The sequence below is a fragment of the Segatella buccae ATCC 33574 genome (assembly GCF_000184945.1).
In the GTDB taxonomy this organism is placed as follows: domain Bacteria; phylum Bacteroidota; class Bacteroidia; order Bacteroidales; family Bacteroidaceae; genus Prevotella; species Prevotella buccae.
In genome coordinates this window covers 1,397,603-1,455,273 of the sequence record NZ_GL586311.1, presented here as the reverse complement: position 1 = coordinate 1,455,273, position 57,671 = coordinate 1,397,603, and the positions used below count along the sequence as shown (strand labels likewise).

General features: G+C 46.2%; 46 protein-coding genes and 1 tRNA gene (1 of these 47 cut by a window edge). 19 read left to right on the top strand and 28 right to left on the bottom strand.

Features of this window, described 5'->3' with window-relative positions; genetic code table 11:
* The 13 genes from HMPREF6485_RS05415 to HMPREF6485_RS05355 form a co-directional block, all read left to right on the top strand.
* Positions 1 to 681, top strand: partial view of a toprim domain-containing protein gene (locus HMPREF6485_RS05415; protein WP_004345224.1) — the 3' portion only. Its footprint begins 210 nt before the window's first position; the window shows 681 of its 891 coding nt (coding positions 211–891); the start codon falls outside the window, past its left edge; the stop codon is at positions 679 to 681.
* A 143-nt stretch (positions 682 to 824) separates the two neighbouring features.
* On the top strand, positions 825 to 1,178 hold the full coding sequence (locus HMPREF6485_RS05410) for a plasmid mobilization protein (protein ID WP_004345222.1): 354 nt from the start codon (positions 825 to 827) through the stop codon (positions 1,176 to 1,178).
* Positions 1,175 to 2,095, top strand: a complete 921-nt coding sequence (locus HMPREF6485_RS05405) for a relaxase/mobilization nuclease domain-containing protein (RefSeq protein WP_004345221.1) — start codon at positions 1,175 to 1,177, stop codon at positions 2,093 to 2,095. Before HMPREF6485_RS05410 ends, HMPREF6485_RS05405 begins: the two co-directional genes overlap by 4 nt.
* A 2-nt stretch (positions 2,096 to 2,097) precedes the next feature.
* The gene (locus tag HMPREF6485_RS05400; RefSeq protein ID WP_004345219.1) at positions 2,098 to 2,760 is read left to right on the top strand and encodes a hypothetical protein; all 663 of its coding nucleotides are present in this window, start codon (positions 2,098 to 2,100) and stop codon (positions 2,758 to 2,760) included.
* A 345-nt stretch (positions 2,761 to 3,105) separates the two neighbouring features.
* The gene (locus tag HMPREF6485_RS05395) at positions 3,106 to 3,312 is read left to right on the top strand and encodes a helix-turn-helix domain-containing protein (RefSeq protein WP_043900924.1); all 207 of its coding nucleotides are present in this window, start codon (positions 3,106 to 3,108) and stop codon (positions 3,310 to 3,312) included.
* A complete protein-coding gene (gene fic, locus HMPREF6485_RS05390) occupies positions 3,305 to 4,201 on the top strand; it encodes a protein adenylyltransferase Fic (RefSeq protein ID WP_004345217.1) in 897 nt (298 codons plus the stop codon). The genes HMPREF6485_RS05395 and fic overlap by 8 nt, the downstream gene beginning before the upstream one ends.
* A gap of 5 nt (positions 4,202 to 4,206) precedes the next feature.
* The gene (locus tag HMPREF6485_RS05385; protein ID WP_004345216.1) at positions 4,207 to 5,019 is read left to right on the top strand and encodes a TIGR02391 family protein; all 813 of its coding nucleotides are present in this window, start codon (positions 4,207 to 4,209) and stop codon (positions 5,017 to 5,019) included.
* Positions 5,020 to 5,100: 81 nt separating this feature from the next.
* Positions 5,101 to 7,977 carry a DEAD/DEAH box helicase family protein gene (locus tag HMPREF6485_RS05380; RefSeq protein WP_004345214.1) on the top strand — a complete coding sequence of 959 codons (2,877 nt, stop codon included), beginning with the start codon at positions 5,101 to 5,103 and terminating at the stop codon, positions 7,975 to 7,977.
* Positions 7,978 to 7,988: 11 nt separating this feature from the next.
* Positions 7,989 to 9,869 (top strand): DNA-methyltransferase, encoded by a 1,881-nt coding sequence (locus tag HMPREF6485_RS05375; RefSeq protein ID WP_004345213.1) that lies wholly within the window; start codon positions 7,989 to 7,991, stop codon positions 9,867 to 9,869.
* Positions 9,870 to 9,881: 12 nt separating this feature from the next.
* Positions 9,882 to 11,774 carry a KAP family P-loop NTPase fold protein gene (locus tag HMPREF6485_RS05370; RefSeq protein ID WP_004345212.1) on the top strand — a complete coding sequence of 631 codons (1,893 nt, stop codon included), beginning with the start codon at positions 9,882 to 9,884 and terminating at the stop codon, positions 11,772 to 11,774.
* Positions 11,775 to 11,784: 10 nt separating this feature from the next.
* Entirely contained in the window at positions 11,785 to 12,654 is an 870-nt protein-coding gene (locus HMPREF6485_RS05365; protein WP_004345211.1) for a hypothetical protein, read from the top strand.
* Complete coding sequence (qatC, locus tag HMPREF6485_RS05360; RefSeq protein ID WP_004345210.1) at positions 12,641 to 13,972, top strand: Qat anti-phage system QueC-like protein QatC; 1,332 nt, start codon at positions 12,641 to 12,643, stop codon at positions 13,970 to 13,972. The genes HMPREF6485_RS05365 and qatC overlap by 14 nt, the downstream gene beginning before the upstream one ends.
* Complete coding sequence (locus HMPREF6485_RS05355) at positions 13,973 to 14,662, top strand: TatD family hydrolase (RefSeq protein ID WP_004345208.1); 690 nt, start codon at positions 13,973 to 13,975, stop codon at positions 14,660 to 14,662.
* Between the two features lie 341 nt (positions 14,663 to 15,003).
* Here HMPREF6485_RS05355 and HMPREF6485_RS05350 read toward each other — a convergent pair whose 3' ends face one another.
* A complete protein-coding gene (locus HMPREF6485_RS05350) occupies positions 15,004 to 16,233 on the bottom strand; it encodes a VapE domain-containing protein (RefSeq protein WP_004345207.1) in 1,230 nt (409 codons plus the stop codon).
* A 245-nt stretch (positions 16,234 to 16,478) separates the two neighbouring features.
* Positions 16,479 to 16,910 carry a DUF6078 family protein gene (locus tag HMPREF6485_RS05345; RefSeq protein ID WP_004345206.1) on the bottom strand — a complete coding sequence of 144 codons (432 nt, stop codon included), beginning with the start codon at positions 16,908 to 16,910 and terminating at the stop codon, positions 16,479 to 16,481.
* Positions 16,911 to 17,543: 633 nt separating this feature from the next.
* Between HMPREF6485_RS05345 and HMPREF6485_RS05335 the strand changes: the two genes are divergently transcribed.
* Entirely contained in the window at positions 17,544 to 18,107 is a 564-nt protein-coding gene (locus HMPREF6485_RS05335; protein ID WP_004340018.1) for a LemA family protein, read from the top strand.
* Positions 18,108 to 18,111: 4 nt separating this feature from the next.
* On the top strand, positions 18,112 to 19,119 hold the full coding sequence (locus tag HMPREF6485_RS05330; protein WP_004345203.1) for a M48 family metallopeptidase: 1,008 nt from the start codon (positions 18,112 to 18,114) through the stop codon (positions 19,117 to 19,119).
* Positions 19,120 to 19,358: 239 nt separating this feature from the next.
* Here the strand turns inward: HMPREF6485_RS05330 and HMPREF6485_RS05325 are convergent, their stop codons facing one another.
* From HMPREF6485_RS05325 to purB, 7 genes are all read right to left on the bottom strand, one after another.
* Positions 19,359 to 20,357, bottom strand: a complete 999-nt coding sequence (locus HMPREF6485_RS05325; protein WP_036926998.1) for a metallophosphoesterase family protein — start codon at positions 20,355 to 20,357, stop codon at positions 19,359 to 19,361.
* 365 nt (positions 20,358 to 20,722) lie between these two features.
* On the bottom strand, positions 20,723 to 21,124 hold the full coding sequence (locus tag HMPREF6485_RS05320) for a DUF1573 domain-containing protein (protein ID WP_004345200.1): 402 nt from the start codon (positions 21,122 to 21,124) through the stop codon (positions 20,723 to 20,725).
* Positions 21,124 to 21,642: a hypothetical protein gene (locus HMPREF6485_RS05315; RefSeq protein ID WP_004345199.1), complete on the bottom strand. Its 519-nt coding sequence runs from the start codon at positions 21,640 to 21,642 to the stop codon at positions 21,124 to 21,126. The genes HMPREF6485_RS05320 and HMPREF6485_RS05315 overlap by 1 nt, the downstream gene beginning before the upstream one ends.
* Positions 21,643 to 21,725: 83 nt before the next feature.
* On the bottom strand, positions 21,726 to 25,535 hold the full coding sequence (locus tag HMPREF6485_RS05310; protein ID WP_044125862.1) for a hypothetical protein: 3,810 nt from the start codon (positions 25,533 to 25,535) through the stop codon (positions 21,726 to 21,728).
* A gap of 625 nt (positions 25,536 to 26,160) precedes the next feature.
* Positions 26,161 to 27,555 carry an asparagine--tRNA ligase gene (asnS, locus tag HMPREF6485_RS05305; RefSeq protein ID WP_044126279.1) on the bottom strand — a complete coding sequence of 465 codons (1,395 nt, stop codon included), beginning with the start codon at positions 27,553 to 27,555 and terminating at the stop codon, positions 26,161 to 26,163.
* A gap of 183 nt (positions 27,556 to 27,738) precedes the next feature.
* On the bottom strand, positions 27,739 to 29,217 hold the full coding sequence (locus tag HMPREF6485_RS05300; protein ID WP_004345195.1) for a pseudouridine synthase: 1,479 nt from the start codon (positions 29,215 to 29,217) through the stop codon (positions 27,739 to 27,741).
* 139 nt (positions 29,218 to 29,356) lie between these two features.
* Entirely contained in the window at positions 29,357 to 30,703 is a 1,347-nt protein-coding gene (gene purB, locus HMPREF6485_RS05295; protein ID WP_004345194.1) for an adenylosuccinate lyase, read from the bottom strand.
* Between the two features lie 711 nt (positions 30,704 to 31,414).
* Here purB and HMPREF6485_RS05285 point away from each other — a divergent pair.
* A tRNA-Val gene (locus HMPREF6485_RS05285) sits at positions 31,415 to 31,489 on the top strand.
* Between the two features lie 213 nt (positions 31,490 to 31,702).
* Here HMPREF6485_RS05285 and HMPREF6485_RS05280 read toward each other — a convergent pair.
* The 11 genes from HMPREF6485_RS05280 to lptB form a co-directional block, all read right to left on the bottom strand.
* On the bottom strand, positions 31,703 to 32,851 hold the full coding sequence (locus HMPREF6485_RS05280; protein ID WP_004345192.1) for an OmpA family protein: 1,149 nt from the start codon (positions 32,849 to 32,851) through the stop codon (positions 31,703 to 31,705).
* 166 nt (positions 32,852 to 33,017) lie between these two features.
* The gene (gene mutL, locus HMPREF6485_RS05275; RefSeq protein ID WP_004345191.1) at positions 33,018 to 34,883 is read right to left on the bottom strand and encodes a DNA mismatch repair endonuclease MutL; all 1,866 of its coding nucleotides are present in this window, start codon (positions 34,881 to 34,883) and stop codon (positions 33,018 to 33,020) included.
* Between the two features lie 337 nt (positions 34,884 to 35,220).
* Positions 35,221 to 36,906, bottom strand: a complete 1,686-nt coding sequence (locus HMPREF6485_RS05270; protein ID WP_004345190.1) for an OstA-like protein — start codon at positions 36,904 to 36,906, stop codon at positions 35,221 to 35,223.
* Positions 36,903 to 38,375: a peptidylprolyl isomerase gene (locus HMPREF6485_RS05265; protein ID WP_004345189.1), complete on the bottom strand. Its 1,473-nt coding sequence runs from the start codon at positions 38,373 to 38,375 to the stop codon at positions 36,903 to 36,905. The genes HMPREF6485_RS05270 and HMPREF6485_RS05265 overlap by 4 nt, the downstream gene beginning before the upstream one ends.
* 8 nt (positions 38,376 to 38,383) lie before the next feature.
* Positions 38,384 to 39,808 carry a peptidylprolyl isomerase gene (locus HMPREF6485_RS05260; RefSeq protein ID WP_004345188.1) on the bottom strand — a complete coding sequence of 475 codons (1,425 nt, stop codon included), beginning with the start codon at positions 39,806 to 39,808 and terminating at the stop codon, positions 38,384 to 38,386.
* A 61-nt stretch (positions 39,809 to 39,869) separates the two neighbouring features.
* Positions 39,870 to 41,354: an IMP dehydrogenase gene (guaB, locus tag HMPREF6485_RS05255; protein ID WP_004339996.1), complete on the bottom strand. Its 1,485-nt coding sequence runs from the start codon at positions 41,352 to 41,354 to the stop codon at positions 39,870 to 39,872.
* 118 nt (positions 41,355 to 41,472) lie between these two features.
* Positions 41,473 to 43,695, bottom strand: coding sequence for a DNA helicase RecQ (gene recQ / locus HMPREF6485_RS05250; protein ID WP_004345187.1), 2,223 nt, complete (start codon positions 43,693 to 43,695; stop codon positions 41,473 to 41,475).
* 92 nt (positions 43,696 to 43,787) lie between these two features.
* Positions 43,788 to 45,029 (bottom strand): ATP-dependent Clp protease ATP-binding subunit ClpX, encoded by a 1,242-nt coding sequence (clpX, locus tag HMPREF6485_RS05245; RefSeq protein WP_004345186.1) that lies wholly within the window; start codon positions 45,027 to 45,029, stop codon positions 43,788 to 43,790.
* A 12-nt stretch (positions 45,030 to 45,041) separates the two neighbouring features.
* On the bottom strand, positions 45,042 to 45,710 hold the full coding sequence (gene clpP / locus HMPREF6485_RS05240; RefSeq protein ID WP_004339992.1) for an ATP-dependent Clp endopeptidase proteolytic subunit ClpP: 669 nt from the start codon (positions 45,708 to 45,710) through the stop codon (positions 45,042 to 45,044).
* Between the two features lie 133 nt (positions 45,711 to 45,843).
* Entirely contained in the window at positions 45,844 to 47,199 is a 1,356-nt protein-coding gene (gene tig, locus HMPREF6485_RS05235) for a trigger factor (RefSeq protein WP_004339990.1), read from the bottom strand.
* A 116-nt stretch (positions 47,200 to 47,315) separates the two neighbouring features.
* Complete coding sequence (gene lptB / locus HMPREF6485_RS05230; protein WP_004339989.1) at positions 47,316 to 48,131, bottom strand: LPS export ABC transporter ATP-binding protein; 816 nt, start codon at positions 48,129 to 48,131, stop codon at positions 47,316 to 47,318.
* Positions 48,132 to 48,264: 133 nt separating this feature from the next.
* Between lptB and HMPREF6485_RS05225 the strand changes: the two genes are divergently transcribed.
* From HMPREF6485_RS05225 to HMPREF6485_RS05215, 3 genes are all read left to right on the top strand, one after another.
* Complete coding sequence (locus HMPREF6485_RS05225; protein ID WP_004339987.1) at positions 48,265 to 49,011, top strand: MlaE family ABC transporter permease; 747 nt, start codon at positions 48,265 to 48,267, stop codon at positions 49,009 to 49,011.
* 128 nt (positions 49,012 to 49,139) lie between these two features.
* The gene (locus tag HMPREF6485_RS05220; RefSeq protein WP_004345183.1) at positions 49,140 to 49,535 is read left to right on the top strand and encodes a four helix bundle protein; all 396 of its coding nucleotides are present in this window, start codon (positions 49,140 to 49,142) and stop codon (positions 49,533 to 49,535) included.
* 132 nt (positions 49,536 to 49,667) lie between these two features.
* Positions 49,668 to 50,444: an ABC transporter ATP-binding protein gene (locus tag HMPREF6485_RS05215; protein WP_004339981.1), complete on the top strand. Its 777-nt coding sequence runs from the start codon at positions 49,668 to 49,670 to the stop codon at positions 50,442 to 50,444.
* A gap of 469 nt (positions 50,445 to 50,913) precedes the next feature.
* Here HMPREF6485_RS05215 and HMPREF6485_RS05210 read toward each other — a convergent pair whose 3' ends face one another.
* The 8 genes from HMPREF6485_RS05210 to HMPREF6485_RS05180 all read right to left on the bottom strand — a co-directional run bounded on the left by HMPREF6485_RS05210 (position 50,914) and on the right by HMPREF6485_RS05180 (position 57,555).
* Entirely contained in the window at positions 50,914 to 51,300 is a 387-nt protein-coding gene (locus tag HMPREF6485_RS05210) for a hypothetical protein (RefSeq protein WP_004345182.1), read from the bottom strand.
* An 87-nt stretch (positions 51,301 to 51,387) separates the two neighbouring features.
* Positions 51,388 to 51,720, bottom strand: a complete 333-nt coding sequence (locus HMPREF6485_RS05205) for a TfoX/Sxy family protein (protein WP_004339977.1) — start codon at positions 51,718 to 51,720, stop codon at positions 51,388 to 51,390.
* Positions 51,721 to 51,940: 220 nt separating this feature from the next.
* Positions 51,941 to 53,254, bottom strand: a complete 1,314-nt coding sequence (der, locus tag HMPREF6485_RS05200) for a ribosome biogenesis GTPase Der (protein WP_004339975.1) — start codon at positions 53,252 to 53,254, stop codon at positions 51,941 to 51,943.
* 123 nt (positions 53,255 to 53,377) lie between these two features.
* Positions 53,378 to 54,259 carry a GTPase Era gene (era, locus tag HMPREF6485_RS05195; protein ID WP_004345181.1) on the bottom strand — a complete coding sequence of 294 codons (882 nt, stop codon included), beginning with the start codon at positions 54,257 to 54,259 and terminating at the stop codon, positions 53,378 to 53,380.
* Between the two features lie 135 nt (positions 54,260 to 54,394).
* Positions 54,395 to 55,414: a beta-ketoacyl-ACP synthase III gene (locus tag HMPREF6485_RS05190; RefSeq protein ID WP_004339972.1), complete on the bottom strand. Its 1,020-nt coding sequence runs from the start codon at positions 55,412 to 55,414 to the stop codon at positions 54,395 to 54,397.
* Entirely contained in the window at positions 55,414 to 55,599 is a 186-nt protein-coding gene (gene rpmF, locus HMPREF6485_RS13490) for a 50S ribosomal protein L32 (protein WP_082231303.1), read from the bottom strand. Before rpmF ends, HMPREF6485_RS05190 begins: the two co-directional genes overlap by 1 nt.
* 27 nt (positions 55,600 to 55,626) lie before the next feature.
* A complete protein-coding gene (locus HMPREF6485_RS05185) occupies positions 55,627 to 56,175 on the bottom strand; it encodes a YceD family protein (protein WP_004339968.1) in 549 nt (182 codons plus the stop codon).
* Between the two features lie 183 nt (positions 56,176 to 56,358).
* Positions 56,359 to 57,555, bottom strand: a complete 1,197-nt coding sequence (locus HMPREF6485_RS05180) for a sensor histidine kinase (protein ID WP_004345180.1) — start codon at positions 57,553 to 57,555, stop codon at positions 56,359 to 56,361.
* Between the last annotated feature and the right edge of the window lie 116 nt (positions 57,556 to 57,671).

Below are 57,671 nucleotides of genomic sequence, written 5' to 3'. Positions count from 1 at the left end.
TTACATAATTGCAGTTTAATACAAGCTATAGAGTTGTTTAATGGCAAACAAAATATCCTGCAAAAATTCTCCATAGCAAATAGCAAAACAAATTCTCCAAGCCAATCACATATAGAGGTTGTCGGCTCTACCAACTTATGTCATCCAAATCTCATAGAATATTTCACACATAGAGGAATCAATCTGAATATTGCGAAAAAATATTGTAGGGAAATCCATTATAGAATTGGTGATAGGAGTTTTTACGCAATAGGCTTTCCAAACAATTCTTATGGGTATACTTTGCGCAATCCATATTTCAAAGGGTGTTTGCCTCCTTCCGATGTGTCGTATGTTCCCAGTCCTTCAGAACAAATCAATCTGTTTGAAGGTTTTATGGATTATCTTAGTCTGCTTACGATGAGTCCAGATGAAGAGAAGAAAGCTACACTGATACTGAACTCGATTAATAATATCAAAAAGTCAAGATTTTTTCTTTCAAAGCACAAGCTCATCTGTTCATATTTAGATAATGATGAAGGAGGAATGCGAACTTTAGAACAACTTAAAAGAGATGGTTTTACTGTCCAAGACTGCTCTTCCGTTTTCCAGAATTATAAAGACCTAAATGAGTATTTATGTGCTGAATTCAAGCATTCAGAGAAAGCAGAAAATAAGAAAATCAAAGGGATAAGACCATAACAATGGGATATGCTTCGTATAATCTATTTTTCGGGGAGCAAGTTTATGTTTTGGGCATACCAAAACCACTTGCTCCACCTCCTGCCACTCGGTGCAGAGGACTATCCCGTCGGTCTCCATCAAAACAAATTAAAGAAACAAATATGACTAAATCAGAATACAACAAAGGTGGTCGCCCAACTAAAGGCGCAGCCGAAAAGAAGAAATACCGTATCACGGTGAAACTTACCACAGAGGATTATTATACGCTCAAAGGCAAAGCCAAAAGCGCAGGAGTAACCATGAGTGAGTTTGTAAGAAAAGTTCTTGAGAAAGGAAACGTCGTTGAGCGGCTGACCGTAGAACAAGCAGACTTTATCCGTAAACTGTGTGGCATGGCAAACAATCTCAACCAGTTGGCGCATCGTGCCAATGCGGAAGGGTTTCATGCCGTTGCTCCTTTCCACAGAATCATCATTGGCAAGATAGACGAAATCCTAAATCTGATACGAAGATGATAGCCAAGATAATGAAAGGTGCAGGTTTCAAGGGTGTCATCAACTATATCCTCGACCCAAAGAAAGGAACGGAACTCATTGATACTTCTGGAGTAAGAACGGACAGTATCAACCACATTGTTCAGAGCTTCATTGACCAAACGGAATTGAATCCACGAGTAAGTAAGGTTGTCGGACATATCTCCCTGAGTTTTTCCGCACAAGATTCTCCCAAACTCAACAATGAATGGATGGCGAAAGTGGCTCGTGAGTACATGGAAAAGATGGGGATAAAAGATACACAGTATGTCATTGGTCGTCATTTCGACAAGGAACATCCGCACGTTCATATCGCTTTTAATCGGATAGACAATAATGGCAAGACTATCTCTGACCGTAACGACAGATTCAGAAGTGAGAAAATTTGCAAGGAACTGACCGCTAAATATAGCTTGTACTTCGCTGGTGGTAAGGAGAATGTCAAAGAACACCGACTGAAAGAACCTGACAAGACCAAGTATGAAATCTATCAGGCGTTGAAAGCAGAGATTGCCCAGTGCAGGAATTGGAAAGACCTTCTTGCTCACTTGAAAAAGCAAGATATTGATGTCCGCTTTAAGTATAAAGGAAACTCACAAGAAGTCCAGGGCATTATCTTTGAAAAGAACGGTTATCATTTCAATGGCTCTAAAGTGGATAGGGGTTTCAGTTATTCCAAGATAGACTTTGCCCTGCAACAGAATAACAGGGAACACGAACAGCAGACACAAGGAATGCTAAACCTCATATCCAATGTTGCAAGTGTTACGAGCGAAATTACCAACAACCTCATAGAAGGAGGATTGGATTTGTTTCAAACTCATGGCACTGTTCCTGCGGAGGTTTACAACACACTCGACAAAAAGAAGAAAAAGAAAAAACGTAAAATACATTTATAACTATGGCAGATAATAATACATTTGTCCTCTTTGAGGAAATCAAGAACAAGCTGGAAACAATTTACAGGGAACTAAAGGAACTGAAAGAAAAGGAGAACGGTTCTGTTTTCCTCCCTGTTCAATCTACACTAGCACAAAGTGATGAGCAGAAAGAACAGGAATTGCTCAATCAGTATGAACAGCGAACAAAAGAAGTGATTAACAAGTATATTGGTGTGCAAGTGCGTATCAAGGACGAGGAGGCTAAATCCATGGACAAATTGGTGGCAAGTGTCTTGACCATGTTGCACGAGTGGCAGGAGAATAAAGAGCATCCAATACCGCAGGAACATATTCACAGGCACAGTTTTGACCTCAAGTCCTCGAAAGTCTTTACTTATATGGTAGCAGTATCTGTCCTTTGTTTTGTTTCATTGGTCAGCAACTACTTCTTGTGGCAACGCAAACAGCAATATGAAGATGATGCTTTGAAATTCCAAATCATCAGAGTATGGAGAGGATGCAGCCCAAAGGAAATCCTATGGCTCAATGATGTGTTTGACATTCATCGTAATGCTGCAATAATTAAAAGAATCAAAAAGCATACAGATGATTATAATGTGGGACTGAAAGCAAAAGCAGATAGTCTAATGCAGAATAACTTACAAAACAAGAAGAATAAATAACGTGAGTTCGATATAAGAAATTTCTCCAATATATTATCTATAAGACACTTAGAGATTTATAACCCCCAAAATAAAGAAATAATCTTGTAATTCGAGTATTTATTACCACTTAAAAGGGTTATAGTGAGCTATTTTATCTAATCAAGTCTATTTTAAGAAGAATTGCCAATAAGTTAATATACTTATAATCAACAAGAAACGGAATATTTTAATTTAATTCTTATATCGAACTCACGTTAAATAGGATTGTGGATATAAAACTTTTGAAAGAGGAGGAAATATCTCCTCTTTTTTATTCTTTATACAAGAATATTTACTATATTTGCAAACAATCAGATGATATTTATGGAAAGTCCAACTAATAGAATTAAAGAGGTGCTTATCGAGAAAGGGATTAAGCAAACATGGCTTGCAGAGAAACTCGGTAAGAGTTTCACTATTGTGAACTCATATGTTTGTAATCGTCGACAGCCAAGCCTCGAATTGCTATTTCAGATAGCAGAGATCTTGCAGGTTAATCCAAAGGAATTAATTAACATCCCAGATGAGTAACTTTATTATGGTAGAGCATAAAAAATCTATTCGTTTTTTCAACGATCGTGAGGTAAGGGCGGTATGGGACGACGACCATAATAAATGGTGGTTCTCAGTGCTTGATATCATTGCGGCAATCAACGAGCAGGACGATTATCAAAAGACAAGAAACTATTGGAAGTATCTTAAAACAAAGTTGAAGAAGGAGAAGAACGAACTGGTTAGTGGCACTAACCAGTTCAAACTGCATGCTCCTGACGGAAAGCAACGATTGACAGATACGTTAGATAGTGAGGGAGTAATCTTGTTGGCAAAGGCAATACCCAATGTCAAGGCAATGGGATTTCTTGATTGGTTTACTTACAGCGACAATACCATCGATGGGCAGAGTAAGAAGAAAGCCTACCAACTTTTTGAGAGCGGACTATTGAAAACGGCAGAGCCTGGTAGCGTCAAGTGCCTGCAACAGATTCATGCCTATCTCTTTGGAGGATTATACGACTTTGCTGGACAAATCCGAACTAAGAATATTTCAAAAGGAGGTTTCACTTTCGCTAATTGTATGCACTTCCCCGCTACGCTGCTAACAATAGAACGAATGCCCGAAACTACCCTTGATGAGATTATGGACAAATATGTTGAAATGAATGTTGCACATCCCTTTATGGAGGGCAATGGTCGCAGTACTCGTATTTGGCTTGACCTCATGCTGAAGCGTTCTCTCAAACGGTGTGTGGATTGGAGTCAGATAGATAAGAACGATTATCTGTCTGCCATGCGTGAGAGTGTATCTGATAGTACACATATCAAGGCTTTAGTAAAACATGCACTCACCGCAAAGATTGATGATAGAGAAATGTTCATGAAAGGTATTGATTACTCATACTATTACGAACAAAATGATTAAATTTTATGGCTATATTAAGAAAATGCTTTCCCGTTAATGTTATCGAGATGGTTGCGAATATACTTGGTGATACAGATAAGGGCTTAACTGGTTCAGAAATACACCGATTACTATTGCAGGCTAATATTGAGGATAAAACCCAAGGAGGTGTAATGGTTGCCAAAAGAAAGAATTTATTTAATTCTTTAGCCAGTGAGCAGAATAAGAATAAATGCTCTAATAATATATTACGTTTTATAGGTTATGCTCTTGCTCCAAGCCGATATATCAAGAATGAAGAAGAGTTTGAAAGAATTAGAAGTGAGGTGAATCAACAATTGGCATTCGTTGGATATGAACTTGCCGAGTCAGGGAAGTTTAGAGAAATTGCAGTTGCAAGTACTATTTCTGATGTACAAATCAAGGCAAACAATCTAAAACAAGAAGTAGAACAAAGAAAGGGGCATAGCGAAATTATAAAATACTGTAAAGCTGAATTGTTAGTAAATAATTACTTCCATGCTGTTTTAGAGGCAAACAAAGGATTGTTCCAGCGTATAAGAGATTTATCGGGAATAAAAACGGATGGGAATAAACTTATAGAGGAAGTGTTTAGCAAGAATCCCATATTAATTATAAATAATTTTCAAACAAGTTCAGAAAAGAATGAGCATGAAGGTTTCTGTAGTTTACTTAAAGGTTTATGCAGTATGTTTAGAAATCCAACTGCACATGAACCCAAAGTTGACTGGGAGATTTCAGAACAAGATGCACTTGAGATACTTGGAATAATTTCTTATTGCCATAGAAGATTGGATAATTACCAAAAAATCAGATAATTCTATGCTTCATTTTTTATATTATTATGTGCCAAATGATTAAAATAACAATTAATGAAATAAATAATTAGATACAATATAATGTTCTATAATATCATACAAAGGAAAAGGAATGAGTGGTTAAGTCGTATAGATTGCCCTGTCAAGTCTTTGCTTTCATACATTGAAGGTAAAGGAATGATGCGTGATGCACAAATAGAGGCTATAAAGACTTACTTGTTCTTGAAGATAGAATGTGGCAATAAACCTTTGTGGAGGCTTTTCACGGAGGGCGATTTCTTGTCCCTCAATCTTGATAATATGAGTCTTACCGCTAAGGCAAGGCTTGTTCTGGAAACAAATAAAGCAGCAGCTTCACTTTATGAATATGCTTGTCAGAGTGATGAACAAGGGAATGTTTCAGCACCAGCATTAAAGAAATACATTGAAGAGAATCCCGATACAATCGATTATGTATCAGTCTTTAAGAAGTTTTTTTATGATGTAGCTTATCCTGACTATATTTTTAGTTTGCCAATGGGAGCCGGTAAGACATATTTGATGGCTGCGTTTATCTATCTTGACTTATATTTTTCATTAAATGAGCCAGATAACCTCTCATTTGCACATAACTTTATGATCTTGGCTCCATCAGGCTTGAAGGCTTCTATTATCCCAAGTATAAAGAATATACAAGACTTTGACCCTACGTGGATTCTTCCAAACCCTACAGCATCTCAAATAAAGAATGAGATTCAGTTTGAGGTACTTGATGCTCAGAAGACTGCACAAAAAAGCAATCTTGTTAAGAACCCAAATGCACAAAAGATAAATAGTCATCTGACGTCAAATGAAGTTCGTGGTCTGGTGGCAGTGACCAATGCTGAGAAAGTAATTCTTGATAAATTAGATAAAGATAAAAGCCCATCACTTCTTAGTGATAAGGAAAAGAAAGAGTTTGAGATATCTAATGAGCTTCGTTCTATTGTAGGAAAGATTCCCCATCTTTCTATTTTCATTGACGAGGTGCACCATGCTTCAGACGGAGACATAAAACTTCGTCAAGTTGTTAATAAATGGACAGAAACAGAAACCTTTAATTCTGTTTTAGGTTTCTCGGGAACTCCTTATCTTTCCACTGCCGAGTCGGTGAAGGTGGGATTAGACTTGTCATTGAAAAACAAGAACCTTTCAAATGTTGTTTATTATTATCCGCTGATAGAAGGTGTGGGTAATTTCTTGAAGTCTCCTACAATAAAAGTGTCAGATGGTGGTTATGAAACTATTATCCGCAAAGGTGTGTCAGAGTTCCTTGATACCTATGGCAATTTGGTTTATTCTAATGGTACATGTGCAAAACTCGCAATCTATTGTGGGCGCATAGATAATTTGGAAGAGAATATCTATCCTATTGTTGCTGAACTTATCACTAAGTTTGGCTTGAATCCTGCTGATACTATTCTTAAATATCATGGAGGAAACAAGGAGTATTCTGTGCCTGAGAGTGCGGCTGTTGAATTTGCTTCATTAGACACCAGTCTCTCAAAGATAAAGATAGTGTTGTTAGCACAAATTGGCAAAGAGGGCTGGGATTGCAAAAGTCTTACCAGCGTTATCTTGCCTCAAAAAGGCGCATGCCCTCAAAATATGGTTCTGCAGACTTCTTGTCGTTGCTTGCGACAGGTTGTAAAGAAAAGCAAGGAAACAGCTTTGATTTGGCTTAACGATGATAATGCGAAAACGCTAAATAAGGAGTTGGATAAGCAGCAACACACTTCTATTGAAGAACTTAACAAAAGTGGTAGTGCCAAACTGCACACCTTGCAGCGTTTCTCACGCATGGAGAAATTGCGTGTGCCCCCAATTGATTTCTTCCAGTTGAAGGTGTCTTATCTGACATTAGTGTTAGAAGATGAGTTGAATACAGCAAAAGAACTGCAAAGAAATGAATTATATGCTACCAGCGACTTACAACTAATCCGACAACAAAACTTAAAAGGAGAGGTTGAAGATAAGGCTACAGAACAGTTGCAGGATGATGAACACGATAAGCCAATAACATTCAACAGTTGGCTACATCTTATTTGTAAAGAGAGCTTCCACACTTTGCATATTGCTCAATTAAAGAAATATACCACGGCTTTGCAAGCTATCTTTAATACGATTACAGATATTCGTGGTGGTATACACTTTCTTAAGGGAGAATACAACCAAATACAGGTACGTGCCAATGTACGAAAAGCCTTTATTCCTCATCGTTCTATTGAGGTGAAAGAGGAAGTTATACCAGAGACTGCTGAACTTCTTCAGATTAAGAACTTCCAATCAGTAATAGAAGTGAATGATACTTCTAAATATTTCCCAAACCAAGAGCAGGTATTAAAGATAGTTGATGCAGATAAAGGTGAGAAAACTCTAAAGGCAGAAATACAAACAACCATTGATACGCTTAAAACATTAAGCAATCAAGACCAAACCATACAAGCACTATTGAATAGTCCCGATAGTTACGAGCCAACGGAAAGCAACATCAATGATAAGACTTATCATTATCTACCTTATAAATTCGACAGCAGTTTTGAGATTAGTTATTTTTCGGATTCCCTCCAAGCTATCATACGGGATAAGCAACTCGAGTTTTATTTCAATGGAGATGATAACCTGACCGATTTCAAAATACGTTGTTATAAAAAGAATGGTAAGAACTGGAGTTTGCTCGGTAATTACACACCCGACTTCTTAGTGATTAGCAGAGATGAACAGGAAGCAATCAAACAAATACTTATCATTGAGACGAAAGGCGAAGGCTTTGCTGCCAAGTTTGCTGAACGCAGGCAGTTTATGGAAGAAGAGTTTGTGAAACTCAATAACGAGCGTTTCGGTTACAATCGTTTCAGTTTCTTGTATATCGAAGATACGATGACACCAACCGAGCAAGATAAAAAGACCATTACAGCAATCAATCAATTTTTCAAATAATAGAATTCATTATGGCAATCAAATATATTTCTTACGATCCTAATGTTCTCGAAGGACAAGCTATACTCGATAACTTTGTGCGCACGCAGCGTATTCTGCGTTATCGTGATAACAGTAAAGTGGTTGAGCGTATTCTGCGTGGTATGCCACTCTATGAAGTAGAAAGCCAAGAAGTGGTGGGCAAGAATTCTAATCATAATCTCGTACTTCGTGGCGAGTGTCTTTCTGCTTGTGCTTATCTTAAAGAGAAAGGTGTGAAAGTAGACCTTGTTTATATTGACCCTCCTTTTGCCAGCGGTGCCGATTATGCTAAGAAGGTTTACATTCGTCGTAATCCTAGGGTGGCAGAAGCTATTAAGCAAGCTGAGACAGAGCTTGATAGCGAAGAACTCCGTAACTTTGAAGAAAAGATGTATGGAGATGTGTGGGATAAGGAACGTTATCTGAATTGGATGTATGAGAACCTCGTTGCAATCAAAGCTGTTATGAGCGACACGGCTTCTATCTATGTGCATTTGGATTGGCATATAGGACATTATGTGAAAATTCTGATGGACGAGGTATTTGGAGAGGATAAGTTTAGAAATGAGGTTATTTGGTATTATTACAACAAAATGCAAGGTAACGTAAATCGTTTCGCTTCAAATCATGATTCACTTTTTTATTATAGTAAGTCTGATGAATTTACTTATAATCAGGTTAAGGAAAAACGTGCAGAAACTATCAAGCAAATAAAACGAATTTGGGATAAAGAAACTCAAAAATTGGTTAATGCAAAAGATAATCAGGGAAAAGTAATTTATGTAGATTCTGACGAATTTACTATTGATGATGTTTGGAGGATGTCGATGTTACAGCCTGCTGACAAAAATGAACCCGTAGGTTATGCGACACAAAAACCTGAAGCGTTATTGGAGCGCATCATCAAAGCCAGCAGCAATGAGGATATGCTTGTGGCAGATTTCTTTGGTGGTAGTGGCGTAACTGCTGCTGTTGCTAATAGATTAGGTCGCAGGTTTATCCATTGCGATATTGGCATTAACAGCATTGAAACCACACGCGACCGATTGCGTAAGGTGGGAGCAGAGTTTGAAGTGATGGAGGTAAAAGATGGTGTTTCGCTCTATCGCAATCCTGTACAAACAATGGATAAACTGAAGAGCTTAATACCTGGACTTCGCAATGAAGATGCACTCGATAAGTTTTGGGAAGGAAGTATTCATGACACGAAAGAAGGTATGCTGCCTGTTTATCTTCCAAACTTAATGGACAGTAGCACTCGTTTGTTAGACACAGCACTGATGAATCGCATTCTGAAAGAAGCAATGCCCGACCTGCCTGACGAAACTAAAAAAGTAGTTGTTTATTATATAGATATCACAGATATAAAAGAAATAAAGCAATTCATTAAAGAGCAGAACAACACGCTGATAGAGGTTGAACTGAGAGACTTAAAGAACGTGCTCGATAACGTTGTAGTGGAAGACGATGCCGAGTTTGATGTGAAGGAAGTCCAACCAGAAGGTGAGGCTTTCAAAGTTTGGCAAGTAAGCATCAATCGTTTCTTTAGCGACCGTGTGAATAAAAAGATAGAGGAATACAACCTTAAAGGACAGCAACAGGCGTTGAAGGCTGGTAAAGAATTTAATCCTATCACGTTGAGCGAAGAAGCACTCGAAACAATCGAGTTCCTCAGCCTCGATTGTACTTCTGCCGATCCTTCTTCTCCTTGGCGCAGCGACTCCGAAATCCTCATAGACCGCCTTGGTTATGTACGTAAGAATGGTATTGATACCAAAATCTTCTGGGATGGTACAATTACCTCAGAAGAAAAACCTCTTCGTCTCAAGATAAGAAATATCTGTGGGGATGAAACAATATATGAACTTTAAAAATTATATCACATGTGGTCAGATATAGAAACATCAAAGGATTTACTAGGTTACACTGTCCATGCAGAGTTACTAAAGAAAATTATAATGGAGCCAAGTAATCTACCAGTTACAATTGGACTTTATGGGGATTGGGGATGTGGTAAATCCAGTACGCTCAAAATCTTACAAGAAAAGATTGAAAAAGACGCGGACTCAAAGGAAAATACTATTGTCGTATACTTTGATGGTTGGAGTTTTGAGAGTTTTGATGATGCAAAGATGGCTCTCATACAAGGTATTGTTGAGAAACTTGAAAGCAATACTAGTATTAAGAAAGAATGTATTGGTGCAGTAAGACAATTAGCAAAGACTGTTAAAGAAGAAATCTTCTCTATGCGCACGCTTTTATGGTCTGTGAAAAATATAGTAGCACCAGCCGCTCTTACCTATGCAACTGGTGGTCTTACAATACTACCAAGTCTTCTCTCATTTTTCGAATCATATAATAGTGATGAAAAAAAGAAAGAGCTTGCAGATGCATTAACAGGAAAAGATGCCGAAACTTTTTTAAAGAAAGCTTTAAATACGCATATAAATGCAGATCAATTCTCTGCAGTAAGAGAGTTTCGTGAAAGTTTTTGCGAACTTATAGAGGCTACAGGAAAAGAAAGAATAGTGATACTCATTGATGATCTTGACAGATGTTTACCTCAACATATCATTGATAATCTTGAAGCGATTAAATTATTTTTAAATGTAGAGAAGACTGCATTTATTATTGCTGCTGATCAGAATATTGTATCTAATGCCATCATGAGACAATATGGTGAGAAACTTGGCATACAAAAAAGAGGAGAAAGTGCGAGAAGTATTGGAGAAGACTATATGGACAAATTCATCCATATCCCCTATACAATCCCGAAGTTAAGTGATCAAGAAGTAGAGTCCTATGTAACATTACTATTATGCGAATCTGTACTTTCACAATCTGATTTTCAAACAATTCATAATGATTTTCAAAAATACATTATTGAACACAAATTTGAAGGATATGGTTGGAATAATATTAAAGAGATGCAGGGAGTAAAAGAAAATAAAGATTTAGCTGGAATTGTAGCATTTATGGCTCATTGTACTACTTCAATAAGTCATTCGCTCTACCGCAATCCGAGACTGATTAAACGCTTCCTCAATGCTTTTGAGATTCGTTTTCAACTACTCCAACTGAGCGGTAACTTATCTGAAACAAATAAATATTTGTTGTTAAAGCTCATGCTTTTGGAGATAAGTCATTCGAATTTATTTGGACAGTTAAACAGATGGACTATTGAGAGTAAAGGTTTTTCTCCAGAGATCAAAGAACTTGAGCAACAAGCTGCGATAGATAAAATAGATGTTGAAAACTATAAGGATTGGAACTCTAAAGATGTAAAAGAACTGCTAACGATGGAACCATTTTTCAGCTCATGTGATTTAAGAGAAATATACTGGGTTTCCCGTGACAAATTGATAGATGGTATGGGAGGAACTACTCTTATTCCCGAGAGAATTAAGAAATTATTGAAAATCATTTATAGTGCAGATACAGATACCACTATAAAAGAACGGTGTGAAGATGTAAAAGTACTAAATGGGGCTGATTTGGATAGTTTCTTTGAAATTCTAGATGGCAAATTGTTAACCGATTCTGAAGAAACTAAACCATATCGAGTATATTACTATCTAATCGAACTTGAAATTGATGGAGCTTATAACAGATTCATTGAAACTTTTTCTAGAGTTTCTGAAAAAGCTCCATTTTCGATATCTAATTATCTAAAAAGATTACTGAATAAATTCAATAATGATAAGATATTGCTCGAACTTATTCATAAAAATAATAGTCTTACAAGGATCATGTTTTCTAACGTAACAAAAAAATAAATAAGAAATTATGGGAACATCACAAAGACATAGCCCTTCTGTTGCTGGGCAACCTAATTGGGGTAAATCCTCTAATAGTCTGACTGTTGCTATTAAAAATTTGAAAAAACTGGAAGAAATAATTCCTGACGATAATGATGAGCAAAGTTCAGATATTGTTGAGCAAATACAGTCTTTGCCACAACCTGTGAGGTATACTTCTTCTGAAAAACAAATACGAAAAATAAACAACTCTTTTAGTAGAAACGTAAGATATTCTGTAAAGAGGTTAATTAAAGCATCTGGTGGAAAGAAAAATGTAGCTACAGGTAAGTCTAGAGCACTTGGTCATGCCGGTATAGCTGTTATGGGGAATTTCTTAAATACTATTTTAGAAATTCATCAACAAGGGTTAGACGGTTGGCTAAAAATTAAAGGTCTCACTCTTGAAGGAAAAAAATGGGAAGATATCTCAAACATTCTGATAGAAGCATGTTCCGATAAGGTTATTGGATTAGATGAAACTGCTGCAAATCAGGCAATAACAGAAACATTTGAGGGATTAAATGATATGATAAATGAAACCTCTTCAAATATAGAAGAGGTTCTTCAAAGCATATTGAACGGCCAAAAACTTCAGGAAATTATAGATAAATTCTTTGGGGTCTATATTTTTGTTCATCTTTCTCAAAATTTCACTGAAAAACTTGAGAAGAAATATGCTCAAGAAAAAGTTAATAAATATATGAAACAAATCAAAGAGCAAATTATTTCTGATATTCAAGAAGGAGTTAATGGTAGTAAAAGTATAAACGTTGACTGGAATGGTGATGAAGGGAAAAAATTTATCTTGGAAGAGTTTAATAAAATTCTAAATATATTTGATAATGATGAAGATTGAGGTTTTAGATTTTTCTTACAAAGGAAAAGAATCAAAAAAGCAACTTGTAATATCAGTTAGTATCCAGGGAAGCCATACTGTTCAGTCTACGGCTGTAACTATCGATATCTTTAATATCTCATATTTTGCAGAACGAATCCCCAAAGTATATTCGGGACTTTTGCTTTTATCTGCAGAGGTTTATGCTATTGATAGAGCTATATCAAGAAATAAAGACTCAATAAACGGCTGGTCTAGAGAGTTAGATGTAATATTTAAGGTTCCAGAATCGAGACTATTTCAATCAAATGCTAATCAAATAAATTCTCTTTTGTCTTTTCTAACAGGCGATTATTGGATATGTCAATTTAAAGATAGTCCTGAAATAGAATGGGTTCATCAAGAGAATTCAGATGAGTTTAATAATATTGCTCAAGTAAATCTTTTTTCTGGAGGAATGGATTCTTTGATTGGTGCTATTGATTATATGGAATCTTGTGGCAAGCAGTGTCAAATTTATCTTGCCTCACATCATGATAGTATTATGAAAGGTCCCAAAATTGATCAAGAGAGAATTATCACAAAATTTACACAACAATATCCTGATAAATTTATCTATCGGCAGCCTGTAGGTATTACACCAACGATATCAAAAGAACTTACTTGTCGCTCTCGCTCATTGATGTTCCTATCCATTGCTTTTATGGTTGCAGCATATAAGTCGTGTAAAGTAATTGTCCCTGAGAATGGATCTGTTTCACTCAATTATCCTTTATCTGTTTCAAGAAGAGCTGCATGTAGTACACGAACTACCCATCCCTTATTTCTTCAAAGTATAAGAGAATTATTATCAGTTCTTTCACTTCCCATAATAATAGAAAATCCATACGAATTCAGAACAAAGGGAGAGATGGTAGCAAATTGTCTTAATAAAAGCTATTTGCTGGACATTGTAGATAAATGTAATTCATGTGGAAAACGAGGAGGACATCAATTCATGCCTGACAATCCCCATGCTTCGCACTGTGGAAGATGCATGCCTTGTATGTATAGGAAAGCATCTATGGTTAATTGTAATGATTCTACAACTTATGGTATTAAGATGAGTACCCTTTTTCAACAACCGAAGAAAATTAGCAATGATTTCTATGCTATGTTGAACTATTTGAAAAAAGATATTTCAAAAGAAGATATTTCAAAAGAATTAAATATTATGGGACTAAAAAGGGATAATCCTAATTTCGATGATTATGTTAGCCTTGTTGAACGAACAAGATATGAATTAAAAACATTGATAGTAAAAGAAGGTAATAATGCAATTAAACAATATCTTAATTAAATGATAATTGATACACATTGTCATTTTGACAGATTTAATGACCCTGAAACCTTTATAGCTGGTGAAGAAAGGAAAGGAAATATAATTATTGGAATGACAAATTTACCTAGTCATTTTGAGATAGGGTATTCTCATCTCAAAGGGTTTAAGCATATCAGATTGGCATTAGGGTTTCACCCTCTGTTAGCTGATGATTCTATTAATGAGCTTTCTCTTTTTGATAAATTAGTTAATCTAACATCTTATATTGGAGAGATTGGATTAGATTTTTCAAGAGAGGGATATCGGTCAAAGTTAAGGCAACTGGAAGTTTTGTCACATATCTTAAGTATTTTAAAAGGGAAAAATAAAATTATAAGTGTACATTCGCGGAGAGCGGAAAGGGAACTCCTTGATTTACTTATAAAATTTGAAATAAAGAATGTAATTTTTCATTGGTATTCAGGACCAGTAGGTTTAATTCAAGAAATAGCTTCACAGGGATATTATTTTTCTGTAAATGAAGCTATGACAATATCTGAGAATGGAAAAAAAATACTTAAGTTCATTCCACGAGATAGGATGTTAACAGAAACAGATGCACCTTATAACGACAGGTGTAATATTTCTAATGTACTCAGTGCCTTGAAGTGTTCTGAAGGTGATATAAAAAACAACTTCTATTCATTAGTTAATAAATTAAATCAATAGTACCTTAAAGGTACAAGGAGACAACATCCAAGATGTTTTCTAATCAATACTACTCAAATTGAGGAAACATTTTTGTACCATAATAATGTAAATCATTGATAATCAATATAGAATACATTTGAGGAAGTTAACAACAAGTAATAGCAGCTAAAGGAAAATTAGCTGCTATTACTTGTTATTTTAGTTTCCTGTTTTTCCTGTCATGCTGTCATATTCTCCACAAGGGAATGATTATCAAGGCATTACGGATGAAGGGAAATATGACAGCATGAAAGGAAAAGTGACAGGACGAGAGGAATGGGGGATAGGGAAGAGAGAGGAAGGTGGACTGGAAAAGGAGGTCAGCGAACCGCTACCAGATATTCCGTGCCACGGGTGGTGTGCTTGCTTTTCAGTCCGTCGATATTGGCGAGGACCCGGCCAAAATGGGAAAGGGCGGAGAGGCGGAGTTGGGAACCTACTTGCTGCTTGAGCCGGGCGAAGATGGCAGCGGCCGTCATGTAGGTGCCGGCAGACTCGGTGGGCGGAATGGCAAAGGAGTCGAAGAAGAAAGCTTCGACAGGAGTGCGCTGTCGGTAGCGGCGGTTGTTGGCGATGATGGCCTGCGTGTCGGCCTCATCAAACCAATAGCGGCGACCGGCTTCCAGTTCGTCGACTGCCTGGGCATAGAGGCCGATATAGTCGAGACGGGAAGGCAAGGAGATGGGAGCCGTCAGCGTCACGGCTATAAACCGGCGGCAACCGCTCGGGTCGGTCAGCACATCATCCATGTTGGCTGTGGCGATGAACGAAGCCGTGCGGGGCAGTGTCTCACAGCGCAGGGCGTAAGGCCGCTTGATTTTGACATTGGCCAACTGCAATACGTTTTTCAGGAAACCGGCTTGCACGTTCGGGGCCACAGCGTTGAACTCGTCGATGTTGATGAGCAGATATTGCGACATGGCCAAAAGTAGGTTACGCTTCTCGCTGATAATGAGGTTGTCATTGTAGCCCCACTGTAGCGCATCAGGCAAGAGCCGTTTGCAAAAAGTGGACTTGCAAAAGCCTTGTTTGGAGATGAGCAGGGGTGCAACGCTATTGCCGTGAGTGGCATCGAGCCCCATCCATTGCGCCACCATACCCAGCATCCATGTGTGAAACCACTCGCGCCAAGAGGGCACATCAACGGGCACGCAGTCGGCCAAGTCGCCTATGTGGTCGTGCCCGTCCCAACGCCCGCGCACACTGTCAAGGTAATCGCGAATGGGATTGAAAGGCTTCACCATATTCGACTCGGTGTATCGCCTGATGTCCTTGTCCCACACATCGATGCCGTCCAGACGGGCTTGGATGGCAATGGTGTTGCGCATACGCTCGTCTGCCGGCAGGAAGTCGGACTGCGCTCCCAACGGACGGAGTTCGGTATATCCCTGCACTGTGTTGTAGCGCATCTCATAGTGGCTCCGCAGATAGTCAATCAAACGGCGGGTGATGTCGTTTCTGACACGTTTTGGGGTGTGTTCGCCCAATGGTTTTCCTTGATAGAATTTTACGATTTTAGTCTTGGTCTTAATATTTTTTCTCTTTTTCATATTCAGTTTTTTAGCAAGTAAACAAGTTGACGAGTGAACAAGTAAACGAGTTGAGTGTTTTTCTCGGTGAAAACTACTCGTGGACGCTCTTCATATACCTGTCTACTCGTCCACTTGTTAACTCGTGTACTTGTTCATCTGTCTACTCACACCAGCCCTGCACGGCCGGTGCGAAGGGTAGGAACCATCGGTGCAGAGCCCATGCACAAAATGTGCGAAGCCTGCGCACCGATGGCATGAGGGGACTATGAGAAGATGGCGGCAGTCTCCGCGTGATCAAACACGGGCTCCTGCGTGTAGCCGTACCGGCAGAACAGGCGGGCAATCTCACGCTGTTGACATTCACGCAACTTGCGAACGCCCTTGTGGTAACGGTAATACTCGTATCGGCTTCCGAGAAAATCCGTTATCTCATGCCGCAGCGGTGCATAGTCTTTATGGCTAACGGCATCAAAAAGATGTGTGAATCCCCAGACGAGCCGTTCGGTCTTCAACGGGCAGCGCTCACGGCATCCGCTTTCTGTCAGTGCCTGTGGCAAAACGCTCGGGGCCACGGTTCGTCCGGCCGGCAGCGACTCTCCGGCCAAATAGCGGAGACAATCGCCCCGCCAAACACATTGGTGCATGAAACACAGTGCCCAACCGGTGGGCACATCTTTAAAATCAATTTCGTTCATCGTTTTTGGTTAAATTAGTTATAGCAATATAAGTTGACGAGTTTGCAAGTTGACAAGTCAACGGGTCGTGTGTCTTTCGTCGGGTATGGCCTAATCCAAAAATGGGGAAAAGTGTCCCCGCAATGCTTTTCGGCTGCAAAGATACAACATCGGAGGGCCCTTGTCAAGAGTTTGGGGCAATTATTTTTTCGGCTGACATCATTCGAAATGTTTCCTGTCATAGTGCAACATATTAACATACTGACAGTTACAGTGAAAAATGACAGCATGACAAGAAAAACAGAAAAAATCAAAAAAGGGGGAATAATGAGGCGTGAAAAGGTAGAAAAATAAAGACTCAAAAAGGGAGCACGCTCATCGGGCCAAACTTTTCTGCACACAAACGCCAAAATTGTCGCCGACCTGAAGACGCCCAAATCGTACCGACAAGTATATAGCCCCCTTCTTGAATCTTTAAAACTTATTGGTATGATCAAGAACAGAAATGCATGGCTTTACACCCGCTTGTTGAATGAGCCAATCTTTCCCCTACTCTCCCCTACCCGTCTAAACTCCTAAAAAAATAAAAAATCGTTGTCAGACTCCTACTTTTACATTATCTTTGCTATCAGAACAAATTTTAAAAGACAGAATATGGAGACTTGGATTATCATTTCAATCGTTGTGGTTTTACTGTTCGTGTGGATGATCTCCATTTATAACAATTTGGTAAAACTCAGAAACAACCGGGAAAACGCATTTGCCAACATCGATGTGCAACTCAAACAGCGTCACGACCTCATTCCGCAGCTTGTAGCTACGGTCAAAGGTTATGCCGATCACGAAAAGGAAGTCTTCCAGCGGGTGACCGAAGCACGTGCTGCGGCGATGAATGCAACAGGAATCAATGAAAAAGTACAGACCGAAAATGCATTGACGAGTGCCTTGACCGGCCTGCGGGTATCGTTAGAGGCTTATCCGGAGTTGAAAGCCAACCAGAACTTTCTGCAATTACAAAACGAGATTTCGGATATAGAGAACAAGCTGGCAGCCGTTCGTCGCTTCTTCAATTCAGCCACACGAGAACTCAACAATGCCGTACAGACATTCCCTTCGAATATTCTTGCCAATATGTTCGGCTTCCACACAGAGCCGATGTTTGATATACCCAAAGACGAACGGGCAACTTTCGACAAGGCTCCCGAAGTAAAATTCTGAGCGGATGAGATACGTCGGGATGCAGACCCAGATACAGCGCAACAACCAACTCAGCTTGTTGCTGCTGCTGTTGTTCCCTCTGATTATACTGGCTACAGTGTGGGCTTTCCTCGCTTTAGTCGATCTCGCAGACGTGTCATATTACAACGAGTTCGGTGAACCTGTTCACGAACTGAATGTGCAGGTCGTAAACGCCCACTTTCTGGGTGCCTTTCCTTGGGTAATCGGGGGCGTACTGCTGTGGTTTGTCATTGCATTCTTCACCAATACGGCAATGATTCGGCAGGCTACCGGTGCCCGTCCACTGTTGCGAAAGGAGAATCCGCGCGTCTATAACATCGTTGAAAATCTCTGTATGACATGCAATATGGATATGCCCAAAATCAATATCGTGGACGATCCGCAACTGAATGCCTTCGCCAGCGGCATCGACAAGAACAGCTATACGGTAACCGTAACCACCGGTTTGCTCAATTTGCTCACCGATGAAGAACTTGCCGGCGTCCTCGGACACGAGCTTACGCACATCCGCAATCACGACACACGCCTGCTCATCACCAGTATTATCTTCGTGGGAATCGTCTCAACGGTGATGGGGGCTGTCGTTCGCATCTTATACGATATGTTTCTTTTCGGCGGTGGCAGTCGTCGGTCGAACAGCAAATCGGGCAGCAATGGAGCCGGAATCATCGTCGTGATAGCCATCGGAGCAGTGTGTTGCGCCGTGGCTTACTTCTTCACACTGATCACACGCTTTGCCATCTCCCGCCGTCGGGAGTATATGGCCGATGCGGGCGGTGCCGAACTCTGTGGAAATCCGCTGGCTTTGGCCTCGGCATTGAGGAAGATTTCGGACAATCTCGGCCTTGACAAGGTAGACCGAGAAGATGTAGCACAACTCTTCATCATCCATCCCGACGAGATGTCCACCGGTTTGTTAGGTTTTATAAATTCGCTTTTCAGCACGCATCCCGACACCGAACGCAGAATCAAAATATTGGAACAGTTTTAGAAGAAAGCATTCAAAATCAGTTTACCGACCGCTTTGACAATATGGATAAACGGTGCTTCGGGCCATTAGAAGTGCAAAAAACTTTGATGGGGAGAATCTATGAAAACCACCACGGAGAGTCGCCTTGCGACTTGGGTGCGAAGTCTCCCAAGAGTCTCAGCAGATTATTCTCCGATGCTTTGAATCTTTCAATACTTGAACATTTGAATGCTTGATTTTTTGAATTCTTAAATTTCATCTCACTGTTTCCGTTTCTTCCAGTCATCTTTCACATAGCTTGTAGGATAGGTGGTCTCATAAAGCACACGACCGCTACGCTCACGAATCCAAGTGTCGAACTCGCGACGGCCCTCTTTGAGCACTATGACACGGGCACCGTTGGACAGGTGGTTATACTCCGTGTTGCCACCCGAGAAACGGCCATGAGCCAGCATCACCTGATAGAACATGAGGGAATAGTCGTTGTCGTGGTCATGGCCACAGAACACGCCCATCACGTCACCACACTCCTTGAAAGCGGCAAACATGCCCGAATTGAGCTTGGGCGCGTATGCCCTCTCCATGCGTGTGCCGTAGAGCACCACCTGCGTGTTGGCCACGGCCTCGTTGTATTCAGGCAGCGGATAGTGCATGAAAGCCAGTGCCGGCACCGTCTTGCCACCATTGGTGGCTTTGGCCTCGGCACACTTGCGCCGATACCATGCCTGCTGGCTCTGCGTGATCCAGGCATAGCCCCCTACCCCTCTCATGGCCGACTTGCCATGCGTGTCGAAGCCGTAGAGCTGTGCCCGCAACGTTTTGCCGTCAGCCGCATACACGGGCAGCACATAGTCGAGCAATTTGCCACGCCGAGGGGGCATCACACAGCCCGGTGCCTTCTGCATCAGGTCGTAGAGTGCCGTCGCCGACACACCCTGTTCGGGGTCGTGGTTGCCCAACACGAGGCAGTAGGGTGTCTGCTGTTGGGAGAGCACATTGAGCACAGCTTGCATGGCAAAGTCACCGGGCTTGGAATAGACGATGTCACCCGTAACAATGATGAGGTCGGGCTGTTCGGCTTTCACCACCTCCTGTATGCACTCCACGGCCGCCCGCGAGGCAGGGTCGCCAAGTTTATAGTGAAGATCGGTGAACTGCACGATTTTGAATTGTCCGTCGTGGAAACAGAGTCCCTGCGCGCTCATGGAGAGTGTAGAGAACAAAGCAAGAAGCAGACAGATAAATGGACGATGGTTCATATACTGACAATAATTTGGTTTATACACGTGCTGCAAATGTAGTGAAAAACTGCGAAACAACCAAAAAAAGGATGCACCGACCATCACGGCCGATGCATCCACACAGAGTGTATTACTCTTCCCCACAACCGGAGAAATTATATAATAATAATGTAAACATAAACAAACCTCCGGTTGCCGGGGAATCACTCCTCTGCATCACAGTGCCATCGCGGCACACAATTCCACTAATATGTGGAAAGGACACAGTGAGTTAAGCAGAGTCACATGAATGAATTAAGTTTTGTCAATCATGAGTCTAAAACGTAACGAAAGACATGTGAAGCGAGAAGATAAGCCACTTTCGGAGGCACACTCCCCGCCGTCTACTCGTCACTTAGAAAGTAGCCTCCACGTATCTCAAGTTCCACCGGCTCTTTCGAGGCGTTGGTGAATATCCTGCACGACTTCCGGAACAATCCCTGCGTAAAGCCGTTGCCGTCGTAGACTACTTTGATGTACGCCCGCTGTCCGGGGGCCACCACCCCACGGGTGAAAAACACACCGGTGCATCCGCACGATGTCTCCGCCTTGTGGAACACAAGCGGAGCCTTGCCGGTGTTCTTGACAATGAACACTACGGCTTTGGAGACTCTCTCATGATAGATGCCGAAGTCGTGTGACCGGACCGTGAGAAAAGTCAGTGACGGACGCGCTGTCTGCGCCGGAAGCACCGACGCTGCAGTCCAGAGCAGGACCATGACCGGCAGGCGCCATATTTCGTTCATCAGTTCTCGATTTGAGTTCCGCCTTTGCCGCTCGTGTCGGTAATGTTGTCTGGTGTGGTAAGATACCAACGCCCATTGCGGCGGATGGGTTTGAGATAGAGGGAGATGGTGTTGGGGCGAGTGTCGCCGGGTTTCTTGTCAAATAGCACCACGTCTACCTTCACGATATTGTCTTTTTCTTCATTGAACACCATGCGGTCGATGGTGTAACGCACCCCTTGGATGTTTTTCAGCGCATTGGCCTGCCGCCTCATCAAGTCGGCCGGCAACGGCACAATCGTGTCGCCGTCGAGAAATGACAGCATGCCCACTGCCGAGCGGATGTCTTTCTGGTTGAGTTTATACACAAACTCCTTAGCCAGTGCCGCCACTTCGGCCGTATCAGTACCGGTGAACGAGTCTACGGGCTGGGCAATATACTCCTGCTGCAGCTCCTGCACGGTTTTCGAGCGCTTGCCGCAAGACACTGCCATCATGACGAATGAAAGCAGAAAGAGATATAAAAAAGTTTTTCTCATAGACCGAAATTGTTTTTTAGAAAGAGAGGGGTGCCAACGAGTTGACACCCCTCTGATGGTTAGTTGTTGAATTGATGTTTCAATTATTTGCCTTTGGCCTGACCACTGTGATTAACAGTCTTGCCAATAGTGATGCAAACCCAAACCTTCTGCGTGTAGTCGAGGTTCTTCTGCACGCCACTGGTGTTCTTGTCAGTCTCCTTATACTGTACGTTACCCCAGTTGTATCTTACTGCGATAGGCACGTAGATGTGGAACATCTGAGAAGTGGTACCATTGTTCACATACTCAACGCGACCGAAGCTCTTGTGGTCACCCTTACCGTTGGTCCAGATACCGCCGGGGCCGTGGCCGAGTTTAACGCTGTTGTGAACCTCCTTGTCGTTACCATTGTAGAGCTTGAAGTAGGTGGCCGTTGTGATACCGTCATTCTTCTGGTAAGCTGTGAGCGACGGAATCTCATCAAGATTCTGGAGCTTCATGATGTCAGCAGGATTGGTCAGAGGCTCACGAACGTCGATACCATAGTATGCGTCGGTGCGGATTTCTTCACGAATCACTGCGAGATCGCTGATGCCATAATACTTGTAAGGAATCTGGCCTTCATTGAAGTTGGCATTCACCTTAACTTCATAGTTACGCCAGTCAACAATCTTAATCATGTCTTCGAGGTTCTTCTTCTCAATCTTGTTGAGAGCGTCCTCCCATGTCACGTGTACCGGCCATACGCTGATCGGACGGAGGAAGCGAACGTTGAAGAGGTTGTTGCCAATGCGCGGAGCATAGCAAGGTTCCTTCGAGAAGACAACTTTCAGATAGGCCGTGAAAGTCTTGTCGATGTTGTCGTCGAGATAAGTGCCCTCAATCACCTTACCGGTGTTGTCGCGATAGCCCATGAGGTTGAGCAGGTCGGTAGCGGCATTGGTGTTGATGCCTTCCTCGCCGAAGTAGTGTACGATAGAGTAGCTGGTGTTGTCAGGATTCATACGGAGCTCAGCCACCTTCTCAGGATTAGCCAAGAGCTTACCATCCTGTTGCATAGCCCAGATGACGTGCTTGTCGGCAGAGAGCTTCAATGTCCATACAGAGCCGGAAGCACCCTTCACATTCCAAGAACCATTGGTAGCAGCAGTCACATTCTTGCTGTTGACACCCTTAACCGGAGTTGTGAACTCGAAGTCAACTGTGGTGAGAACATTCTTGTTTGCATCATAGAACTTGGTGAACTTGGAAGCATCGCCTTCAAGATTCGGGATCAAGCCTTCCTTGAGCCAGAGTTCGCGGAGATCCTTATCAAACTTGTTAGCGGGCAGCTCGGTGGTGATGGTAGACTCACTCGGAGTCGGCAGGTTGGCGTGAACGTCAAATGCCTCGTCGCGCTTAGCCTCAGGAATAGCGTTGTGAGAGTTGAAGAAGTACCAGTGTCTCAGCACCTTGTTACCAATCTTACCATATTCGAAGTGGAGCTTGTCAACAGGAATCGTCAGGTGTACCCAAACGCTGGTCTTGTTCTCCTTGTTGATGAAGCGTACCCAAGTGTCAACAGCCTTCTTGTTGAGACCCTTAGAAGCGTAAGTAACATTAGCTGCCTTCATGAGCTGCTCATACTTGTCTGCATTCATGTTACCCTCGTGAGTAGCACTTGCGGGCTGGAGGTTCCAAAGCAGCACGTTAGTCTGGTTGTCCCAAGCGTGAGTAGTGGTATTGTTGTCATGCGGAGTGTACCATACGCGACCGAATGTATCGGCATCGGGCACCTTGGTAGTAACGTCGGCCTTAGTGTAGCGCACGCCATACCACAGGTCGGTATAGAGTTGGCCGTCAGCCTCAGTAGGCATAACCATCTTACCGTTCACAGCTTCGAAGTAGTACTGCTTCTCGAAGTCTTGCTTGCTAATACCACCGAGTTTGCGGAGAATACCAGCCTCAACCTGTGACCAAGTGAGAGCACCTTCGTCACCGCAGTTCATCCAGTAGTCGGAGAGGTTGAACTCAACGATGGTATCCTTCAACGGGCTCTTCACGATGCGAATCTTGATGTAGCCGTAGAGGATGATGTTACCCTTAGCGTCAACGAGGTCAACACGCACGAGGGGTTCGCGGTCTACCACTTCACCGCCAGCCTGCTTGTCCTTAATCTGCACACCGTCTACCGTTACGGAACGGGGAGCGAACTTACCGGACTTCTTGTCGCCAATCTGCTGGATGTGAACAGTCTCACTGGTCTTGTTCTTACCCTTCACCCAGTCAATCGGAGTGAACTCGTAGTGCAGACCGAGCACTGCCATCTGCTGCTTGCTCATGATCTTGTCATGGTGAGCCTTGCCGTACTGAGCCCATGTCTGATAGTCGAAGTGGGTCTCGATGAACGGCTCGAGGTCGATGGTGTCGGTGTAAACCACGGCGTGGGTAGCGGGCATGGTGATCACACCATGATCCTCGGCATCGCCCAAAGTCTTGCCAAACTTCTCACCATTAACACCATAGAGGGCGGTGTAGAGGTGGTTCTGGCCAACCTTACCGTTGTCTTTCTTGATGAATGTACCCTGGTCAAGGATTTCATCGGGCTCATTGTCAGCAAGAGCTACGAAGGTGTACTTGGCAGGTGTGAGCGCAGCATAGTCGGAAGTAACCGTGGTGTCGCCTACATGAGTCTGGAGAGCGATAAACGGCAGCTTCTCGCCATAAGAGGTGTTGTCTTCATCATCATCCCACATGTTGTTGTTTTCCACGGGATCGGTGCTGTTTTTCTTCCACCAGCTCTTGTACATACCCATGAGCTTATCCACGTCATTCACCTTGAACGGTACACTCAGAATACCATTCTCAACCTTGTTAAGACCACCGGCCTTGAACTTCGGCTCCATAGGAGCAACGAAAGCTTCACCTGCACGGGTGTAAACGTTAGCCTCATTGGTGAAGAAGCTGAACTGAGCACCTTCGAGGTTGGCAGTGGTGGGATTCATGTGGTAGCGGGCAATGGCACCATTGGAGATGATCACGCGCTTTTGGGAAAGCTTCAGATGCTCAGCCACTGTAGCTTCAACGGTCTCCCAACCTTGAGAGGCAGGAATCTCGTATTTGAAAGTGCGCGCTCCGTCTTTCACATACACGAGAGGATCAGCCCAAGGCATTTCGATGCCTGCAAGACCTTCCCAATAGAAGTCGGGCTTCAGCATGATTGAAGTGAGGCGCTTGCTGAGAAGCACGGTGAGCATGTTGATGTCACCACCGAAAGTGGCCACCTTCTCATCGAGTTTCTTCATAGCCTTCTTCAGATCGCTGATAGAAGCCACATCACCAACGCTTGTACCGGTAAGTTCGGCTTTCAGCTTGGCAATTTCAGCCAACACGAAGTCTTGGTCGGCTTTGCCCTGAAGGTTCTTGATAGCATCACCCAACTTGTCGAAAGCAAGTCCCTGGGCAGCGAGGTTGGCCTCGGCTGCCTTCACGGCTGTTTCGAGCGAATTGAGGGTGGTACCCAACTTGTTCAGCGTGCCGTCAATACCGTCTACCTTGGTAGCGAGTGCGGTCAGCTGCTCAGTGGTAACATACTTTTTGGCTATTGCCTCTTCACAATCGGCAATGGCCTTTGAGAGCTGATCAGCTTTCACCAAGCTCTTCATCTCAGCCTGCAAAGCCTTGTAGGCTTCCGAGTTGGCCAAAGCAGTGGAAAGTTCCTGCTTTTCCACGAATTTAGCGTGTGCAGCAGTAGCGTCTTTCTGTGCTTGATCCAACGCACTCTTTAAAGTGGTTACCTGCTCTTGTAACTTGGTAATGGCATTAGTATTGGTACTAATGTCATCATCATAGTCTTTACAAGAGGTCAACATGCCTATGGACGTAACAAAAAATACGCCCAACAGCAACGAACTCAAAAAACTTTTTTTCATACGATAAACTTTGGTTAATAATATTAATCTAAAAACTCTGAGTATCTCTATTTTACATGGTACAGCCTCTTGGAGGAGCATACCTTTGAGTTGTCGATTATATTTATTATAATGCCTCTACACAAGAGGACTTTGAGTCTATTTTATACCGTTAACCTCATCATGTGACAGGTTTTCAAGTGCAAATATATAATTAATTCTTAAAACTCGCAAATAAAAACGAACTTTTTTTTATTGTTTCAGATTTAAGGCGAAGCAACAAGGTGGCGGACAAGGGAACAAAAAACGCTATTACAAGTTTTTAACACGTTATACCTTATTTATATAAGAGAACCGGAAGACAATGTAACGGGATTTTATTTAAGACAAAGTAATAGAGAGAACATAAGTTTAGAGACAAGGACTGCTGTTTTTAAAACAAAAGGAACAAAAGACAACGCAACAAGGTTCTTATGAAGTGGCTCTGAAAAAAAGCAGACCGCCTCTTTATGGGCAGTCTGCAAGATTATTCTGTTGACTCTGTTACTTTGTCTTTAAAACCTTATGTTCCTTCTGTTACTCTGTCTTAAAGCCTTTGTTACTCTGTCTTAAAAGTTCTCGTTACCTTGTCTTAGCCGACTCCGGCCTAAAACTCGGCGTTTTTCGGCGTACGGGGGAAAGGTATCACGTCGCGGATGTTTTGCATACCGGTGACGAAGAGGATGAGACGCTCAAAGCCCAGACCGAAACCGGCATGAGGGCACGTACCATATTTGCGAGTGTCGAGATACCACCACATGTCTTTCATCGGAACATTGCGGCGCTCTACCTCGCCCATGAGCTTGTCGTAGTTTTCTTCACGCACCGAACCACCGATGATTTCACCGATTTGCGGGAAGAGCACATCCGTACCCTGAACGGTGCGGCCGTCCTCATTGATCTTCATGTAGAAAGCCTTGATGTCTTTCGGATAGTCGGTCATGATGACAGGCTTCCGGAAGTGGTGTTCCACCAGATAACGTTCATGCTCGCTGGCCAAGTCGACACCCCACGACACGGGATTCTCAAACTTCTGTCCGGCTTTGACTGCTTCCTCAAGTATGCGAATGCCCTCGGTGTAGGTGAGACGCACGAAATCCTCCTTGAGCACTCCTTCGAGACGGGCGATGAGACTCTTGTCTATCATATTGTTGAGGAACTCGAGGTCGTCCTTGCAGTTGTCGAGGGCCCATTTCACACAATACTTGATGAAGTCTTCCTCCAGATCCATCAGTCCCTGCTGCTCGAGGAAAGCCACTTCGGGCTCTATCATCCAAAACTCGGCCAGATGGCGGGGCGTGTTGGAGTTCTCGGCACGGAATGTGGGGCCGAAAGTATAGATGGCACCAAGTGCCGTGGCACCAAGTTCGCCTTCGAGCTGTCCGCTCACTGTGAGCGAAGTGGTCTTGCCAAAGAAGTCGTCATCATACTTGATGCGCCCTTCCTCGTCTTTCTCAAGGTTGTAGAGATTCTTCGTGGTCACCTGAAACATCTCGCCGGCTCCCTCACAGTCGCTGGCTGTGATGATGGGTGTGTGGAAATAGAAGAACCCATGCTCGTGGAAATAGCGGTGGATGGCCATAGCCATGTGATGGCGAATGCGGAATACGGCTCCAAAGGTGTTGGTGCGCAGACGCAAGTGGGCATACTTGCGCATATATTCGAAGCTCTGCCCTTTCTTCTGCATAGGATAGTCACCCGGGCAAAGACCGTAGACCTCTATCTCTTTGCATTGGATTTCGGAAGCCTGTCCGGCACCCTGACTCTCCACCAGCGTGCCCACAACGCTCAGGCAAGCACCGGTGGTGATGCTCTTGAGCAAGTCGGCATCCACCAAGGAGGGATCGACAACTATCTGTATATTCTTGATTGTAGAACCGTCGTTGAGAGCGATGAAATCAACGGCTTTACTACTGCGATGGGAACGCACCCATCCTTTCACATTGATATCTTTTCCAAAATCGGTGCTGACAAGAGCATCAACAACTTTTGTTCTTTTCATCTTCAAACTGTTTATTTTCTGAGAAGTTAGAGGAGTTAAAGACAATGTCTCAAGCGACGGGAGCAACCACCCTGAGGATGTAGCCACCCATCATCTTACGACTCGGAACATGTGGAATGAGAGTGCCAAAGAATCAACCTCTTCCCCCCTGCTTCCTTCAAGTCTTTAACTTCCCGCTCCTAACTATTCAAACGCTCCCATGCGCAACATGTTGACTTCCTTCTCGGTGAGGAAACGCCAGTCGCCACGACGGAGATTTTTCTTGGTGAGGCCGGCAAACTGCACACGGTCGAGTTTGGTCACACGATAGCCGAGACTTTCGAAAATGCGGCGCACGATACGGTTCTTCCCGCTGTGAATCTCAATACCCACCTGGCTCTTATCGTGTTCGTCGGCATACTCCACGGCATCGGCATGTATCTCACCGTCTTCAAGCGTCACGCCTTGAGCTATCTGTTCGAGGTCGTGAGCAGTGACATTCTTGTCAAGATGCACATGATACACCTTCTTCTTCAAGAACTTGGGATGGGTGAGTTTGCTGGCCATATCGCCATCGTTGGTGAGCAGGAGCACACCGGTGGTGTTGCGGTCGAGACGGCCCACGGGATAGATGCGCTCGGGACAAGCATCCTTCACGAGATCCATTACGGTCTTGCGCTGCTGCGGATCGTCGCTGGTGGTGACGTAATCTTTAGGCTTGTTGAGAAGCACATAGACTTTCTTTTCAAGGCTTACGGGATTGTCGTGGAACTTCACCTCATCGGTGCGGAGCACTTTGGTGCCCAGCTCGGTAACCACCTCACCATTGACCGTGACTACACCTGCCTGGATGAACTCATCAGCCTCCCGACGAGAGCACACTCCGGCATTGGCCAAATATTTATTCAAACGAATAGGCTCATTGGGATCGATGTTTTCCTCGCTATACTCAATGCGCTTTTTCATGCTGTACTTGGCATTGGGGTCGTAGTCGGCCGTGCGGGGACGGAAACCGCCGGGACGATTGTTGCCATAACCGCCGCGGTTGTTGTAGCCACCACGGTTGTTATAGCCGCCACGATTGTTGTAGCCGCCTTGCTGACCGTAGCCACCCTGCTGACGGCCATAGCCGCCACGGTTGTTGTAGCTACCCTGCTGACGACCGTAACCACCCTGCTGACCGTAATTGTTGCGGGGCTGGTAGCCACCCTCCTCGGCATTGCGGGGCTGATAGCCGCCTTCTTCATTGTTGTAGCGGGGGCGATAGCCACCCTGCGGGCGCTGCTGGCCGTAACCGCCATCCTCGTTGTTGTAACGGGGCCGATAGCCGCCTTGCGGGCGCTGCTGGCCATAGCCGCCACGGTTGTTATAGCCGCCCTGCTGCCTGTTGTTGTAGCCGCCACGGTTGCCATAACCGCCTTGAGGACGATTATAACCGCCACGCTGCTCCCGGTCGCCTCCGCCAACGGAGAGGCCGGCCCCGAAGCCTTCGGGGCGGAAACTGCCTTCCTCTCTATTGCTCCGGTCTGTGCTGTAGGCACGGGTATTGTGAATACGTGGACGCTGCGGGCGTCCGGTGCTTCTGTACTCTCTCGAATAATTGTCTGCCGGCTTGTAACCTTCGCGGTTGCTCTCGTTCTCGGCCGGCTGTTCCGGCGTTCTGTTCTCGAATTCTGAATCCATTTTCTTTCTTTTGTTATTTTAGCCTCACGGCTTGGTTAATATTTTTGAGGAGTTAAACATTGTCTGATGTCAAAAGGGCAGAACCTTCTTCGCCCGCCAAGGCGAACGCCCTACTTTAGTTTTCTCACCTCACGCTTCCTTATACTCCCGTATAGTTGGCCGGAGTGATGGCTCGCAACTCTGCTTTCACACCGTCGCCGACCTGCAAACCATCGATAAACTCACGAATAGTGGTTTCGGTCATCTTGCCGTTGGTGCGGGTGAGGGCTTTCAGCGCCTCGTAGGGATGGGGATAAGCCTCGCGACGGAGAATGGTCTGTATAGCTTCAGCCACCACGGCCCATGTGTCATCAAGATCGCGACGCAACTTCTCTTCGTTAAGAATGAGTTTACGCAGTCCTTTCAGCGTGCTCTGTATGGCGATGATGCTGTGACCGAGGGGTACACCCACATTGCGGAGCACAGTGCTGTCGGTGAGGTCGCGCTGCAAGCGGCTTACGGGCAACTTCTGCGCCAGAAATTGCAGGATGGCATTGGCCATACCGAGATTCCCCTCGCTATTTTCATAGTCAATGGGGTTCACTTTATGGGGCATGGCACTGGAGCCTACCTCGCCGGCCTTGATCTTCTGCTTGAAGTAGTCCATGGAGATATACATCCAAAAATCGCGGTCGAGGTCGATGATGACCGTGTTGATGCGACGTACTGCGTCGAAGATGGCACCCAAATGGTCGTAGTTGCTTATCTGAGTGGTGTACTGCTCACGCTGCAAACCGAGCTTCTCGCTGACGAACTTGTCGCCAAAAGCGCGCCAGTCTATCAAGGGATAGGCCACATGATGGGCATTGTAGTTGCCGGTGGCTCCGCCAAACTTGGCCGTAAACTTGCAAGACTTCAGCGTGGCGAGCTGTTCGTTGAGACGATAGACAAACACCATGATCTCCTTACCCAATCTCGTGGGAGAGGCCGGCTGCCCGTGGGTCTTGGCGAGCATGGGCACATCGCGCCACTCGCCGGCATACTGCTGCAACTGGGCGATGAGTTCTTCCAACTGCGGACAGAACACCTCTTCAAGAGCCTCCTTGATGGAGAGTGGCACGCTGGTGTTGTTGATGTCCTGTGAAGTAAGTCCAAAATGGATGAACTCCTTGTAGGCTTCAAGTCCGCCTATCTTGTCAAATTCTTCCTTGATGAAGTATTCAACAGCCTTTACATCGTGGTTGGTGACTTTCTCTATATCCTTCACGCGTTGCGCACCTTGCTCGTCGAAGAGACGGTAGATGTCACGCAAACGGCTGAAGAGGGCATGGTCAAAACCGGACAACTGCGGCAAGGGTATCTCGCAAAGCGTAATGAAATACTCTATCTCCACACGCACCCGATAGCGGATGAGCGCATATTCGGAGAAATAGGCTGCCAAAGGTTCCGTTTTGCCACGATAGCGCCCGTCAATGGGCGAAATGGCTGTCAACAAATCAAGCTCCATAACCAATACGTATCATTTGAGTTGCAAAGATAACCATTTAAAACGATATACTAACGAGGACAAATGATAAATTAAATTAAAAGTTATCAACCGGTCAAAGTGGCCGATGATTGAAAGAATGCCATATATAGCATGAAACTTACTCAGATCATGAAAAAGCCTTACACGGCATTTTTCCGAGTCCATTTTTCCATCCCGCTCCATCCGACTCATTAAATCCATCCGCTCCATCCATTTTCTTACTCGGCCCAAACAACATCGCAAAAGGGGCACACTTGGAAGCCCACTCGGCCCTTTTTGCAAAGCCATCCGGGCCGAATGACAGCCTATTTTCGGATGGAAAAGCCTCTTTTGGGGAGTTGGGGACTGGTGGATAAAAAAAAGAGGAGCACCAGAATGCTCCTCTTGCCAATGCAAAGATATACAGAAAAACGGCCAAATGCAAATCGGCAACAAAAAACATTGACAACCTCCCCACCCTATCTCCAACCGAACAAATCTTCCGCTACCTGCTGAAATGCGAGAGCTCCCCCTGCGGGCTCAATGCCATAGCTTTTCCCGCTTACGAAAGTCCTGCACCTTCCGACAGACCTTTTATGGTATAAACAGGCACAAAAAAAGTACTTCACAAAATATTTTCAGAAAAAAACGACAAAACATTTGGTAGTCTCATTTAAAAGTGATACCTTTGCAATCGCTTTTAAGAAGCAAGGGCGTTTAGCTCAGCTGGTTTAGAGCATCTGCCTTACAAGCAGAGGGTCGGCGGTTCGAATCCGTCAACGCCCACTAAGGGGTGTTTTCCCTGTGGTCCTTCGGGATTGCAGGGATTTTTTATGTCCCCTCCCCAACCCCTTCCTTGCAGGGAGGTAGAAAAGATATACCCGGGACTAAACCGGCTATCACGCATCCTCCCCTCCCCCACAACCGAGGCGATGAAACATAAAAAAGAGTGCCAACCCGAAGGCTGGCACTCTTAATTTGGTATATAATCTGTGTATATTATTCAGTAACCTGAACAGTAGCACGACGGTTGAAGGAGATCGGAGAGAGCTCATCTACACCACCATTACCCTTGGTAGTGATGTTGCTGCTGTTGATACCCATCTTCTGAAGTTCACCGGCAACAGTCTTGGCACGCTCTTCAGACAACCACTGGTTGTGTGCGGGCTTACCCGTAGCACTATCAGCATAACCGTTAACGAGGAGCTTGGAGTTGTTCTCCTTTGCATACTTAGCAAGAGCCTGTACGTTTACGAGGTCCTTCTGAGAAGCGATGTTGGTCTTGTTGAGGTTGAAGAATACAGAGATCGGAGTCTGAACGAATTCCTTAACAGCTGCGGGAGTTTCAGCCTTGGGCTGGTTGGCAAGCATGTTGCGGAGACGATCGTTCTCTGCATTAGCATCGTTGAGCTGGTTGCGGAGACCGTCGATTTCGTTCTGATACTGAGCCTTCAAAGCGTCAACATCAGGAACCTTGTTCCAAGTAGCCTTGCCAAGGTTGAAGGTCAGACCTACTTCAGCATAGAGGTTGTTGTCGTGAGAATCCCAACCACGGTTTGTACGAGTTACAAGCTCATTACCATCGATATCGCCCTCAAAGCGGTTCCAACCACCTTCAAGATAGATGTTGAGAAGCTTGCTCACCTTCCATGTAGACTGGATACCTGCACTGAGGTTCATGGCATAGAGGTTGTGAGTCATGGTGCGACCAACGCCACCACCAACGAAAGGAACCAAGTTCCACACGCGGTTCTCGTTGTAACCCATGAGCAGGTTGCTCAGGTTGAACATGATGTGCTCGTCAAGCACCCAATACTTGTTACCATTGCCGGCATTGTTGCCGTCGGTCACAGTCTTACCCCAGATACCCTGCACCTTGGTACGGAGACCGAGACCGGGAGTGAACCACTTACCGATGGCGAAAGCGGCACCGGGATTGGCACGGAACTTCTTAATGGGGCTCTTAGCCAAATCCAGGCCGTGTTCTTCACCGGAATACCAAGCATTCCAGTTGCCACCAACCTGAATGAACCAATTGCTCCAGAAAGAGTTGGTTGCCACACTGTACTTCTGTACAGGATCTGCATCCTGAGCCATGGAGCTCATAGAAATACCGGCAAATGCCAGTACAATCATTAATTTTTTCATAACCTTTTTTTATTTTAATAATCGAAAAAATACATCTTTTTTAACTCTCTGTCACATTTATATTTCGGTGCAAAGGTAATAATTATTTTTAAATATAGCCACTTTTTCTAAAGAAAATGTCATTTCCGGCTCAAAAAAACAGCATTTCTCTGCCGGAGCAGGCTTTTCAGTCAAGCAAATGGTCTATTTCCTGCTGTCTGAGGATGGCCAGTACCTTGCGCCCGTCGGGTGCGTAATTGACATTGGAGCAGGCAAAAAGCGAGTTGACCACATTCTCCATTTCGGCATTGCCAAGCACCTGGCCATAAGGAATGGCCATGCTACGGGCCAGACTCAGTGCCAGCGAGCGACGGATGGCTTCGGACGAATCGGACGACTTGTCGGCAGCATCATCGAGCATCTCTGTGACAAGCCGTACATAGTCGACACCATCGACACCGGCGGGCACAGCGTTGATGGCATAGCTATTGCCTCCCATAGGAGTAAGTTCGAAACCGAGAGCTTCCAGTTCGGGCATCATTTTCTGCATCAGCACACCTCCGGCGGCGGAAAGTTCAACGACTTCGGGGAACAGCACCTTTTGAGACTCACATTTGTGAGCTTGTAGACGGTCGAGATATTGTTCATATAATATACGTACATGCGCGCGATGCTGGTCTATAATCATCAATCCCGACTTGACGGCGGTCATGATGTATTTGCCTTTATACTGATAATGTGCAGGCGATTTTTCGGAGATGACACTGTGAGCATCGGCACCGGAGGCGGCGGAGCGTACTTCTTCATCGGCAAAAATGACGGTCTCTCTGCTTTGGGATGAGCGGCCAAGCCCTTCGTAAAGTTCCTGCCAACGGTCGGGCACAGAGGATTCACGTTGCCACGAACCAGGTGAAGCAGACAAAGAGGTAGCCGGAGAGGGCTGACTGAAAGGATTATAACCCGGATTGTAGGCTACCCGTGGAGCCGAGACTTCAGCATCACTGCCACTGAAAACGGGAATATCGGGCTTGCCCACCGTGTCAAAATCGATGGCAGGAACATCATTGAACATACCAACAGCCTCTCGCACGGCGGCAGAGAGTATCTGCCAGATGGCCTGCTCGTTCTCAAACTTGATTTCTGTCTTGGTGGGATGGATATTGACATCGATGTTTTCGGGAGCCACCTCAAAATAGAGAAAAAACGGCACTTGCTCGCCTTGGGGCACCAGACGCTCGAAAGCCGACATGACGGCCTTGGCGAAATAGGGATGCTTCATGTAACGGCCATTGACAAAGAAATATTGATGGGCACCCTTCTTGCGAGCTGATTCGGGCTTGCCCACAAAGCCATGAATGCTACAAAGAGTGGTCTCCACATTCACGGAAAGGAGGTCTTGATTCAGCCGCTTGCCAAAAACGTCGACGATGCGCTGGCGAAGATTGCCGGCACGGAGATTGATGAGTTCGGTATCATTGCTATGGAGGGTAAACGAGAGGGCGGGATAGACAAGGACGATACGCTGAAAAGCAGCAATAATGTTGTTGAGTTCGGTGGTGTTGGACTTGAGAAACTTGCGCCGGGCGGGCACATTGAAAAAGAGATTCTCCACTTTGAAATTGCTTCCCACGGGACATGAGCAAGGCTCCTGTCCTAAAAATCGGGAACCGGCGATGGTGAGCTGAGTACCCACCTCATCGCTCTGCTGCCGAGTTTTCAGTTCCACTTGGGCCACAGCAGCTATGGAGGCGAGGGCTTCGCCACGGAAACCCATAGTGTGCAGGGCAAAGAGATCGTCGGCCTGCCTAATCTTGGAAGTGGCATGGCGCTCAAAAGAGAGACGGGCATCGGTATCGGACATGCCCTTGCCGTTGTCAGTCACTTGAATGGAAGTGCGCCCGGCATCAACCACCAGCACATTGATGACTGTAGCACCGGCATCGACGGAGTTTTCGACCAACTCCTTGATGACGGAAGCAGGACGCTGAATGACTTCGCCGGCCGCTATCTGATTGGCCACGGAATCGGGAAGTAGCTGTATGATGTCGTTCATATTTTATATAAATTAAAGGTTCCTCCACACTTTATCTCATCGCCCCCAACAGCTTCCAGAACACTTTTTCACGCGAGTGGGTGAGAACACCATCAATGGGAAGAACAAGAAAAAAACGGTATGTTTGCTCCTATCGTGCCGGCCGACTTCCACCGAGAGAGTCTTTGTCAGCCCAGCCAATAGCAGAAGGCAAGCAGCAAAAAGAGCATGACTATCAGCACCACAACATGCTGAGGACGGGCAGAGGAGCGGCTGCCGGACATAAACCTGATGGGGCGACGCCGGGAATAGACCTCCTGATGGCGAAAGCCCCGTGGCCGACGGACAGAAAAGGACTTCATGGCGCAGTCGACTTATGTTTGCCGCCGCCCAACTGCTGGAGGGGAGCCTCATGGCGGGGGATATTCTTCAGTTCCTGACCGGTCCCTTTGCCACGCCACACAAAGATATCATCCTTGCTCTTGGGACGGATGTCATCAAACCAAGCAAAATTGGACAACTTGAGCTTGGACGGTGGAATCTGCGTAAGAGGATAAAGAGTGCCGGTGGCTTTGGGCATCCAAATTTTCTCAAGTTCACGCTTGGGCGACATGAACATGCGCATGGTGTCGGTCTCGGTGTAGTTGAGTCCGATAATGGCACTGTCTTTATCGGATATGGGGAAATAGACAGCCTGCACATTGCCTATCGCCTCCGTGCGTCTCACGTCACCATCAACAAAAAAGGCCTTCATTTCTTTAGACGACACTTGATTGTAGTGTACAGAGTCACCCATCAGCTCGACTGACAAAGCCTGCCCTATGACATCGGCCCGGCGAACGGTGGAATCATTCATATAGACTTTGATTTGCTCGCCCAGCAACTGGCGGTTGCCGTTCCACACAATGGGGTCGCGATACATTGTCATACAAGAATCTTGGGAGTCGAAGACCATCGAATCGCACACGGCCTGCATGTCCGTGCGATAGGCACGCACTTTATGAAAAGCATGCACCTTGCGATAGACTGAGTCGGTGTTGATATTGAAGGTATAAATCTTCATTGAGTCGGAATGCACGTAGAGCGTATCCTTCTGTGAAAACTCCTTGGCAACCGGATCGCGGGTGGCAAAGCCCATACCGGTCTTCTCATTGTAGCGCAGATAACCACAAGTGAGGGCGTTTTTGTGGCCGCGATCCACATAAATCACATTACCGTAGCCGCGGCTCTCACCGTCTTTCACATAATAAAGACTGTCGCCAGTAATGGTGCGATTTTTGTCGACAACAGTCGAACGGCTGAAGAGTTGCGCCTTGTCGGTGTGTGTATCATAATAGGCATCTTGTGTATCAATGACACTCTGGCCCGAAGTGATACGGGAATTGGGGCCGACAACATGGGCCACCGAAGTCTTCACATCATAATATAAGGTATCGGTGGAAATGAGACGGGAGGCACTTTTGAGCTTCACATTATAGTAGAATACAGCCTGCCGCGTATCAGTGTTATACTCTCCCCAATCGGAAATCAACCGGTCTTTACCGTCGATGAGCGTTCCGCCCTCAAAGAAATATGCATTGTTGTAGAGCCTGTCGAAGTTGAGACTGTCGGTGCGGAGCACCTGCCGGCGGTGGTGGAGCACCACATTCTGGCGGGCTTCCATCATCTGTGCCTGGCCGTCGTAAAGGGCTCGTTCGCAGGCTAAGGAAAGCGTGTCGCCCTGCTTGAGGAACACATGCCCAAAGGCTTTCACCGAGTTGGACTCCTGAAAGAAGTAGGCACTGTCACAGGTCAGGCGGGCTCCCTGATGCCGGAAAGCCACATGACCTTTGACTATCTGGGCCATGGGATTATTGCCAAACTGGTCATAGAACATCTCGTCGGCATGAATGAGATAGACACGCTCATCCGACTTCTTGCGCGGGCCTTTCTTACGGGGCGAAGCCACAGCCTGCAGCAGGCATAAGCCAAAAAGGCATAAAACCACAATGGTTGTGGTTCTATGCCCGATAAGATATTTATTTATCGTTTGTCGAAATGTCATTTAATCCATCCTTGATATTCGAACTTACAGCCTTTGTAGCGGTCGTTCATCCACACGTAGGTGTGCTTGATCTTGTCCATCACCCAGTCATGAATGAGTTCCTCACGCTCCTTATTGGTCACCAGATTTTTCATCACTTGAAAATCTTCCGTAATGGTAGCGCGATGCCCGTCAATACGGCTCTTCAGCCGCACAATGGCACAAACAGTTTTTCCCTTGGAATTGATCATGCGAAAGGCTTTGGATACCTGTCCCACTTTCAAGGTGTCGACCACGCGCGCCACCTCGGAGGGAAGGTCTTTCATCTGGAACTTTGAAGTGCGGCTGCCTTCCTCTGTCATATTGGACATCAATCCATGATTGTTTTTAGTGTCCTTATCGTCGGAGAGATAGGAAGCGGCTGCTTCAAAAGAAAACTTACCTGCACGGATATCGTCACCAATGGAGTCCAAACGATGGATGGAAGCATCTAAAGCCTCGGAAGAAACAACCGGTTTACGGAGAATATGGCGCACCTTGATTTTATCACCACGCTTGTCAATGAGCTGGATGATGTGGTAGCCGAACTCACTCTCGACAATCTTGGAAATCTTCTTTGGGTCGGTGAGGTTGAAAGCCACATTGGCAAAAGCCGGGTCGAGCATGCCACGACCGGTATAGTCGAGCTCGCCTCCCATGCGCGCTGTACCGGGATCTTCCGAATAGAGTCGAGCCAGCGTGGAGAATGTCGTCTCTCCCTTGTTCACACGATCGGTATAATTGCGCAGTTCATCTTTCACCCGATTGATTTCTTCCTGCGAAATCTTGGGTTGGCTGGTAAGGATTTCCACCTCCACCTCGGTGGGGACGAAAGGCAGACTGTCAGCCGGCATATCGCGGAAATAGGCACGCACTTGGGCGGGAGACACCTTGACATCTTCTACCAGTTTCATTCGCATCTTCTGAATCAGCAAGCGATTGCGGTAGTCATCATGCATCTGCTGACGCATCTGCGTGATGCTCTGCTTGCGATACTCCTCCAATTTTTCACGCGAACCGGTCATCTGTATCCAACTGTTGATTTGTCCCTCGATACCTTGGGCCACTTCCGACTCGGACACTTCTATACTGTCAATGGCTGCCTGATGCAAGAACAGTTTCTGCACAGCTATCTGTTCGGGAATGGAACAATCGGGATCACCGCTGAAAGTGATGCCTTCGGCCAGCCCTTGCAAGCGCATGACTTCAACATCCGACTTCAAGATGGGCTCATCGCCAACCACCCACACGACCTCATCAACCACACTGGCCGGATTAACAGCCAGCCCGGTTTGTCCGGAAGCCATCCGCTGCATGGAAGCTGTGTCATCAACGAACGTTGAGTCGGTCACAATCGATGAACGAAAAACGGCTCTGTTGGCATGGACACTCAGACCAGCCAAAAGGGAAAGGGCGGTAAAGCCCAACAGTATCTTATTGTTTATTCTCATCTATCCGGTTATTGGTGTTTATTCACTGTAGCCAGCACTTCCTTATTGATGACAACAGTATATTTTTTGCGGAGGCTTTCCACCCACTGCTTCTCAAGTGCATCCTGATAGTCGGCCACGACAAGGGCGCGCACATCCTGATAGTCTTCAGGTTTGTTTTTAAGCACCTTACCAAACGTGGCATCGATGGGATAACCTTCAACGGGTTTCACCGTTACGGGAACTTTGAACACTTCTTTGTCAACCACCGCATTGTCACCTTTCTTGAAGATACCTTTCTCTACACGGATACGAAGCACAGAATCGTTGTTAAACGTGGTACGCAGAATATCGGCCCATTCGGCAAACGGCTTTCCTTTGATGCTGCGCTTCACGGCATCCACATCAGAAGCGGTCTTCACATGATAGGCAATTCCTTTGAAACGAGGTTCCTCCCAGCGATATTTCTTCTTGTTTTTAGCGAAATAGGCAGAAAGACCGGCCTCATCTTTAGCCGCCTTATCCCACACCGTGCGATTGCTAATCTCATAAAGCAATAGGCCGTCATGGTATTCTTTTATCAGATATTTCAGCGCATCGTCTTTGGCTGTCAGTTCTTCCGTCTTGGCATCAAGCAGCTGTTCAGGAGTGGTGTTACCCACCTTAGCTTCCTCTTGCAACCGATCGGTCACGATGGCATCGCGCAGACCACGACTTTCAATGAACTGATAGATGGAAGTTTTCACCGAATCGTATGGGAAGAACGGCTGCTTGTCATCCAGTTTCACAACATGATAACCGTATTCGGAGAGGAATGGCTTGCTGATTTCTCCTTTCTTCAAGGCATAAGCCACATCCTCATAAGCCTTAACCAACTGGTTACGCTCAATCCAAGGCAACTGCCCGCCATTGACAGCCGAGCTCTTGTCATCAGACAACCGACGCGCCAAATCGGCGAAATCGGCACCTTTTTTCAATGCGTTGTAAACAGAGTCGATGCGCACCTTGGCTGCGTTCTGCTGTGTCTTGGTAGCATTCTGGTCAAGAAGCAACAAGATGTGTGATGTCTTTAACAATCCACCGCCACCATCCACACGCTGTTGTGTTTCGCGGTAAATATCCCGTGCCTTAGCCTCAACATCGGCATCAGTCACCAGCGTGGGGCGCACTTGCTGGTCACGATATTCACGAAACTCTTTCTTAAAAGAACTCATCGTGTCGAGACGGGCGTCAAGGGCGGCCTGTACTTTCAACTTGTAATTGACAAACAAGTCAACATATTCACCAACGGTCTTCTTGTCGATGACACCCTCTGAGTTATTCTTGTTGTAAGAATACTCAAATTCAGACCGGCTCACGGGAGCTCCGTTGACCGTCATTACCACGGGATCATTCTGCGCATAAGCCATGCTCCCACAAAGGAGCATGGCCACCAACAATGTTGCTGTTTTCATTGTCTGTTATTCATTCTTCATTATGTCCGGCATCAGAAACTGGTTCTGACCGGGCAAGTGACTACTCCGGACGACTATAATTCGGGGCCTCACTCGTGATGGAGATGTCATGCGGGTGGCTCTCCATGACACCAGCGTTGGTGATGCGGGTAAACTTAGCCTCATGAAGCATGTTAATGTCGGCTGCCCCACAGTAGCCCATACCTGACCGAAGACCGCCAACGAGCTGATAAATCACCTCTTGCACCGTTCCTTTATACGGCACACGACCTGCGATACCTTCCGGTACGAGTTTTTTCACATCTTTGGTATCCCCCTGGAAATAGCGGTCTTTCGAACCGTTTTTCTGTTCCATAGCTTCCAATGATCCCATACCTCGATAGCTCTTGAACTTACGCCCATTGAAAATGATGGTATCACCGGGACTTTCCTCAGTGCCCGCAACGAGCGAACCAATCATGACGCTTGCCCCACCGGCAGCCAACGCTTTCACGACATCACCAGAATAACGAAGTCCACCATCGGCAATGAGCGGCACACCAGTACCTTTGAGAGCCGAATAAACATCATAGACGGCACTCAGCTGGGGAACACCGACACCGGCTACGACACGCGTTGTGCAAATGGAACCGGGACCAATGCCCACCTTAACGGCATCGGCACCATTTTCAACAAGCAGTTTGGCTGCTGCCCCAGTAGCCACATTGCCCACAACAACGTCAATGTGGGGAAAAGCAGCCTTCACTTCACGAAGCTTCTCAATCACACCTTTAGAGTGTCCATGAGCCGTATCAATGACAATAGCATCGGCACCAGCCTCAACGAGCGCACGGGCACGGTCGAGCGTATCAGCCGTAACACCGACACCTGCAGCCACCCGCAACCGGCCTTTCTCGTCCTTACAAGCCATCGGTTTGTCCTTGGCTTTGGTAATATCTTTATAAGTGATAAGGCCCACGAGATGGTTTTCATTATCCACAACGGGCAATTTTTCGATCTTGTTTTCCTGAAGAATCTGTGCAGCAGCGGCCAAGTCGGTCTGCAAATGCGTGGTCACGAGATTCTTGCTTGTCATCACTTCGTCTATTTTCTTGTCGAGATGGAGTTCAAACCGCAGGTCACGATTGGTCACAATACCCACCAAATGGTTGTCTTCATCCACCACAGGGATACCACCAATATGATATTCGGCCATCATACCGAGTGCGTCTTTCACCGTGCTGCCGCGACGGATGGTCACAGGATCGTAAATCATCCCGTTCTCAGCACGCTTCACGATAGCCACCTGACGGGCCTGCTCTTCAATAGTCATATTCTTGTGAACCACACCGATTCCCCCTTCCCGCGCAATGGCAATAGCCATGGCAGCCTCGGTAACGGTATCCATAGCCGCAGTCACGAAAGGCACATTCAACTCGATATTGCGAGAGAACTTGGTTTTCAACTCCACCGTTTTAGGTAGCACCTCTGAATAAGCAGGAATTAGAAGAACGTCGTCAAAAGTCAGACCGTCCATTACAATTTTATCAGCAACAAATGATGACATAACGTATTAAAAAATTTATTGCGTGCAAATATACCATTATTTTTCCACATAGCATTTGCTTTTCGCCTTTTTCTAACCGATATTAAAGCAATTTAACGGGTATTTCACGGGCTGTCCGTCAGTTGGCCATTTCAGAGAAGAACTTGATACGCACCAGTCTGATCTCGTCTTCTGAATAGTCTTCGCCCAGTTCCTCCATAGCCGTTTCGAGATCATCGGTTTCGCTTTCCCGGAAATAGTCGTAAATATCGTCCACATGGTCCTCATCCATCACCTCGTCGAGGAAATAGTCGATGTTGAGCTTGGTGCCGCTATACACAATAGCCTCCACCTCGTCGAGCAATTCGCCAAAATCAAGCCCCTTGGCATCGGCGATGTCATCGAGTGCCATCTGGCGGTCGATGCTCTGGATGATATACACTTTGAGCATGGATTTCTTGGCCACCGTTCTGACCCTTAATTCCTCCGGACGCTCTATGTCGTTCTCTTCGCAGTGCCGTTTGATCAAGTCGCAGAATTCCTTACCATAACGCTTGGCCTTACCGCTGCCCACGCCCTGTATCTGCTGCAACTCCTGCAATGAAACGGGATACACCGTTGCCATCTGTTCAAGCGATGAGTCTTGAAAAATCACATACTGGGGAACTTTTTTCTTGCGTGAGATTTCCTTACGCAAACTCTTCAGCATCGAGAAGAGAGTCTCATCGAGTGCAGCACCTCCGCCCATGCCACCGGCGGCCTCATCATCATAGTCGTCATTAAACTCAACATCTTCGACCACCATAAACGATTCCGGTCTCTTGATAAATTTCTTGCCGAGAGCCGTAAGTTTAAGCAGTCCGTAATTTTCCACGTCTTTCTTGAGATAGCCTGCGATGAGTGCCTGACGGATAACGGGGTTCCACACTTTGGGGTCTTCATCTTCGCCGGAGCCGAACTCTTCCAGTTGGTCGTGCTTGTGCGACACAATATCGTCAGTGCCACGCCCTTTCACAAAATCGACCACATAGTCTTGCCGGAAGTCTTCTTTCAGGGCTTTTACGGCCTTGAGTACTATGAGTAGGGCCTCCTTGGCTTCAAATTTGGTCTTGGGATGCAGACAGTTGTCACACATGCCACAGTTGTCCTTGGTATATTCCTCACCGAAATAGTGCAGCAGCATCTTTCTGCGACACACGGACGACTCGGCATAGGCTTTCGTCTCTTGCAACAGCTGACGTCCGATGTCCTGTTCGGCCACGGCCTTTCCTTCCATGAACTTCTCCAACTTTTTCAAGTCTTTAGGAGAATAGAACACCAGACAATAGCCCTCTCCCCCATCCCGGCCGGCACGCCCGGTCTCCTGATAGTAGCCTTCAAGACTTTTAGGGATGTCATAATGGATGACAAAACGCACATCGGGCTTGTCAATGCCCATGCCAAAGGCAATAGTGGCCACAATCACGTCGATGCGCTCCATAAGGAAATCATCCTGTGTCTGCGAACGCGTGGCCGAATCGAGACCGGCATGATAGGGAGCCGCCTTGATCTCGTTGACTTTCAATACAGCCGCCAACTCTTCCACCTTCTTTCGGGAAAGACAGTAAATGATGCCACTCTTGCCGGCATGTTGCTTGACAAACTTGACAATCTGCGTGTCGATATCGGCCGATTTCTGACGCACCTCATAATAGAGGTTACTGCGATTGAAAGAACTTTTAAATTCCTTGGCATCAGAGATGCCCAATGTCTTTTTGATGTCGGTGCGCACCTTGTCGGTGGCTGTCGCCGTGAGGGCAATGATGGGGGCACGGCCTAATATGTCGATAGCCTTGCGGATATTGCGGTATTCCGGACGGAAATCATGTCCCCACTCCGAAATACAATGCGCTTCATCGACGGCATAAAAAGAAATCTTCACTTCTTCCAAGAAAGAAAACTTGACCTTTTTGGCTCCTTGCCCGCCCCCTTCGCAGGCCTCGTCATCTTTGAGCAGTGACTCAGGGGCCACATAGAGCAGTTTGGTGCGACCACTGAGCACATCGGTCTTGACACGCTCTATCTCGGCTTTGTTGAGCGAGGAGTTCAGATAATGGGCTACGCCTTCCTCTTCGCTCATGCCGTTGATGACATCCACCTGATTTTTCATCAACGCTATCAGCGGCGACACAACAATGGCTATGCCGTCCATGATGAGTGAAGGTAGCTGGTAGCACAGGCTCTTTCCCCCGCCGGTGGGCATCAGCACAAACGTATCATTTCCCTTGAGCAGATTGCGGATAATAGCTTCCTGATCGCCTTTGAAAGCATCAAAGCCGAAATAGTGTTTCAGTTGTTGTGTAAGATTAACTTCTTTCGCCATATAACAAGCAGTCTACAGGCCACTGCTCCCATTTATGTTGTTTTCAGGTAAGCCCTGCCCGGAGCCCCAAAAGGCCCGGACAAGGGATATGATTAAGCTGTCAGCAGATTGTTCAGATGAGCTTTTTCGAGTTGCTCCTTTGCATAGTCTGCGGTGATTTCAAATTTCTTGATACGTTTCGACGGTATGTCAAACATGGCGTCCATCACGACCGTCTCCACGATGGAACGCAGTCCGCGTGCACCGAGTTTATACTCCACAGCCTTGTCTACAATGTAGTCGAGTGCACCCTCGGCAAAAGTCAGCGTCACCCCATCCATCTCAAACAACTTGATATATTGCCGGATTATCGAGTTTTTAGGTTCGGTGAGAATACGGCGCAACGCCTCCCTGCCCAACGGATTGAGATAGGTGAGCACCGGCAGGCGGCCCACCAGTTCGGGAATAAGTCCGAACGACTTCAAGTCTTGTGGCTGGATGTACTGCATGATGTCCTCCTTGTCTATCTTGCGCACATGCTGAACAGAATTATACCCCACCACGTGGGTGTTCAGACGCTGCGCAATCTTGCGCTCAATGCCGTCGAAAGCCCCGCCGCAGATAAAGAGGATATTCCGCGTGTCCACATGAATATAATCTTGGTCGGGATGCTTGCGTCCTCCCTTGGGCGGCACATTGACCATCGTCCCTTCCAGCAACTTGAGCATGGCCTGCTGCACCCCTTCACCGCTCACGTCGCGCGTGATGCTGGGATTATCGCTCTTGCGGGCTATCTTGTCGATTTCGTCAATGAAGACGATGCCGCGCTGAGCTGCCTCCACATTGTAGTCGGCCACTTGGAGCAAGCGGCTAAGGATACTCTCCACATCTTCTCCCACATAGCCGGCCTCGGTAAACACCGTGGCGTCGACAATGGTGAAAGGCACTTTGAGCAATTTGGCAATGGTGCGGGCCAGCAGGGTCTTGCCCGTACCGGTGCTCCCCACCATAATGATATTGCTTTTCTCTATCTCCACACCTTCGTCACTCGCCGGTTGCTGAAGTCGCTTGTAATGGTTGTAGACAGCCACGGCCAAATGGCGCTTGGCATCGTCTTGTCCGATGATGTATTCATCAAGATATTGCTTAATTTCGCGGGGCTTCGGCAGTTTTTTCAAATCAAACTGCTCTTGCTCTTCCCCCGCCTGCCCTGTTTCTCCAAGCACACCCGAGGTGGTCAATATCTCGTAAGCCTGCTGCACGCAGTTGTCGCAGATATAACCGCTCAATCCGGATATCAGCAGCTTCACATCTTTTTCACTTCTTCCACAGAAGCTACAAATCTTCTTTGTCATCAATCCCTTTCCTTACGCCTTGTTTTTAAGCACCATGTCGATCATCCCATATTCTTTAGCTTCGTCGGCCGTCATCCAATAGTTACGGTCACTATCCTGCCACACCTTGTCAAACGGCGTGTGGGAATGCTCGGAAATGATGTTATAGAGTTCTTTCTTGAATTTCTGAATCTCCTTAGCCTCGATTTCGATATCGGAAGCCTGTCCTTGCACGCCGCCGAGCGGCTGATGGATCATCACACGGCTGTGGGGCAATGCCTGCCGCTTGCCTTCTTTACCGGCTACGAGCAGCACGGCAGCCATAGATGCAGCCATACCCGTGCAGATAGTGGCCACATCACTGGACACAAACTGCATGGTGTCGTAGATGCCCAAGCCGGCGGTCACGCTGCCACCGGGACTGTTGAGATAGATGGAAATGTCCTTACCCGGGTCAGTGGAATCCAAGTAGAGAAGCTGGGCCTGCAAAGTGTTGGCCGTATAGTCGTCAATCTCCGTACCCAAGAAAATGATGCGGTCCATCATCAGACGGGAGAACACATCCATCTGGGTGACGTTCAGCTGACGCTCTTCAAGAATATACGGATTAAGATAGCGCGCCTGCGCCTTCACAACATCGTCGATCATCATTCCACTCATGCCCAAGTGGCGAGTGGCATATTTTCTAAAATCGCTATTCATATTTTCTAATAACCTTAAAATTATTAAGACGAAAAGAGAGGTTGTCGGCCCTCTTTTTTCTTGTTTGTGGAACAAAGATAAGAAAAAAAGTCGACAACCTCCTTATATCAAGAAGTTTTTTTCTTAAAAAAGCTTATTCGCTCATCAGCTTGTTGAAGTCTTCGAGTGACACCTCTTTCTCGTTGAGCTTCACGACGGTCTTCAACACAGCCGTGAGTTTGCGGTCGATAGCCCGGTCTACGAGAGCATCGTTACTGTCGCCTTTCTTCAACACCTCATTGGCATAATTCTCGATATAATCTTCAGGAACATTGTTCATGCCATACTGGGCAAACTGTGCACGGGCGGCTTCCTTGGCAGCCTCCTTCACGTCGGCATCCTCTATCTTGATGTTTTGGGCCTTCACAAGCTGCTCCTTGATGAGGTGCCAAGTGAGTTCCTTGATGCTTTGTGCATAGTTTTTCTCCACATAGTCCTCGCCTTTGTCCTTGTTGTTACTGAGCATGATGCGCTTCAGCAGGGCATCGGGATAGGTGAGTTCGCCCACTTTCTTCTCGCAATGGGCGCGCACGTCTTGGATGAATTTGAAGTCGGAGTCGGTGGCGAGTTGCCTTTTCAGGCCTTCGGCTATCTTCTCACGGAACTCTTTCTCGTCTTTCACGACACCCTCGCCGAAAGTCTGGTCGAAAAGTTCCTGATCAACAGCATGCTTGGCGAAACGCTGAATTTCGGTAATCTGGAAGCTGAAGTCGGAAGTCATGTCCTTCACCGTATCACGCTCTATTTTCAACAAGGAAGATACCTCAGTATCGTTGTCGGGATAGGCCTTGCGGGGATTGAAGGTGATGATGTCGCCGAGCTTGGCTCCGTCGAAGAGTTTCTTCTGGTCGTCCACCTTGATGTAGGTCGGCATGAGCACGGCTGCCTCAACGGTGATACCGCCCTCCTTGGTATTGCCGGCCTCGTCAAGTTCGCGCAAGTCGCCTTTCAACATGTCGTTGTCCTTATAGGTTCTTGCCTTCTCGTAGCTGCCGGCACGGGAGGCGAACATATCCACCTGTTGGTCGACGAGCTTGTCGTCCACGATGATGTTATAGTAGTCCACCTTGTCGCGGCCGGTGAGTGACACCTTCATTTCGGGAGCCACGGCAATGTCGAAATAAAAAGTGAATTCAGTTCCGTTCTCCAAATCCTGGGGCTCCTGCTTCTCGGAAGGCAGAGGTTCGCCAAGCATCTGGATATTGTTGTCTTGCACATACTTGTAGATTTCCTTGCCTACAAGTTTGTTGATTTCATCCATGCGGGCAGCGGCACCGTACTGGCGCTTGATCAGGCCCATCGGCGCCTGTCCCGGACGGAAACCGGGCATATTGGCTTTTTTGCGATAATCCTTCAATGTCTTCTCGACATTCTCTTTGTAGTCAGCTTCTTCAACGGCGATGGTCATCAGACCGTTCACCTTGTCGGGATTCTCAAATGAAATTTTCATCTCTGATGTTTTTGTTATATTTATTATTGTTTTTATTTTCAGCTTTGCCGGTTAGGGGTGCAAAAGTAATGATTATTGGTGTAAACACCTAATCTATAAAAGAAAAATTTGTTTTTTTAACGCAACGAGGCTACAAAGTCCAAGTCTTCTTCATTGGGCTTGAACTTGCGATAAACGAAGTTCTCACTCAAGTAGTGCTTGCGCACCGTGGGATCGGCGGCAATTTCTTCAGGAATGCCTTTGAAAAGTATCTTTCCTTCGAAAAGCAGGTAGGCGCGATCGGTGATGGACAGGGTTTCCTGCACGTTGTGGTCGGTGATAAGGATGCCGATGTTGCGGTATTTCAGCCGCCACACGATGTGCTGGATATCTTCCACAGCGATAGGATCGACACCGGCAAAAGGCTCGTCGAGCATGATGAACTTGGGATCGATGGCCAGACATCGGGCTATCTCCGTGCGGCGTCGCTCACCGCCGGAGAGCTGGTCGCCCTTGTTCTTGCGCACCTTGTTGAGCCGGAATTCGCTGATCAGGCTCTCCAGCTTGTCGAGCTGGTAGCGATGCGGCCTGCCGGTCATTTCAAGCACCGACATGATATTGTCTTCCACGCTCATTTTGCGAAACACGCTGGCCTCCTGTGGCAGATAGCCTATGCCGGCACGGGCACGTTTGTAGACGGGATAGTCGGTGATTTCTTCATCGTTGATGTAGACGTGTCCCTCGTTGGGCACCACCAGTCCGGTAGTCATATAGAACGAGGTGGTCTTGCCGGCTCCGTTGGGGCCGAGCAGCCCCACGATTTCTCCTTGCTTCACATTGATGGTCACGCCGTTGGCCACCGTGCGGGCCCCGTAGCGTTTCACCAGTCCTTCTGTGCGCAGCACGGCCCGCTCACCGCCCGGCTGTGCTACACTCATGTTATTTTCGTCCATAATGATGAATTTGGATGCAAAATTACTAAAAAACAACCGATTATCCCTTATAAAATCAAAAACTATTCCACAAAATGCAGTTTTTAAGTAGATTTTGGTTACTTTTGCAACCATAAAACAGAATTAAACCTACATGCTGATTTTGAAATGGCTTACCACCTTTGGTAAATATCTGATATTGATGGGGCGTTCGTTCTCCCGGCCCGAGCGCATGCGCATGTTCATGAAACGCTATGTCAAGGAGATGTCGCAGTTGGGGGTGGACTCCATCGGCATCGTGTTGTTGATATCGTTTTTTATCGGGGCAGTGATATGCATCCAAATGAAGCTGAACATCCAGAGCCCGTGGATGCCACGGTGGGTGTCTGGCTACACCACGAGAGAGATTATGCTGCTCGAATTCTCCTCTAGCATCATGTGTCTGATTCTTGCAGGAAAGGTGGGCTCGAACATTGCTTCGGAACTCGGCACCATGCGTGTCACCCAACAGATAGACGCACTCGACATCATGGGTGTCAATTCTGCCGGCTATCTCATTCTGCCGAAAATCCTCGGACTGGTCACCATCATGCCGTTTCTCGTCATCTTCTCGTCGGCTATGGGCATCATTGGTGCCTACGCCACGGCATACGTGGGGCATATTCTCTCTCCCGACGACCTGACGCTGGGTCTGCAACATTCGTTCAACGCGTGGTTTGTGTGGATGAGTATCATCAAAAGTCTTTTCTTTGCTTTCATCATCGCCTCAGTGTCGTCCTATTTCGGCTACACCGTGGAAGGCGGTTCGGTGGAAGTGGGCGAATCTTCAACCGACGCCGTGGTGTGCTCAAGCGTACTCATCCTCTTTTCAGATGTGTTCCTGACGCAGGTGCTGAGCTGACGGCCCCCTGTCTTGGGAGTTAAAGGGAGTTAAGGAGTTAAAGGGAGTTAAGACATCAGCTTCGAAGATGAAAAAGGGGTGTCTGTCTAAGCATGAGAATCTTTACACATTAACATAGTTGCAGGCACATGAATTCGAAAGATTATACTTTCTGCTTTGAAAGCATTATTGCATGGCAAAAAGCTCATGCTTTTGTCTTGCTTGTATATCAAATAACCAAATTGTTTCCTGATGAAGAAAGATTTGGCCTCACTTCACAGTTTCGCAGAGCAGCTGTATCCATTGAAGCTAATATAGCCGAAGGATACAAGAAGGTCGGAAGACAAGACAAATTGCGATTCATGAACATTGCACAAGGAAGTTTGGAGGAATGCAGAGATTATATCATCTTATCCAGAGACCTGAATTATATAAATCGCGATCAATTTCATCTGTTATATGACAGCATAACAGAAGCAAGCAAATTACTGAATGCTTATTGCAATGGCATCATCAACAATAGGGCTTTAGAACAAAAAATATAAATACAAACATCTCTACATCCACAATAAACGAAAAACAAAGAAAATGGAGTACGGACAAGCAGCCCCTTTCACCCCAAGACTGTTGTCTTAACTCCCTTTAACTCCTTAACTCCCTTTAACTCCCCGAGAAATATGATCGAAGTAAAACATCTTACAAAATCCTTTGGTGACAAAACGGTGTTGAACGACATCAATGTCAAGTTTGAAACCGGCAAGACCAATCTGATTATCGGCCAGAGCGGTTCGGGAAAAACCGTGCTGATGAAGAATCTTGTGGGCCTGCTCGACCCCACAGAGGGCGAAGTGCTCTATGATGGGCGTAACTTCGTGCAGATGAGCAAGAAAGAGAAAGTCAGAATGCGACGCGAAATGGGTATGATTTTTCAGAATGCAGCCCTATTCGACTCGCAGACTGTACTCGAAAACGTGATGTTCCCGCTCGATATGTTCTCCACGATGAATCTGCGCGAACGCACAAAGCGGGCGCAGGAATGCCTTGACCGGGTGAACCTCATTGACGCACAGCAGAAGTTTCCGGGCGAAATATCGGGTGGTATGCAGAAACGTGTGGCCATAGCACGGGCCATCGTGATGAATCCCAAGTATCTCTTTTGCGACGAGCCCAACTCCGGACTCGACCCGAAGACTTCGCTCGTGATTGACGATCTGCTATCGGGCATCACCAAAGAGTTTGGCATGACGACCATCATCAACACCCACGACATGAACTCGGTGATGGGCATCGGGGAGAACATCTGCTTCATCTATAAAGGACGGAAAGAGTGGCAGGGTACGAAAGACGATGTGATGAACTCCACCAATGAGAAGCTCAACGACCTGGTGTTTGCCAGCGACCTGTTCAGAAAAGTGAAAGAAGTGGAGATGGAAGAAGAGAAAAAAGAAGGCTGACCATAGGAAGGAAAGAAAAGCGGCGACATAGCTGTGGATAGGTGATTCGGCCTGACCGCTGAAGCTGACACCATATATCCCTCCGATACGATGTCAAACAAATTCGCTACGCATTTGCATTCGGGCTTTTTTAGGGTTATCTTTGCATAAGCAAGAGAAGTACGCAGGTGCTTCTCTTTTTTTGTTTCCGGGTTTTCCAATATCTCGCAACAGCCATTCGAGGAGCTAAAAGGGCCTCTTTCAGTTTCTCACTACGGCCATTTCGAACTTTCAGTGTGGCTCTTTCACCTTATCAAAGGGCTACACTGGGAATGCTTTTCCGATGTTTTTGGCATTTTGGACGGTCGTTTTCATCTTACGCACCGGATGTCCATGTTTTTCATGTCATGCTTTTTCATTTCTTTTAATACTTCCCACTATACGCCCGTCTACTCCGGAAACGTGCAGCATACGGGAATAAGCGAGTGGGTCATTTCATTTTCCAAACTCCCCGATGCTCCACCATAGGCACCATGACCTCCTCACTCGTGCTGTCACCGTATGAAAACACCAGAAACACTTGGGCCGTGTGGCGTGCCGTATCGGCCTTGGCATTGACGATTCTCACCTCTTTGATGCCACGATGCTCGTCCTGCTGCTGGCCGGCAAACATCTTGGCATTGGTGACGAGCTGTTCACGATAGCTGTCGGGAATGGAGTCGGGGGTGTACCGGCCGGCCACATAGTCGTCGTATTTGCCTTCAATCAACAAGTCGTAACAGCCCTTGGCAGCCACAGCGGCCAACTCTCCGGCATCGGGAGCGGACGTGCATGCCAAGGCAAGTATAAGTACCGGAAAATATAAAAGTTTTCTCATCGTCTTCTCTTTTTACATAAGGTGTCGCAAAGATACGGATTTTATCCCGGAAAAAGCAACTTTTGGCCGGCAGTAATGCCGGTTGTGTCATTTTTTGTTAGCTTTCCGCTTCTTGCCTCCTCCCTTTTCCAATGCTCTAAAAGTGGCGGCAACTAAAGCAGAGACATAGTCGCGGTCGTCAAGATCGGGAATATAGAAACAGGGCTTGGCACCATCGTAGGGCGGTTCCAGAAGCTTCTCTTTCAGCAAGGGTGCAGCCTCCTCCGTCACTTTCAGAAAGAGTTTGTCATCACAAATCACTCCCACGAAAACGGAGTTACAATACATTCCGTAGCCACCGAACATCTTCCGGCAGAAGATTTCTCCCGCTGCAGAAGCCTGTTCTGCCACAAAATCTACAAATTCTTGTCTACAAGCCATAGGGACATGTTGTTTATTGGTTTTGTCATCACAAATGAGTGGGGGCCTCCCTTCATCTCACACCGACAGGCATAAAAGCTGGAAGCAAATCACCCGAAACACGGCAAATATACTTTTTTTTCCTGAATCTCGCAACAAACTGGCCACAGAAAAGCGAAATGCACATCTACCCATGACGGGCGGATGTGCATTGATGGGACGCAATATGATGCCGCGAGAGCTATTTCTGCCGCACGAACACATTGATGGGGCAACCATGCATCGACCAGTTTTCGCGAATCTTGTTTTCGAGAAAGCGCCGATAGTTCTCTTTCACATACTGCGGCAGATTGGCATAGAACACAAAAGAGGGAATCTGCGTGTTGGGCAACTGCGTGCAATACTTGATTTTGATATATTTACCCTTGATGCTCTGCGGTGGATAGGCCTCGATGATGGGCAACATCACTTCGTTGAGTTTCGATGTACCCACACGGATCTTACGGTTGAGATACACTTGCTTGGCTGTTTCAAGTACCTTGAAAATGCGCTGCTTGGTGACAGCCGACGAAAAGATGATGGGGAAATCCACAAATGGAGCCATGCGCGCACGGATGGCATTCTCGAAGGTGTCGATAACCTTCTGGGTCTTGTCTTCCACCAGATCCCACTTGTTGACAACAACAACAAGCGACTTGTTGTTCTTCTGTATCAACTGGAAGATATTCATATCCTGAGTCTCAATGCCCCTCGTGGCATCAATCATGAGGATACAAACATCCGAATTTTCGATGGCCCGGATGGAACGCATCACGCTGTAGAACTCCAAATCCTCACTCACCTTGTTCTTGCGCCGTATGCCGGCAGTATCGACAAGATAGAAGTCGAAGCCGAACTTGTCGTAACGGGTGTAGATGCTGTCGCGCGTGGTACCGGCTATTTCGGTCACAATATTGCGGTCTTCTCCGATAAAGGCGTTGATGATACTCGACTTTCCCACATTAGGACGCCCAACCACGGCAAAGCGGGGAATATCGTCTTCGAGTTCCTCCTCTTCCTTAGGCTGCATCTTCTCAAGTATCAGGTCGAGCAAGTCACCCGTACCACCGCCTGTGGCGGCGCTGATGCAATGAGGATCGCCAAGTCCCAGTTTGTAAAATTCGGCTGCCTCGTAATATTCGGAACTATTATCCACCTTGTTGGCCACGAGGATGACGGGCAGCTTCGTGCGACGCAGAATCATCGCCACGTCTTCATCCCAGTCGGTCACACCGGTACTGACATCTACCAAAAACAGCACAAGGTCGGCCTCCTCTGTGGCCACAAGCACCTGCCGTCGGATGGCATCTTCGAAAATATCGTCTGACTTGACCACCCAACCGCCGGTATCGACAACCGAAAATTCACGTCCGTTCCATTGGCACTTGCCATACTGGCGGTCGCGAGTCGTACCGGCTGTGTCGCTGACAATGGCCCGGCGACTTTGGGTCAATCGATTGAAAAGTGTTGACTTACCCACATTGGGGCGGCCAACAATAGCTACTAAACTTGCCATTTTTTGTTGTTTTAATTTCTGAAGTTATACATTCTTCGGCCCTCGCTTAAGCAGCGAGAGTAATACCCTCCATACATTCAGGGCCAAAATTATATTTCTTTTTGTGGTGAGACTTTTACTTTCTCACTCCGGATTATACCCGAAATGCTTCAATTCCTTTTGCGAACTGCGCCAGTCCTTATCCACCTTCACGAAAGTTTCAAGGAAAATCTTCTTGTCGAAAAACTTTTCCAGTGCCTTACGTGCTTCACTGCTCACTTTCTTGAGGGCCACACCCTGATGCCCGATGATGATACCTTTTTGGGAGTCACGTTCCACATAGATCACCACATTGATATGTATCTTATGCTCGTCTTCCTTGAAACGCTCCACACTCACTTCAACCGAGTAGGGAATCTCCTTGTCGTAATAGAGCAGAATCTTCTCTCGGACTATCTCTGAAACGAAGAATTTAGCCGGTTTGTCCGTCAGCTGGTCTTTGTCGAAATAGGCAGGTGACTCGGGCAACAGCTCCTTAATACGGCGCATGAGCATATCCACGCCAAACTTATTCTTGGCCGAAATGGGCAGAATCTCCGCATTGGGCAACAACGAGTGCCATTTCTCCACCAGATCGCCCAGCTTTTTCTGGTCGCTCTCGTCAATCTTATTGATAAGCAGCAGCACCGGAATGGACATTTTCTTCACCTTATCAAGAAAATCCACATTCTTTTCGGGATTCTCTACCACATCAGTCACATAAAGCAACACATCGGCATCGGCCAAAGCACTTTCGGAGAAAGCAAGCATCATCTCCTGCATTTTGTAATTGGGTTTCAACACACCGGGCGTATCCGAGAACACTATCTGTGTGTCTTCAGTGTTCACGATTCCCATAATGCGATGCCGCGTGGTCTGTGCCTTGAATGTAGCGATCGATATCCGCTCGCCAACGAGTTGGTTCATCAATGTCGACTTACCCACATTCGGATTGCCGACGATATTCACAAATCCTGCCTTATGCATATTTTCCTTTATTCGTTCGTCCTCTATTCTTATTGGGATTTACCTGTCTTTTCCAAACAATACCCACAACCGAAAAACGCATCCTTCCCGATTTAGCAAGAAAGGATGCGTTATCTGTAGTTCTGTTTAATGCGTTTATTTCTTTGTCACAGCCTTTGCACCGTCGTAAGCCCACTTGTAGAAGGAAGCTCCATGCACAAAACCGGCTCCGAAAGCCGTAAAGATGATATTGTCACCTTTGTTCAACTGGCTTTCATAGTCCCAAAGGGCCAACGGAATCGTGGCGGCACTGGTGTTGCCGTAATGGTCGATGTTGACAGCCACCTTGTCCATGGGCAAACCTGCACGCTTAGTCACGGCCTCGATAATACGAAGATTGGCCTCATGCGGCACAACCCATTTCACATCGTCTGCCGTCAGGTTGTTGGCCTCCATGACTTTCATCACGTCGTTGCTCATGTCCGTCACAGCATAGCGGAACACCGTCCGTCCCTCTTGGTAGAGGTAATGAAGACGATGGTCTACCGTAAACTGAGAAGTCGGACAAACAGAGCCACCTGCTTTCATGTGTAAGAACGGAAGCCCGATACCATCGGTACGGAGAAAAGAATTCTGATATCCGATGTTCTCCTCTTCCGTAGCCTCTAAGAGTACGGCTGCGGCTCCATCACCAAACAATACACAAGTGGCACGATCGGTATAGTCAACCAGCGACGACATCTTGTCGGCACCTATCACAACAATCCGCTTGTAGCGACCACTCTGTATCATGGATGCGGCAACATCAAGCGAATAGAGGAAACCACAGCAAGCAGCCTCGAAATCGAAAGCAAAGGCATTTTTCAGCCCCAACTTCCCAATCACGATGGAAGCCGTGGAAGGAAACTTATAATCAGGAGTGGTGGTGGTCACGATGAGTGCATCTATCGTGTCAGGGTCAACGCCTGTCTTCTGGATGAGTTGCTTGGCTGCCTTACGGGCCATGTAACTCGTGCCGAGACCTTCTTCGGTGAGAATACGCCGTTCCTTGATACCCACACGCGCCATAATCCACTCGTCATTGGTATCCACCATGCGCGACAGTTCCTCGTTGTTGAGGATATAGTCAGGCACGTATCCGCCAATACCCGTGATTATTGCGTTGATTTTGCCCATTATTCAGCAGTTTCCTTAACAATAGCGACCTTGCCTCTATAGTAGCCGCAAGTGGGGCAAACTGTGTGATACACATAATAGGCACCGCAGTTAGGGCATGTGGCCAATGTCGGGACTACTGCCTTATCATGAGTTCTTCTCTTGAGTGTACGGGTCTTGGACTGTCTTCTTTTAGGATGTGCCATAATTGTAAATCTTTAATTTTTATTTTTTTAATCTTCAATTTTCAAATTGGAAAGTGCCGCCCAGCGTGGATCCATAGTCTGCTCATCATTATCCTCACCGCTTCGGGCGGCAGACGGCTCTTCACCCAAAGGCGAAAAGTGGTTCAGCACGTCAATCATGGCAGAGTTACATTTTCCAGGTGCATGCACATGCCTGATGGGAATGTTGAGTACTATAAATTCATAGATGAACCATGCGATATCGAGTATTCCTTCGTCCTCAGCCACCGTCACGAGCTCATCTTCTTCCGAGTAGTTTTCTCCAAACTTAGCTATAAGACGGTTATCCGTCTCTATCGCCTGTTCCATGTCGTCCAAACAGACATCACATGGGATGTGTACAAAACCCTTTGTATGGAAATTCAGCTCAAAGAAATCTTCCGAACGGCGTACAGATACGTGGCACGACAAATTTCCCCGCTGAATCTCAGGGGCTTCAATAGCCTTAAAATATTCATCGGCAAGCTGATACTCAAAGGTGTTTTCACCTTCTTTCAAAGCTTTCAAATCTATCTTAAAAGACTTTATACTACACATTTACGGGCTGCAAAGTTACGAATATTTTTTGATTTATGCTACACTACGAGTAAAAATATTTAGATGCTTCCCAATTTTCCACATCTTTCCATACCTTAGTACTACATACGGTGTCACGAAGTTTCCCATTGGACAGCTATCATCGCACAGGTTCAAAACCGTCCGAACAGGATGGAAAAGCACTTACTCTCCTTTAGGAAGTTCAATCCGAAAAGTGGTTCCTTTGCCAAGTTCCGAACTTTTAACCCATATTTTGCCGTGGTGGTATTCTTCTACGATACGCTTGGCCAAGCTCAATCCAAGTCCCCATCCCCGTTCTTTGGTTGTAAAACCGGGACGGAAAACATTACCCACATCCTTCCTCCGGATGCCTCTTCCCGTGTCCGAAACTTCTATGACTGCCTTCTCTCCGGCATCTTCCACCCGCAACGTCACTGTACCGGGAACTCCCCCCATAGCATCAATGGCATTCTTGGCCAGATTTTCAATTACCCATTCAAACAGAGAAGCATTGAGTTTGATGATAATGTTGTCCTTGGGCATTATTTTAACGATCTTCACCTTATTGGACGTACGCCGAACCATATAATCCATCACATGGTCAAGCACATTATGCAAGCTCGCCGGAACAGGCTCAGGAAGCGACCCTATCTTTGAAAAACGGTCGGCAATCAGCTGTAATCGCTTCACATCTTTATCCATCTCCGGAATCAGAGCATCCTCCGGATAGCTCTCCTTTAGAATCTCCATCCATGCCATGAGACTTGATATGGGAGTTCCGAGCTGGTGGGCTGTCTCCTTTGAAAGTCCCACCCAGATTTTATTCTGCTCTGCCCGCTTGGAGGTCAAGAGGGCAAAAATGGCAACGACGACAAATACCATGACGACTCCCAACTGCACTATGGGGTACACAGCCAATCGCTTGAGCATCAGGGACTCGTCGTAACACACTTGTATATAGTCATGCCCGACAGCATTAGATGTTTCGCCAACTTTTCCACCAAGTTCTATCTTGATATTATTCCCGGCCTCCAACCATTCTCTCCCCAATTTCGAAGCCTTCTTCAGACTATCCAAATCATCTACTCCTTCCAGTCCCACAACGTTTCTGAAGGTCTGGGCCTCCCCTTTGGAGTCCAGCACTATGACAGGAATAGTATTATTCTCATTGATCACTTTCAGTACCAGATTCAGGTCGGTATTCTCATCAGCCATATTCAATGAACGCATGGCCTCGGCCCAAACCTCCATGCGATGACGCTCCTCTGAAGCTAAATCCCTAATAAGAAAATGTGAAACAAGCAGACTGGCAACTGCTATCATCACAGCAGCTGCAACAAGAAGTATCTTCATTTGCCGTATTCGGTCAGTCCATTGCATACAACACCATAACGCCATTATCGCAACAATATTGCATCAAGCACCAAACGAAGAATGCCTAAATACCTGTTATCAAGTTTTTCCCGTTTTTCCTGTCATGCCGTCATTTCCACCTG

Bases quoted from the DNA above. Each gene is read 5' to 3' on its own strand.
- HMPREF6485_RS05320 (WP_004345200.1), bottom strand. From the start codon at position 21,124: ATGAACGAAATATGGCGCCTGCCGGTCATGGTCCTGCTCTGGACTGCA.
- HMPREF6485_RS05335 (WP_004340018.1), top strand. From the start codon at position 17,544: ATGGAGACTTGGATTATCATTTCAATCGTTGTGGTTTTACTGTTCGTG.
- recQ (WP_004345187.1), bottom strand. From the start codon at position 43,695: ATGGCGAAAGAAGTTAATCTTACACAACAACTGAAACACTATTTCGGC.
- HMPREF6485_RS05355 (WP_004345208.1), top strand. From the start codon at position 13,973: ATGATAATTGATACACATTGTCATTTTGACAGATTTAATGACCCTGAA.
- HMPREF6485_RS05345 (WP_004345206.1), bottom strand. From the start codon at position 16,910: ATGAACGAAATTGATTTTAAAGATGTGCCCACCGGTTGGGCACTGTGT.
- der (WP_004339975.1), bottom strand. From the start codon at position 53,254: ATGGCAAGTTTAGTAGCTATTGTTGGCCGCCCCAATGTGGGTAAGTCA.
- HMPREF6485_RS05180 (WP_004345180.1), bottom strand. From the start codon at position 57,555: ATGCAATGGACTGACCGAATACGGCAAATGAAGATACTTCTTGTTGCA.
- clpX (WP_004345186.1), bottom strand. From the start codon at position 45,029: ATGACAAAGAAGATTTGTAGCTTCTGTGGAAGAAGTGAAAAAGATGTG.
- HMPREF6485_RS05375 (WP_004345213.1), top strand. From the start codon at position 7,989: ATGGCAATCAAATATATTTCTTACGATCCTAATGTTCTCGAAGGACAA.
- era (WP_004345181.1), bottom strand. From the start codon at position 54,259: ATGCATAAGGCAGGATTTGTGAATATCGTCGGCAATCCGAATGTGGGT.
- lptB (WP_004339989.1), bottom strand. From the start codon at position 48,131: ATGGACGAAAATAACATGAGTGTAGCACAGCCGGGCGGTGAGCGGGCC.
- HMPREF6485_RS05385 (WP_004345216.1), top strand. From the start codon at position 4,207: ATGGCTATATTAAGAAAATGCTTTCCCGTTAATGTTATCGAGATGGTT.
- HMPREF6485_RS05185 (WP_004339968.1), bottom strand. From the start codon at position 56,175: ATGTGTAGTATAAAGTCTTTTAAGATAGATTTGAAAGCTTTGAAAGAA.
- fic (WP_004345217.1), top strand. From the start codon at position 3,305: ATGAGTAACTTTATTATGGTAGAGCATAAAAAATCTATTCGTTTTTTC.
- clpP (WP_004339992.1), bottom strand. From the start codon at position 45,710: ATGAATAGCGATTTTAGAAAATATGCCACTCGCCACTTGGGCATGAGT.
- HMPREF6485_RS05260 (WP_004345188.1), bottom strand. From the start codon at position 39,808: ATGAAAACAGCAACATTGTTGGTGGCCATGCTCCTTTGTGGGAGCATG.
- HMPREF6485_RS05330 (WP_004345203.1), top strand. From the start codon at position 18,112: ATGAGATACGTCGGGATGCAGACCCAGATACAGCGCAACAACCAACTC.
- HMPREF6485_RS05210 (WP_004345182.1), bottom strand. From the start codon at position 51,300: ATGAGAAAACTTTTATATTTTCCGGTACTTATACTTGCCTTGGCATGC.
- HMPREF6485_RS05380 (WP_004345214.1), top strand. From the start codon at position 5,101: ATGTTCTATAATATCATACAAAGGAAAAGGAATGAGTGGTTAAGTCGT.
- HMPREF6485_RS05190 (WP_004339972.1), bottom strand. From the start codon at position 55,414: ATGGGCAAAATCAACGCAATAATCACGGGTATTGGCGGATACGTGCCT.
- HMPREF6485_RS05310 (WP_044125862.1), bottom strand. From the start codon at position 25,535: ATGAAAAAAAGTTTTTTGAGTTCGTTGCTGTTGGGCGTATTTTTTGTT.
- HMPREF6485_RS05300 (WP_004345195.1), bottom strand. From the start codon at position 29,217: ATGGATTCAGAATTCGAGAACAGAACGCCGGAACAGCCGGCCGAGAAC.
- asnS (WP_044126279.1), bottom strand. From the start codon at position 27,555: ATGAAAAGAACAAAAGTTGTTGATGCTCTTGTCAGCACCGATTTTGGA.
- HMPREF6485_RS05215 (WP_004339981.1), top strand. From the start codon at position 49,668: ATGATCGAAGTAAAACATCTTACAAAATCCTTTGGTGACAAAACGGTG.
- rpmF (WP_082231303.1), bottom strand. From the start codon at position 55,599: ATGGCACATCCTAAAAGAAGACAGTCCAAGACCCGTACACTCAAGAGA.
- HMPREF6485_RS05225 (WP_004339987.1), top strand. From the start codon at position 48,265: ATGCTGATTTTGAAATGGCTTACCACCTTTGGTAAATATCTGATATTG.
- HMPREF6485_RS05325 (WP_036926998.1), bottom strand. From the start codon at position 20,357: ATGAACCATCGTCCATTTATCTGTCTGCTTCTTGCTTTGTTCTCTACA.
- HMPREF6485_RS05400 (WP_004345219.1), top strand. From the start codon at position 2,098: ATGGCAGATAATAATACATTTGTCCTCTTTGAGGAAATCAAGAACAAG.
- tig (WP_004339990.1), bottom strand. From the start codon at position 47,199: ATGAAAATTTCATTTGAGAATCCCGACAAGGTGAACGGTCTGATGACC.
- HMPREF6485_RS05350 (WP_004345207.1), bottom strand. From the start codon at position 16,233: ATGAAAAAGAGAAAAAATATTAAGACCAAGACTAAAATCGTAAAATTC.
- purB (WP_004345194.1), bottom strand. From the start codon at position 30,703: ATGGAGCTTGATTTGTTGACAGCCATTTCGCCCATTGACGGGCGCTAT.
- HMPREF6485_RS05270 (WP_004345190.1), bottom strand. From the start codon at position 36,906: ATGACATTTCGACAAACGATAAATAAATATCTTATCGGGCATAGAACC.
- HMPREF6485_RS05395 (WP_043900924.1), top strand. From the start codon at position 3,106: ATGGAAAGTCCAACTAATAGAATTAAAGAGGTGCTTATCGAGAAAGGG.
- HMPREF6485_RS05410 (WP_004345222.1), top strand. From the start codon at position 825: ATGACTAAATCAGAATACAACAAAGGTGGTCGCCCAACTAAAGGCGCA.
- guaB (WP_004339996.1), bottom strand. From the start codon at position 41,354: ATGTCATCATTTGTTGCTGATAAAATTGTAATGGACGGTCTGACTTTT.
- qatC (WP_004345210.1), top strand. From the start codon at position 12,641: ATGATGAAGATTGAGGTTTTAGATTTTTCTTACAAAGGAAAAGAATCA.
- HMPREF6485_RS05365 (WP_004345211.1), top strand. From the start codon at position 11,785: ATGGGAACATCACAAAGACATAGCCCTTCTGTTGCTGGGCAACCTAAT.
- HMPREF6485_RS05220 (WP_004345183.1), top strand. From the start codon at position 49,140: ATGAATTCGAAAGATTATACTTTCTGCTTTGAAAGCATTATTGCATGG.
- HMPREF6485_RS05315 (WP_004345199.1), bottom strand. From the start codon at position 21,642: ATGAGAAAAACTTTTTTATATCTCTTTCTGCTTTCATTCGTCATGATG.
- HMPREF6485_RS05205 (WP_004339977.1), bottom strand. From the start codon at position 51,720: ATGGCTTGTAGACAAGAATTTGTAGATTTTGTGGCAGAACAGGCTTCT.
- HMPREF6485_RS05370 (WP_004345212.1), top strand. From the start codon at position 9,882: ATGTGGTCAGATATAGAAACATCAAAGGATTTACTAGGTTACACTGTC.
- mutL (WP_004345191.1), bottom strand. From the start codon at position 34,883: ATGAACGACATCATACAGCTACTTCCCGATTCCGTGGCCAATCAGATA.
- HMPREF6485_RS05280 (WP_004345192.1), bottom strand. From the start codon at position 32,851: ATGAAAAAATTAATGATTGTACTGGCATTTGCCGGTATTTCTATGAGC.
- HMPREF6485_RS05265 (WP_004345189.1), bottom strand. From the start codon at position 38,375: ATGAGAATAAACAATAAGATACTGTTGGGCTTTACCGCCCTTTCCCTT.
- HMPREF6485_RS05405 (WP_004345221.1), top strand. From the start codon at position 1,175: ATGATAGCCAAGATAATGAAAGGTGCAGGTTTCAAGGGTGTCATCAAC.